Source organism: Ramlibacter paludis, assembly GCF_022012305.1.
Taxonomy (GTDB): Bacteria; Pseudomonadota; Gammaproteobacteria; order Burkholderiales; family Burkholderiaceae_C; genus Ramlibacter; species Ramlibacter paludis.
Map to the genome: position 1 here is coordinate 1 of NZ_JAKLTM010000010.1, position 55,658 is coordinate 55,658.

Below are 55,658 nucleotides of genomic sequence, written 5' to 3' on the forward strand. Positions count from 1 at the left end.
GCGTTGCGAAATCGGGTCAAGCCGCCCAGGCTTGACCCGATTCCGCGCCTTGCCTCCACCCCCTTGCAGACCCAACGCGAGCCCGTTTCTCTGCCGCCCAGGCTCCAGACCGTGTCCGACACGGGACCGGTGCCGGTGCCGACGCCGCACTCGACGGTGCTTCGCCAGACTGGATGCATTCCCTAGACGGAGGCAAACACATGGCCTACAGCAGCATCATGGGCGCCGACCAGGCGCCGACCAATCCCAGCGGGCGCGAAGCCGAACTGCTGGGCCCGAGCGACAACTCCGACAGCGGCAGCGACACCATCGGCACCAGCGAAGCGCATGAAGACAGCGACTCGCGCGGCACCGGCGAACGCGGCGCGGTGGCCGGCTCCGATGCGCGCGAAGGCGCCGACATCCTGCCGGACCGCGTGGTCAACCTCGGCGACGACGCCGGCGTCGAAGCCGACGAAGTCTCGCTCGAACTGACGGACCTGGACAGCGAAGACCTGGAAGCGCAGGCCGACCGCGACGCGGCGGCCGAGCGGGGCTGACGCCATGGCAGGACGCGGCGCGCCGCCCGATCCCATGCGTCGGGTGCGCGGCGTGCTGCGCGACACCTTCGGCCTGCCGCGCCTGCGCCCCGGGCAGGCCGCGGTCATCGAACGCGTGCTGGCCGGCCAGTCGACCCTGGCCGTCATGCCCACCGGCGCCGGCAAGTCGCTGTGCTACCAGCTGCCCGCGCTGCTGCTGCCCGGCCGCACGGTCGTCGTCTCGCCGCTGATCGCGCTGATGAAGGACCAGTGCGAGTCGCTGCACGCCCTGGGAATCCGGTGCGTGCAGATGAACAGCAGCCTGGGCGGCGAGGAAACCCGCGCGGCCGAGGCTGCGGTGGCCGACGGCAGCGCGAAGATCATCATGACGACGCCGGAACGGCTGGCCGACCCGGAGTTCCTCGAACTGCTGACGGCGCACCCGGTCAGCCTGCTGGCGGTCGACGAGGCCCACTGCATCTCGCACTGGGGCCACGACTTCCGGCCCGCCTTCCTGGAGATCGGGCAGGTGCTGCCGCGCCTGGGCAAGCCGGTGGTGCTGGCGTTGACGGCCACGGCCACCGACGACATCGCGGCCGACATCTGCAAGCAGCTGGGCATCCCCGCCGCGGGCGTGGTGAACGCCAGCGCCTACCGGCCCAACCTCGACCTGCGCGTGCTGGCGCTGGAAAAGGAAGCCGACAAGCTGGCGCACGTGCTCAAGCTGGTGCGGGGCACCCCGGGCAGCGGCATCATCTACACGGCCACCGTGAAGGCCGCAGCCGCAGTGCATGCGGCGCTGCTGGAAGCCGACGAATCGGTCGGCCTCTACCACGGCAAGTTGGCGGCCAGCGAGCGCGATTCCGTCCAGGAGGCCTTCATGAACGGCGACCTGCGCGTGATGGTCGCCACCAATGCCTTCGGCCTGGGCATCGACAAGGCGGACATCCGCTTCGTGCTGCACTACCAGCTGCCGGCGACGCTCGAAGCCTATTACCAGGAGGCGGGCCGCGCGGGCCGCGATGGCGCCACCTCGCGCTGCACGCTGCTGTTCCTGCGGGGCGACAAGGCGATCCAGCAATTCTTCATGGCCGGCCGGTATCCCGGCGAGGAGGACACGGCGGCCGTCGTGCAGGCGCTGCGCGAACCTCCGCCCGAAGGAACCAATGCCTGGACACTGCCGCTGCTGCAAGGCCGCGTGGCCCGTGCCCGCGCCAAGATCCAGGTCGCGCTCGGCCTCTTGCGCAAGGACAGGATCGTGCGCCAGGAGCGCGACGGCACGCTGAAGCTGCTGCAGGCGCAGGCCGGCGGCGCGCGCATGCGCGAACTGACCGAAACCTACGGCAAGAAGCGCGACCTGGACCGCGAGGCGCTGGAACGCATGGTGTTCTACGCGCAGACCGGCCAGTGCCGCTGGCGCGTGCTGCTCGACCACCTGGAAGGTGGGGCAGCCTTCGAGCGCTGCGAGCACTGCGACAACTGCCGGCGGATCGCTGCGCACGAAGCGGTGGTCGAAGACCTGCTGCGGCGCGCGCCGGCGCCCGAGGAAGAAGCCGAGGAGCCGGCCGCCGCCGTCTTCACGCGCGGCGACCTGGTGGAGGTGCGCCGCTATGGCCGCGGCGTGGTGGAGGAAGCCTCCGCCACGCAGGTGACCGTGGCCTTCGCGGACCGCAGCCGGCGCAGCTTCCTGCCGGAGTTCGTGAAACGCGCCCGGCGGGCGGTGGCGTCGCGCACGGCAGTGCCACGCGGCAACCCCGCCGTCCCGGTCACCTGACGCTCACCGACATCTTCTTCCACCACGGATCCGACCAGCGCTGGAACGGCCCCAGCGCGTCGGCCTCGCCCGACTGCTTCTGCGTCAGCAGCGTGTCCAACGCCACCACTTCGTAGCTGCGGCGGTAGCGTCCTTCGCCGCGCGCCTCGCGCGCCACCAGCACCTGCTGTCCGCCCGGCACCCAGCCCGCGAACTCGGCGTAACCCAGGCCCGGCTGCAGGGCCGCCGGCGGCAGGACGTCGACGCGCCACTGTCCGCCCTGCCGCCGGAACACCCACAATTCGCGCCAGCCCGCGAGCGGCTGCACCGCGAGCGTCAGTGCGTTGCCTTCGCGATTCAGCGTGGCCGATTGCGGCCAGACCAGCGCATAGGTGCAGCGCCGCGCCAGCGGCTGCTCGGCGCCATGCTTCGCATCGACCAGCAGAACGCAGGTTTCACCCGGCCGCCCCGCCGCCGTCACGATGCTGGCGCGCGCGGACGAGGGCGCTTCCGGCGCGAGCCCGACCGCCGCCCAGCGCACGGCGTTCGCCTGCATCGCCGCGTCGTTGTAGGCAGCCTGGTCTTCCTCCAGCAGTTCGGCGCGCTGCACGCTGGTGAATTCGGCCAGCGCGCGCTGGGCCGCCATCTCGCCGGCTTCCCCGAAGCGCGCCTGCTCGTAGGCCAGCGTGCTGAACACGGCGACCCGGCGCAGCGCCAGCTTGTTCTTCAGGTAGCCGGGCAGGTCCTTGCCGGCCGGGCGATCGAGCACTGCAGCACGCCACAGGTTCAGGTCGTGCAGCTGCTGCGCCTTGAGCGCCGGGTCGGTGCACTCGGCCTGCGTGAGCGCCAGCGCCGCGCGCGCCTGCTGCTGCGGCGTGGACGGCATGGCCAGCACGCGGCGGAAAGCCTCGCCGTCGTAGCAGATGCGCATGCGGCCCTCCTGCTCGTAGCTGGTGAACTTCACGCCGTAGCGCGAAGCCACCTCCAGGTGCGCCGACACCGTTGCCGACTTCGCATTCGCGCCGTTCGCGCCGTTTGCGCGTTGCGCGAGCCGTTGCGCCAGCGTACCGAGCGCTTCCAGCGCCTCGCTGCCTTCGGCGCCGCGGACCGACTCGGCCGGCGCGGCCTGCAGCCAGGCCGCCGCCACGCCGATGCCCAGCGCCTCCGCACCCGGCGCTTCGCGGATGAAGCGCAGCACGCCCAGCAGCTGCGGCGCTTCGGCGGGCGTGAGCCCGGTGCGCTTCACCTGGCTCGCCTTGACGAAGCCGCCGCGCTCGCGCCGGTGGTCCCAGACCTGCAGGTAGTCCAGCCGCTCGCCGCGCACTTCGAGCAATTCGCCCTGCCACAGCTGCGCCTGCTGCGGCGCCGAGTCGCGCGGCGAGGCGCGCAGCACGGCGTGGTCGGTGGTGACGATGGCCGTGGCCAGCAATGCGGTCGCGAGCATGCTCACTCCTCTTCCGCCTTGGCGGTCGCATGCTGCGCTTCGGCCCGGCCCGGCGCGCCGCCGCCCAGCAGGTTGGCGGCCAGGAAGCCGCCGCCGCTGCCCGGCGGCGCGATGATCACCTGCACCTTGTCCGAAAGCTTGTCGGCCAGCGTCTTCTGGATCAGGAGCGGATGCCGGCTGATCAGGCTGCCCTCGCGCGCCATCTGGTCGGCGTTGGCCTGGCCCACCTTCTCCATGCGGAAGGCTTCGGCTTCGGCGAGCTTGCGCCGCGCATCCGCTTCGCCGCTGGCCTCGATGCGCCGCGCCTGCGCGCTGCCTTCGGCCAGCTTCATGCGCGACTCCTTCTCGGCTTCCGCTTCCAGCCGTCTCTGCTGGATCTGCCGCTCCTTGAAGGGCAGCACGTGCTTCATCGCCTCTTCCTGGGCGCGCGCCGCGATCACCTGCTCACGCGCCGCCGCTTCGGCCCGCACCTCGCGCCGCACCTTCTCGGCGTTGGCTTCGAGCTCGGTTTCCTTCACGCGCTTGTCCTTCAGCTCCAGCGTGTAGCGCATCTTCTGCGTCTCGAGTTCCTCGGCCAGCAGGCCCTCCATGCCGCGCTTGTAGTCGGCCGGCAGGTCCACCTTGCCGACCTGCACGCTGCGCAGCAACAGGCCGTCGGCGGCGAGGCGGCTGCCCAGGTCGGCTTCCAGGGTCTGCTGGATCTCGAAGCGCTTGGTCGAGAAGATCTCCCGCACCGTGTAGCGGGCAAAGACCTTGTAGACGATGCCTTGCACGGCCGGCTCGACAACGTCGGCCTCCAGGTTGGCCGGCAGCTCGCCGCCCCGGCGCGCGAGCTTCGCGGGATCGAGCGCGTAGCGCACCGCCAGGTCGATGCCGACCGACAGCCCTTCCACCGACTGCACCGGCGCCGGACCGGCCGCACTCGCCATCTGCTGCGGCCGGTAGCTGCGGTCGCGCAGCGCATACACCTCGGCGTGGTGCAGGCCCGGCAGCACGAGGATGCTGCCGTCGCGCCACTGCACCGTGTCGCCGGTCAGCTGGTTGGTGCGAACACCCAGCTCGCCGGGACCGGCCGTCTCCAGCGGCGGATGGGCCCACAGCACCCAGCCGGCGACGCCGGCGATCGCGGCACCGGCCAGGGCGCGGCGCGCTCGCAGCACGCCGTCGAACGCGCCGTCGGCAAACAGCGGATCGGTGCCGCCGGGGCGGCGGATGGCGCGGGCCACGGCAATGCGGGCGGCGCGGGCGATGGACTTCAGGCGGGCAAGCATGGGAAGGCTCCAGGACAAGGGTGGGAATTCAGCAGCCGCCTTCGCTGGCAAACAGTTCAGCGGCGGGCAGGTTGGCGCCCGGCTTGGCACGCGTGGACAGCAGCAGGTAGCTCGCGTCGTCGACGTCGACCAGGAAGTCAGGGCGGCCGTCGCCGTCGAGGTCGGCGACGAAGCGCACCGAAGTGGTCAAGGCGTCGAAGGGGCCGAGCACGTAGTCGTAGGTCTGGCCGCCGTAGCCGATCGTGTAGGCCATGCCCTTGGCGCTTTCCTCGACACGCACGCTGAAGCGCGTGGCGCCCAGCGAAAGCTCGTAGTCGCGGCCCATCTTCGGCTGCGCCAGCACGGTGGGGTAGCGGTAGCCGGGGCGCACGCCCGGCTTCAAGGCGGCGCCGGGCAGGCGCAGGAACAGGGCATCGGCAGAGACCAGCGTGCGATCGGCCGGCGTGGTGCGCTGCACTTCGACGCTGCGCTCGCGCGGCACGATGCGGAACCAGCCGTCCTTCGGCCAGTCGCCCTGCGCGGCGCTCACCACCTCGTCCTGCCAGGTCTGCGCGTCGACCAGGAAGCCCTGCTCGTTCGGCAGGCCGGCTGCCCAGATCGAGGCGGCCGCGAGGCCCGCGCCGGCCAGCAGGACGAGGTCGCGCAGGGCGCGGAGGGTGGGGTTGCTGCGGGTTTCCATCGTGCTTCTCCTGGGGTGTGGACGATGGAAGTGATTCTTCGAAGCACGGGGCGAGCAAACAATGCAGGCGCGGGGCGGCTTCGTTCACGCCCCGGAAGAAATCTTCCGGGGCCCGCGTGCGGGCCGCCTCGATAATCCGCGCCATGACCCGTGTCGCCGTCATCGAGGACGACCTCCCCACCAGCCGGCAGCTCGCCGGCTGGATCCGCAGCGCGCGGCCCGACGTGGCCGTGGACCAGTGGTTCAACCGGGACGACGCCGAAGCGGCGCTGGCGCGCGAGCCCTACGACGTCGTGCTGCTGGACATCGAGCTCGGGCGCGAGCGCCATGCCGGCGTCGCGCTGATCAACGCCATCAACAAGCAGGGCCAGGGCGTGCCGGTGCTGGTGGTGTCGGCCATGCCGGCCGCCATCTACCGCAGCATCATGAAGGCGCTGGACGCCTGGGACTACCTGCAGAAAACGACCTTCGAGGAGGCCGATTTCATCGAGACCTTCCTCGAGATCCTGCGGGTGGCGCGCGAGCGCAAGGCGCAGCGCGGCGCGCCGGCGGCGGCCGCCGGGGAACTGGCGCTCGATCCGCTCTGGCAGCGCACGCCCACCTGGCGCGGCGAACGCATCAACCTGCCGCTGACGGCGCAGCGCATCCTCGCCACTCTGTACCAGCGCAGCGGCGAGGTGGTCTCGTACGAGGACCTGTTCGACGTGGTGAAGAGCGGCCGCAACCGCGACAACGTGCGCAAGCACGTCAGCACCATCCGCGATGCCTTCCGCGAGGTGGATCCGCAGTTCGAGGGCATCGAGAACGTGCCGATGCGCGGCTTCCGCTGGGTGCCGTCGCCGCCCAGGCGCGGATGAAGCTGCTGGACGCGCCGCGCCTGGGCCTGGCGTCCTTTCGCCGCCGGCTGCTGCTGCGCGGCGTGTTCCTGCTGCTGGCGCTGGCCACGCTGGCGCTGGCGGTGGTGCTGCTGCAGGACGAGAAGGAGCGCGGCTGGCGCAACTACCAGCAGGGGTTTCGCAAGACGCAAGCCGACGTGATGGCGCGGCTGCGGCATCCGGCCGGCCTGCTGGCGCTGCTGAACCCGCAGGCGCAGGGCGACGCGTTGCCGCTGCGGCCGCTGCTGCTGCCCTACCCCTCGCTGGACGTGGACGATCCGAGCAAGGCCTTGCAGGCGGTCGAACAGGCCGGCTGCCCCGTGCGCTGGCCCGACGACAGCACGCTGTGCGCCGCGATCGGCGACAACCCCTACGCCGGCGGCTACGTCTACCTGGTGGGCAGCTTCCGCGCCGGCGACCTCGTGCCGCGCGAGGGCGGCAACATCGACCTGGAGACCGTGCACCGCGCGCGCATCCGGCTCGAGATGCGCGGCGAGCTGCAGGCCTGGGTCGCGCCCTTCGAACGGCTGTCGCTGCGCGGCGAACCGCTGGTGCGCGGCCGCCTCGCGGGCTACGCGGCGGCCGACGCCGAGCCCGCGCTCGCGGCGGAGGCGAAGCCGCTGCGCGACTTCCGCGGCTGGCTCTGGCAGAGCGCCACCTGCAGCGCCGGCGGCGAACCGCCCGATTGCCTGCGGCGCGTGTTCTATTCGATCCGGCTGCCGGTCGAGGCCTTCCGCGCCGCGCTGGCCGATCGCACGCGTCCCGAGTGGCCGCCGGCGGACCTGGACCGCATCCGCGTGCACCTGCAGATGCTGGCGCCGGGCAATGGGCCGCCGCTCTTCGACAGCAACGCGCCGGGTGCCGTCGCGCCGCCCATGCTGGCGGACCTCGGCCAGTCGCTGCAGCCGGGCGAGGTGCTGACGATCACGCGCACCGACCTTCCGCGCCAGGCGCCCATCGTCGTGAAGGGACGCGAAGCCGAAGACGGGCGCGGCTCGCCGCTGATCCTGCGCCTCATCGACCGGCTGCCCGTGGCAGCGCGGCCCGGCCCGCTGCAGGCGCGCGAGACCATCACGACACCGGTGGGCAGCTATGAAGTGCGGCTGGCCGGCGATCCGCGCGGCAGCGACCGCGGACTGGGCGTGATCGCCACCCGCATGTCGTGGTACGTCGCCGCCATGCTGGGCGCGATCGTGCTGGCCTGGCTGCTGATCGAGGTGGGCCTGATCCGCCGCATCGTCGTGCTCACCAAGCGCGCCGCCGCCGTGTCGCGCAACGTGCAGCAGGACGCCTCCGCCGGCGCCCGCATCGGCCAGCTCGACGTGTCCGACCTGCGCGGCTCCGACGAGCTGGGCATCCTGGCCGGCGGCCTGGCCGACCTGCTGCAGCGGGTGAAGGCCGACGTGCAGCGCGAGGAATTGCGTGCCCAGCGCGAGCGCGACACCCTGCAGGCCGTGGGCCACGAATTGCTTTCGCCGTTGCAGTCGCTGATGGTGCTGCACCCGGATGCCGACGACCCGGCACACCGCTACGTGCAGCGCATGCAGCAGGCCGTGCGCGTGCTGTACGGGCAGGCCTCGCCCAGCGAGGCGCTGGCCGCCGCGCAGCTGGAGCTGGCGCCGCTTGACCTGGACCGCTTCCTGCGCCACGTGGCGGACAACGCGCATTTCGCCGGCATGGCCGGGGTGAGGTACACGTCCGGCGGCGCGCCCTGCCCGGTGCGGGCCGACGAGTTCTCGCTGGAAGACGTGGTGACGCACATCCTGCGCAATGCGGACCGGCATCGCCGTCCCGGAACGCCGATCACGCTGACCCTGGCGGCCAAGGATGGGCAGGCGCTCATCGGCATCCACAACGAAGGGCCGGCGATTCCCGAGCCGCTGCTCGAGCGCATCTTCGACTACGGCGTGAGCGAAGGGCTGCCGGCCGACGGCGCCCAGCGCCGCGGCCAGGGCCTGTTCGTGGCACGAACCTACCTGGCCAAGATGGGCGGGACGGTGCGCGCGCTCAACCAGCCGGACGGCGTGCTCTTCGAGCTGTCCCTGCCGCTGGCGGGCCCAGGCTGAGTTGAGCTCTCCGCCCTCGTTTCCGGAATCCACCTACACGCGCACCCTCCCTTCACCCCGGCCGACACCCGGTCCGTCCGGTAGAGTGGCGGGAGCCCCGAAGAAGAAGGGCGCACGGGAGTGTTTCTGATGCGTATTTCCAACCGATCCGCCCGGACCGGCCTGACCGTCCTTGCCGTCGCCGCAGTGGCCCTCGCCGCCGGGCTCGCCTACCACTCCGAGCGCCTGCCGGGCTGGCTGGGTCAGGAGCCGGTCGCCGTCCGGCCCGTGCCCCAGGCGCAGCCGCCCGGGGCGGCCGCCTCCGCCGCACAGAACCCCGAAACCGAGATCGCCCAGGAAACGCCACCGCCCGGCGTCGAGATGGTGCCCGAGGCCGAGGCGCAGGCGCCCATCGAGCTGCGCCAGTCGGTCGGCCATGCGGCCGGGCTGCACAAGGTGAAAGACCCGCTGCGGCTGGTGTCGAGTGCGGCCTATGCCCTCGATATCGCCACCGGCGAGGTCCTGGTGAAGAAGAACGAGGACGCCGTGCTGCCGATGGCTTCGCTCACCAAGATGATGACGGGCCTGCTGACGGTCGAGGCCAAGCTGCCCATGGACGAGGTGATCACCATCACCGACGACGACGTCGACAACGAGCGCCACAGCCGCTCGCGCCTGCGCGTGGGCACCACGCTGACCCGCGGCGAAGCCCTGCACCTGGCCCTGATGTCGAGCGAGAACCGCGCGGCGCATGCGCTGGGACGCACCTTTCCCGGCGGCCTGGGCCAGTTCGTCAATGCGATGAACAACCGCGCGAAGCAACTGGGCATGAAGAACACCACCTATTCGGACCCCACCGGCCTGTCCAGCAAGAACCAGTCGACGGCCCACGACCTGGCCCTGCTGGCCATGACCGCCTCCAAGCAGCCGCTGCTGCGCGAGTATTCGACGACGCCGCGCTACCAGATCGCGCTCGGCAAGAAGACGCTGCAGTACAACAACTCCAACCGGCTGGTGAAGAACCCCAAGTGGGACATCGCCTTCCAGAAGACCGGCTACATCATCGAAGCCGGCATGTGCATCACCATGAACACGCGCATCAACGGCCGCAACGTGGTGATGGTGCTGCTGGACGCCACCGACAAGAACAGCCGCCTGAAGGACGCCGAGCGCGTCAAGAAATGGGTGCTCACGCAGGCCGGCGGCGGCGACACCAACATGGCCATGACCCCCCGGCAGGGGTCGAAGAGCTGAGGCGGCTCCCTTCGCGCATGCGGCTCCCGAGGTTCGTCCTGGCCGCCGTGCTCGCCGGCGCGGCCGCCGTGCACGCACAGACGGCGGACGACGACCGCGGCGTGCCCCTTTACCTGCAATGGATGCCCGCGCACAAGGCGGAAGTGGCCGCCTTCGAGGCCTTCCTCGCGGAGCAGAAGGTCAAGGACGTGGTGCCCACCTACCAACTGCTGCGCAGCGCCTCGATGTGGCGCGAGTGCAATGCCGCGCCGTTCCAGGTGCCGCCCCCGGCGCAATGGCCTTTGGCGCGCGACGTGCTGCTGCTGCTGCAGGAGCTGCGCCGCACCAACGTGCTCGGCCCCTTCGCCGTGGCCTCGGCTTATCGCGACCCGACGCTGAACCGCTGCGCCCACGGTTCGAAGCACAGCTCGCACATGCGCTTCGCGGTCGACATCGTTCCGCTCGGCCCGACCGACGACCAGAAGCTGTGCGCCTTCTGGCGCGCCCAGGGCCAGGCCTGGAACATGGGCCTCAGCCGCTATCCCAGCGGCCGCATCCACGTCGACCGGACGGGCTGGCGGACGTGGGGGGAGGACTACACTCTGCGCAGCAGCTACTGCAACCAGCTGGCGCAGAAGCGGCCTTAGGTTCGCGCAGCGACCTCACCCCCTCGAACCTATTTGAAGCTCAACTCCGCGTGCTCGCCCATCTTCGGACGGGTGCCGGTCGCGGCGGCGGTGCCCATCTTGAGCAGCTGCAGCAGCTTGTTCTCCTTGACGTTCCAGTACTCGGCCTCGTCGATGTGCACTTCGACGAGCTCCAGGTCCGGGTCGTCGGCGCCGTCGAACCACGCCTTGTCGATCGTGCCGAACAGCTCCTTCTTCTTCTGCGCATCCTCGAGGATGGTCGCGGTGCCCGTGATCGACACCCAGGTGTCGTCCTTCGGGTTCGCATAGGACAGGTTGACGTTGCCGTCCTGGCGCAGGCGCTGGCCGACCTCGGTCTTGCGCGACACGAAGAAGTAGATCAGCGCGCCTTCGTCGAGCGCCTTGTTCTGGGTGGTCAGCGGATGCGAGTGCAGCGAACCGTCGGCATGGCGGTGCGACAGCATGCAGAAGCGGGTGTCCTTGATGAGGTCCCAGAGGACCTCGTGGCTCTTGCGTTCGTCTTTGTCTTTCATCGTGGCTCCTGTTCGTACCGAACGAGGATGTAGCACTACACGGGAGCGCGCGGTCGGGACAGCGTGACATCGCTTGTACGTCTTGGCCGACACGGCTCCTGCACAGCCGTTAGGATGGCGGGACAAGAAGGAGACAAGCCATGAAGTACCCCGCACGCGCCATCGCGGCGCTGCTGGCCGCCGCCTGCATGGCGGGCGCCGCCCTCGCGCAGCCCGCCGACTACCCGAAGCAACCGATCCGCATGGTGGTGACCTTCCCGCCGGGCGGCAGCGCCGACGCCGTCGTGCGCATGCTGGTGCCGCGCCTGAACGAAAAGCTGGGCCAGCAGGTCGTGGTCGACAACCGTCCCGGCGCGGGCGGCAACATCGGCCTGGCCATCGTCGCCAAGGCGGCGCCCGACGGCTACACGCTGGGCGTGGGCGCGGCGGGCGCGCTGTCGGCCAACGCCAGCCTGTACGAGAAGATGCCTTTCGAGACCCTGAAGGACTTCAAGCCGGTCAGCATGCTGGCCGCGATTCCCTTCGTGCTGGTCGGCCATCCCTCGCTGGCGGCGAAGACGCAGAAGGAACTGGTCGCACTGGCGAAAGCGCAGCCCGGCAAGCTGTCGGTGGCGCACGGCGGCAATGGCACCGCGATGCACCTGTCGGCCGCCCTCTTTGCCCAGATGGCGGACATCAAGCTGGTGGAAGTGCCGTACAAGGGCTCGGGCCCGGCGGCGCTCGACGTGCTGGCCGGCAACGTGCCGCTCGCCGTGGTGGACCTGCCTTCTTCGCTGCAGCAGATCAAGGCCGGCAAGCTGCATGCGTTTGCGGTGACGAGCCCGCAGCGCCTGCCGCAGTTGCCGGACGTTCCCACGGCGGCGGAAGCCGGCTTGGCCGGCTACGACTCGACCGGCTGGTTCGGCGTGGTCGCGCCGGCCGGCACGCCGGCTGCCATCGTCAATCGCCTGAACGCCGAGATCACCGCGGCACTGAACGATCCCGCGATCCAGGCCAGCATGCGCAACCTCGGCGTCGAGCCCGCGCCTTCGAAGCCGGAAGCCTTCGAGGCCTACATCCGCAGCGAAACGCAGAAGTGGGCGCAGGTCATCAAGCAGGCCAACATCAAGATCGAGTGATGGCGCAGCAGCAGTTCGATACCGACGTGCTCGTCGTCGGCGCAGGACCGGTCGGCCTGTCGCTGGCCATGGACCTGGCCGCGCGCGGCGTGCGCGTGACCATCGCGGAGATCCGGCGCTACGCCGAGCCGCCCAACGTGAAATGCAACCACGTAGCGGCGCGCACCATGGAGCGCTTCCGCCGCCTGGGCGTCGCGCAGAAGCTGCGCAACGCCGGCCTGCCCGCGGACTACCCCAACGACGTCGTGTTCCGCACCGCGGTCTGCGGCACCGAGCTCACGCGCATCCCGATCCCGGGACGCGCCGAACGCTACACCTCGCGCGTGGGTCCCGACACCTGGTGGCCGACGCCCGAGCCGCCGCACCGCATCAACCAGATCTATCTGGAGCCCATCCTGCTGGAGCACACGGCGGCGCTCCCCGGCGTGACGCTGCACAACCGCACGCAGGTGACCGGCTTCACCCAGCACGAGGGCTGCGTCGAAGCGACGCTGCAGGACCTGGACACGGGTGCGCAGCGCAGCCTGCGCGCGCGCTACCTGGTGGGCTGCGACGGCGGCAGTTCGATGGTGCGCAAGGCGATAGGCGCGAAGCTGGAAGGCACGCCGGTGATCCAGCGCGTGCAGTCCACCTACATCCGCGCGCCCGGACTGCGCGCGCTGATCCCGGGCAAGCCGGCCTGGTCGTACTACTCGGTCAATCCGCGCCGCTGCGGCACCATGTTCGCCATCGACGGCCACAGCACGTGGCTGGTGCACAACCACCTGAATCCGGACGAGCCGGAGTTCGATTCGATCGACCGCGACTGGTCCATCCGCCAGATCCTCGGCGTCGGTCCCGACTTCCAGTACGAGGTGATCAGCAGGGAAGACTGGGTCGGCCGCCGGCTGGTGGCCAACCGCTTCCGCGACCGCAACGTATTCCTCGCCGGCGATGCGGCGCACCTGTGGGTGCCGTACGCGGGCTACGGCATGAACGCGGGCATCGCCGATGCGCTCAACCTGTCGTGGCTGCTGGCGGCGCGGGTGCAAGGCTGGGCCGAGGAAGCGATCCTCGATGCCTACGAGGCCGAACGCCAACCGATCACCGAGCAGGTCTCGCAGTTCGCGATGGAGCACGCGGCCAAGATGATCAAGGCGCGGCGCGCGGTGCCGCCCAACATCGAGGCCGGCGATGCGGAAGGCGAACGCGCGCGCCGCGAGATCGGCCAGGAAGCCTACGACCTGAACGTCCAGCAGTTCTGCTGCGCGGGCCTGAACTTCGGCTACTTCTACCAGGGCTCGCCCATCATCGCGGCCGATGCGGAGCAGCCGCCGGCCTATTCGATGGGCGGCTTCACCGCGTCCACGGTGCCCGGGTGCCGGGCACCGCACTTCTGGTTGCGGGACGGAAGCTCGCTGTACGACGCGTTCGGCCAGGGCTACACCCTGCTGCGGTTCGCGGACGTGGACGTGGGCCCCTTGGTGAAGGCGGCGCAGGCGCGCAACTTGCCGCTGAAGGTGCTGGACCTGGCGGGCGAGGACGCCCCCGAAGCGTATCGCCACAAGCTCGTGCTCTGCCGCGACGACCAGCACGTTGCATGGCGCGGCAATGCGGTGCCGGAAGATGCGGCGGGGCTGGTGGAGATGCTAAGCGGTGGGGGCGCTGCGCCAACCCACCCTACGGGGTCGCCGGTTCCGCGCTGAACTTGCGGCGCAGCTTGGCGACGCTGCGGTCGGAAACGCCCAGGTTCGCCAGCGCCGCCAGCTCCTGGTCGGCCCGCGCCTGGTCGCCGGAGCGGGCATAGGCCAGCGCCAGCAGCGCATGGACTTCGCGGAAATTGCCGGTCATGTCGCGCGCCTGCTCCAGCGAGCGGATGGCCTTGCGCGGGTTGCCGGCCTCCAGGTCGCGGATGCCCAGGGCGATCCAGTGGTAGGGATCGCGCGTGGCGCGCGCTTGCAGGATGCTTTCGTAGCGCCGCGCCTCGCCGTCCCGCCCCTGCGCCGCCAGCAGCTCGGTCAGGGAATGCAGGGCGACGTCGTTCTGGCGCGCCAGCGCCACCGCGCGCTGCAGCAGCTGCTCGGCTTCCGCGGCCAGCGAAGCCTGCCGGTACAGCTGCGCGAGGTTGGCGTAGCTGGAGGCGTAATTGGGGTCGGCCGCGATGGCGGCGCGGAAGTGCGCATAGGCCAGCGCGCGCTCGCCGTGCGCCAGGTGTTCCACCGCCCGGTTGTTCAGGAAGCGGGCGTAGATCGCGTTTTCTTCCAGCAGGCGGCCCGCCTTGGGCGACGCGTAGTCCGGCTCGAAATCGACCACCACGTCGTGTGGCTTGTCCTCCGCGTAGAGCGTCCATTGCGCACGCGGGAACAGCACGTTGACGTGCTGGTTGACGAAGTCGAAGCCGTCGCGGCGGTCGAACAAGGTGGGCGTGTCCACCTCCTGCATCTGCGCCCGCATGCCCATCGCTCGCGCCACCGAGTAGGTGAGCACGGTGAGCGACAGGCAGTCGCCGCGCTGCCGGCGCCAGGTCTCGGTGGCCACGGTGGAGTGGCCGGCGGCGTAGGTGAAGCGGCGCTGGTCGGGGCCGAAGACGACGGCCAGCAGGTGCTTCAGTTTCTGCGAAGGACTCAGGTCCGCGGGCATCGGCTGCAGCACCTGCGCCAGCAGGTCCGCATCGAGCCGGAACAGGTCCTCGCGCGTCACCGTCACCAGGGCCGGCTGGTAGGCGAAGGCGGTGTCGCGCCAGGGCGGCGACGCGTCGTCCCTCACGGTGGCGCAGCCGGCGAGGCATGCGCAGGCCAGTGCAAGCATCAGCAAACGCCACATGGCGGTCTCCCGGTTGCTGTCGACCCGGCCACGATAGCGCGTGCCGCGCCTTTGCTCAATGCCCGGCTCGCAACTGGGCGAAGGACGTGAGCTGCCCGGCGAGCGCGCTGGCCATCACCGTCGCCGGACTGGCCAGCCAGACCTGGCCGGGGCCGGAGCGGCCGGGGAAGTTGCGGTTGATGGCGCTCACGGTCACCTGGCCCGCATCCACCGATGAGCCCGGGCCGCAGTTGGCGCAGGCACCGCAGGAGGGCTGCAGGATGCGGGCGCCGGCGGCGGCAAAGGTGCGGTCGTAGCCCTGCGCCACGCAGTAGTCGCGCACCGCGGTGGTCCCGTACTGCAGGAACAGCTGCACACCGGCAGGCACCTTCAGGCCATGCGCCAGGCCCCAGGCCAGCACCGCGTGGTACTGGTCGAAGTCCTCGCGCTTGCCGGCGGTGCAGGAGCCGCCGTAGGCGATATCCACTTTCACCGGCTGCGCCAGCTGCTCGATGGCGAGGCCGGTGCCAGGGTCGCCGGGCGCGGCGACCATAGGTCCGAGCGATCTGCAATCGACGCGGATCACTTCGCTGTACGCCGCGCCCGCGTCGCTCTTCATCCAGTCTTCCAGCACGCAGTCGATGCCGCGCCGTTCCTTGAGGAATCGCACGGTTTCGGCATCCGGCGCGACGATCCCGGTCAGCCCGCCGAGTTCTGCCGTCATGTTGGTGAGCGTGGCGCGCTCGTCGGTGCTCAGGGCCCGCAGCGCGCTGCCGCCGAACTCGAACACCTTGCCGACGCCGCCACCGGATTTGATCGCCGGCAACTGCAGCAGGTGCAGCGCGACGTCCTTCGCCGCGACGCCGGGCGGCAGTGCGCCCTCCAGTTCCACCCGCAGCACCGGCGGCAGCGTGAGCCGCACGGCGCCGGTGACGAATGCATTGGCCATGTCGGTGGTGCCGACCCCGAAGGCCACGCAGCCGAGCGCGCCGCTGTGCGGGGTGTGCGAGTCGGTGCCGGCCACCAGCTGGCCCGGCAGCGCGTAGTGTTCGGCCATCATGGCGTGCGAGATGCCGGCGACGTTGCTGCCGTCGTCGGCGCGGGCCTCCTCCTCGGTCAGCGTGCGATGGTTGCGCAAACCGTAATCGGAAACGAAGTCGCGCTGCGCCTGGCACATCGCCTGCATGTTGGGGACGAGTCCCGACGCCAGGTGCGCCGGGCTCTCGCCGGTGTAGGAGGTGTGGTCCTCGAACACGACGATGCTTCCCGGATCGTGCAGCGCCAGCGGCCGCCCCAGCGTCGCGTGCAGCATGTGCGCCGCCATGCCGGTGTAGTACTCGTGGATGAAGCGCCAATCGGCGCGCACGAAGCAGCCGTCGCCGACCTGCGGCGACGCGGACGTCACCGGCGTGCGCAGCAGGTGGCGCTCGACGATCTTCTCGAACAGCGTGCGCGGGCGCGCAGCATCCGGCGCGCCGGAAGGCTGCGCGTCGCGCAGGTGCTGCTGCCCGAAGGCCAGCAGCCCGCCGCCGGCCAGGATCGCGGCCGCCAACGCGTCGCGACCGGCCACCAGCTCCGCAACCGGAATCGCCTCGCCTGCCCGGATGCGATCGACGAGCCCGAGGTCGGTCGAGGTGAAGAGGCCGATGTTGTCGGCGTTCTGCCGGTAGATGCGCTCGAAGCTTTCGGCGATGACCAGGCGGATGCCCGCCAGCTTCTCCGCCGCCGGGCTGTGCTCGCGCGAGGAGCCCTTGCCGTAGCGGCGCCCGGCCACCGTCACCTGGAAGCCCCCCGCCTGCACGGCGCCGGGCGCGATCGGCCGCGAACCGTCCGCGATGGTGAAGCCCGTGTACGGAAAGCGCGCGAGGCGATCGTCGTAGTGGGACATGATCCGCACCGGCGTGATCTCGTCGGTGGAGACGTCGTCGGCCGGCGTGGCGCCGTCGCGCGAGAGCAGGAGGATGCGCGGGTTCGCGCCGAAGTCCAGGGTGTTCATGGCGGAGCCAGGCTCGCCAGGTGGTCGAGCAGGAGTTGCGCCGCCGGCGACAAGGCCGGCGGGTCGCGGTAGCAGATGATGAAGCGCCGCTCGGCCCAGGGCTCGCGCAGCGCGACGAGCTTCAGGCCATAAGCGGCGGCGGGGTCCTGCGCCACTTCACGCGGCACCAGGCTGATGGCAAGGCCGGCGCGCACCACGCGCAAGGCCGCCTCGAAATTCGTCACTACCACGCGGTGGCGCACGCTGCGCCCGAGCTGCGCGGCATGCCGCTGCAGCATCACCTGCACCGCGCTGTTGACGGGCAGGCTCACGTGCTCGAATTCCAGCGTGTCCTCGAAGCGCACCGACTTGCGGCCGGCCAAGGGATGGCCGGGCGGCACCACCACGCAAAGCTGGTCGCGCCGGTAGGGCCGCGCGTGCAGCGTGCCGACGTCGGCCGCGTCCCAGCACACGCCCAGCGAGGCCAGGCCCTCACGCACGCCGCGCACGATCTCGGGGCTGACGCGCTCTTCCATGTCAACGTGGATGCTGCGATGCGCGGGCTTCTTCAGGAAGGCCGCGACGTCGTCGGCCAGCGACTCCGTCATGGCCGAGACCGAAGCGAGGATGCGCACCTGCCCGTGCCCGCCCGCTGCATAGGTCTCCATGTCGCGCGCGATGCGGGCAGCGCCATCGAGCATGCCGCGCGCGTGCTCCAGCAGCGTCTGGCCGGCGGCGGTGGGCAGCACGCCATGGCGCTTGCGCACCAGCAGGGGCGTGCCGACCTGCGCTTCCAGCTGGGCCAGCCGCTTGCTGATGGCCGAACCCACGATGCTGGCGCGGTCGCCGGCACGCGCGATGTTGCCGGTCTCGCAGACGGAGACGAACAGCCGCAGGGTGGTGAGGTCGAGGTCGCGCAAGGTGTTCCGGATCGGAAGGTCAGGGTTCTCAAATTGAGATCACGGCTCCAACTGGAAATTCTAAACTGCGATCCATGCACCCTGCTTCCCTTTCCACCTTGCCGCGCCGGGCGACCGTGCGCGAGATGGGCCTGCGCGATGGCCTGCAAAGCATCGCCACCATCGTTCCCACTGCCGCCAAGTGCGAGTGGATCCGCGACGCCTATGACGCCGGCGAGCGCGAGATCGAAGTCGGCTCCTTCGTGCCGGCCCGCCTGCTGCCGCAACTCGCGGACACCGCCGAAGTGCTGGCCTTCGCGCAGACCCTGCCGGGGCTGAGAGCCTCGGTGCTGGTCCCCAACCTGAAGGGTGCGCAGCGCGCCCTGGAGTGCAATGCGGAGCTGATGCTGGTGCCGCTGTCGGCGAGCCACGCGCACAGCCTGGCCAACCTGCGCAAGCCTCCAGACGAAGTCGTGGCGGACATCGCCCGCATGCGCGCCGAGCGCGATGCCAGCGGCGCGCGCACCCGCATCGAAGTCGGGATGAGCACGGCCTTCGGCTGCACCATCCAGGGCCATGTCGATCCCGAAGAAGTGGTGCGCCTGGTCCAGGCGGTGCTGGACGCCGGCGTCGACTGCGTCAGCCTGGCCGACACCGTGGGCTACGCCGATCCGGCGATGGTGGCGTCGCTGTTCGAGCGCGTGCTGCGCGTGGCCGGGGACAAGCTCTCCTGCGCGCACTTCCACGACACGCGCGGCCTCGCGCTGGCCAACGTGTACGCGGCGCTGCAACTGGGCATCACGCGCTTCGACGCGTCCACCGCCGGCATCGGCGGCTGCCCGCACGCGCCCGGCGCGAGCGGCAACGTGGCCACCGAAGACCTCGCTTACATGCTGGCCAGCATGGGCGTCGAAACCGGCCTCGATTTCGACCAGCTGCTCGCGCTGCGCGCCAAGGTGGCCGGCTGGCTGCAGGGCGAATCCCTGCACGGCAGCGTCTGGCGCGCCGGCCTGCCCAAGACGATGAAGGAGGCCGCCCATGCCTGACCAGAGCTCCGCGACCCAGCCCCTGCAAGGCCTGCGCGTCGTCGAATTCACCCACATGGTGATGGGTCCGACCTGCGGCATGGTGCTGGCGGACCTCGGCGCCGAAGTGATCAAGATCGAGCCCGCCGACGGCGACCGCACGCGCTCGCTGCTCGGCGCCGGCGCGGGCTTCTTCCCCATGTTCAACCGCAACAAGAAGAGCATCGGCATCGACCTGCACCAGCCCGAGGGCGCCGAGCTCGCGCGCAAGCTGTGCGCCAGCGCCGACGTGGTGGCCGAGAACTTCAAGCCCGGCACCATGGAGAAGTACGGGCTCGACTACGCTTCGCTGCAAGTGGCGAACCCGAAGCTGATCTACGCCAGCTGCAAGGGCTTCCTGCCCGGCCCCTACGACCACCGCACCGCGCTCGACGAAGTGGTGCAGATGATGGGCGGCCTCGCCTACATGACGGGCCGCCCCGGCGACCCGCTGCGCGCGGGCACCAGCGTCAACGACATCATGGGCGGCCTGTTCGCGGCCATCGGCGTGCTGGGCGCGCTGATCCAGCGCGGCATCACCGGCCGCGGCATGGAAGTGCAGTCGGCGCTGTTCGAGAACAACGTGTTCCTCATGGGCCAGCACATGCTGCAGTACGCGGTGACCGGCAAGCCGGCCGCGCCGCTGCCCGCGCGCGACAACCCCTGGGCGGTCTACGACGTCTTCACGGTGAAGGACGGCGAGCAGATCTTCCTCGCGGCCGTGAGCGACGCGCAGTGGAAGACCTTCTGCGACGTGCTGGGCTTCGCCGACCTGAAGGCCGAGCCAACGCTGGCCACCAACAACCTGCGCGTGCAGCAGCGCCCGGCCCTGCTCAAGACGCTGGGCGAACGCCTGCGCGCGCGCAGCGCGGCGGAGCTGTCGGCGCTGATGGAGAAGGCGGGCCTGCCCTTCGCGCCGATCCGCCGCCCCGAAGACCTGTACGATGACGAGCACCTGCTGGCCAGCGGCGGCCTCGCGGACGTGCGCCTGCCCGACGGGGCCAAGGCCGGCCAGACGGTCAAGACCACGCTGCTGCCTTTCACCCTCGCGGGCGAGCGGCTCGGCGTGCGGCTGGACCCGCCGCGCCTGGGCGAACACAGCCGCGAACTGCTGCAGTCCATCGGCCTGGCGGACGCACAGATCGCCGCCTTGAAAGAGCGCGGCGTCGTGGCCTGAAGACCATCATTCCCACCAGAAGGAGACAAACCATGCATTCATTCCCCCTCTCCCGCCGCAGCGTGCTGGCGGCCGGCGCCGCCGCGCTGCTGCCGGCCCTCGCTTCCGCGCAAGCCGGCACGGTGCGCTTCATCCTGCCGAACGCCACCGGCTCCGGCGTCGACGCGATCACCCGCGCCGCGGCGCCGGCGCTCGGCAAGAGCCTGGGCGCTTCGGTGGTGGTGGACAACCAGCCCGGCGCGGGCGGCGTCGTCGGCCTGCAAGCGCTGGCGCGTTCGCCGGCGGACGGCAGCGTGCTGTCGGTGGTGTCGAACAACGTCGTGATCTTCCCGAGCGTGCTCAAGTCGCTGCCGTTCGACATGCCCGGCGACTTCACGCCCATCGCGGTGGTAGGCGCCACGCCCATGGTGCTGGTGGTCAACCCTGCCAAGATGCCCGTGAGCAACGCCAAGGAATTCTTCGCGCTGCTCAAGAGCAAGCCCGACACCTTCAACTTCGCCTCCGGCGGCAACGGCACCATCCTGCACCTGGCGACCGAGCTCGTGCTCGATGCCGGCGGCGCCAAGGCCAAGCACATCCCTTACAAGGGCGTGGGTCCGATGGTCACCGACCTCATCGGCGGCCAGGTCGACTTCGGCACCGCGGCGCTGCCGAGCGTGCAGGCGCACATCAAGTCGGGCGCCTTGCGGCCGATCGGCGTGCTGGCCCCGACGCGGACGCCCGCGGAGCCTTCGATCCCGACGTTTGCCGAGCAGGGCCTCGCCAATTTCGCGGTGGAGGCCTGGTTCGCCGTGATCGGCCCGAAGGGCATGAGCCCGGCGGCGGTCAAGAAGGCGCACGACGCGGTCGTGGCGGCCTTCAACGATCCGGCCGTGAAGGAAGCGATGCAGAAGCAGGGCAACACGATCCAGATCGGCACGACCGAGCAGGCCCAGGTGGCGTTCCGTTCGGAGATGGCGAAGTACGCGGCGCTGGTGAAGAAGGTCGGGCTCGAGCCGCAGTAAGCGTGGCAGCCGGGGTTGCCACCCCGGCCTACAGTGGGCGGCGTAGGCCGGGGTGGGAACCCCGGCTCCCCTACGACGCCTGCACGGCCTCGAACTGCTCGAACGCCCGCTGCAATTCCGCCCGCAAGCGCTCCAGCACGTCCTGCGGTGCCGACGCCGCCTTCTCTTCGATCGCCGCCGCAACCGCGGCATAGCGCTCGGCACAGACCATGGCACCCGCCCCCTTCGCCGAGTGCGCCAGCAGGCCCACCTGCGCGCGGTTGCCGGCGGCCAGCGCCGTGGCCAGCTTGGCCAGCAGCGGCGGGGTCGCGGTGCGGAAGGATGCCAGCGCCACTTGCTCCAGCTCCACGTCGCCGCCGAAGCGCGAGCGCATCCGGTCCTCGCTGAACACGTGCAGGTCGGCCGCCTGCGAGGGCCGCTCCACGCCGGCGGGCGGCGCCCAGCGCGCCAGCATCGCGCCCAGCAGCTTCACGTCGATCGGCTTGCTCAGGTAGTCGTTCATGCCGGCTTCGAGGCAGCGCTCGCGGTCGCCCTTGATCGCATTGGCCGTCATGGCGATGATGGCCGCCGTGCAGCCCGCGGCGCGCAACCGGCGCGTGGCTTCGTAGCCATCCATCTCCGGCATCTGGCAGTCCATCAGGATCAGGTCGAAGGTGTTGCCCACCGCCTTCTCGTACGCCTGCACGCCGTCGTTGGCGAGCGTCACGTTCTCGTAGCCCAGCTTGTGCAGCATGCCGAAGGCCACCACCTGGTTGGTGGTGTTGTCCTCGGCCACCAGCACGCGCACGCTGCCGTCGGGCCGCGGCAGCTCCTGCCAGGTCGAGGCCTGCGGCATCGCTTCGGTGCAAGTCACCGGCACCGTCACCGTGAAGCGCGAGCCTTTCTCCGGCGTGCTGATGAAGCGCACCGCGCCGCCCATCAGCTCGACGAGCTGGCGCACGATGGCGAGGCCGAGGCCGCTGCCGCCGAACTTGCGCGAGGTGGAGCTGTCGGCCTGCATGAAGCGCGTGAAGAGGTTGTGCTGCACCTCCTGCGGAATCCCGATGCCGGTGTCGGCCACCGAGAACTCCAGCGTGCAGAGCCCGCCGTCCTGCTGCGAGCCCTTCACGTCCAGCCCGATCCAGCCGGCGCTCGTGAACTTGAGCGCGTTGCCCAGCAGGTTGACCAGCACCTGGCGGATGCGGGTGGGATCGCCCTGCACGTGGCGCGGCACCCGCGGGTCGACCCGCATGCGGAACAGCAGGCTCTTCTCGGTGGCGCGCAGGCGGTACAGCGTGGACAGGTCGTCCAGCAGTTCGATCAGGTCGAAGGGAAAGCTTTCGATCTCCATCTGGCCGGCCTCGATCTTCGAGACGTCCAGGATGTCGTTGACCAGCGCCAGCAGCGAATGCGCGCTGCGGTCGATCAGCGTCGCGTGGCTGCGCATCACCTCGCCGAGCGGCTCGTCCAGCAGCAGCTTGGTCATGCCGATGATGCCGTTCAGCGGCGTGCGGATCTCGTGGCTCATGGTCGCCAGGAACTGGCTCTTGGCGCGGTTGGCCGCATCGGCGGCGTCGCGCGCCACCCGCAGTTCGTCCTGCGCCTGCCGCGCCAGCGAGATGTCGCGGTTGGTGCCCACCATGCGCAGCGGCAGCCCCTGCGCATCGCGCTGCGCCACCTTGCCCTCGCTGTGGATCCACACCAGCGAGCCGTCGCGGCGGCGCACGCGGTGTTCCACCTCGTAGTGGGGCGAGCGGCCCTCCAGCACTTCGACCAGGCCTTCCTGGATGTTGTGCAGGTCCTCGTGCGGCACCAGCGACAGCAGTTCCTGCGCGGTGCAGATGGTCTCGGTGGGCGGACCGCCGAGCAGCACCGACCAGGTCTCGGAGAGATAGATGGTTTCGGAGGCGACGTCCAGGTCCCACAGCGCGAGGCCCGAGCCTTCCAGCGCGCGATGCAGCCGCTCCTGGCTCTCCAGCAGCGCCCGGCGCGCCTCCTGCGTGTCCGTCACGTCCTGCAGCGCGCCCACCAGCGCCACCGCCTTGCCGTCGCGCATCTCGATGCGGCCGATCGAGCGCACCCAGCGGCTGCGGCCCTTGGCGGTGACCATGGGCAGCATCACGTCCCAGGGCTCGCCGGTGGCCATGCAGGTCTCGGCGGTGCGCTTGATCTCCTGCTGCGCCTCGGCGGAAAAATACTTCTTCTGCTCGTCGCCTTGCGGCTGGTAGTCGTCCGGCAGTTCGTAGATGCGGCGCACCTGCGGCGTCCAGATCACCTGGCGCGTGAGGAAGTTGTAGCGCCAGCCGCCGACGCCGGCGATCTCCTCGGCCCGGGCGAGGAAGTCATTGCTGGAGCGCAGCTCGCGCTCGTAGTCGATCTGATCGGTGACGTCCACCACCGAGCCCACGTAGCCGCCGTGCGAGCCGCCGGGCAGCCGCACCGCCTGCGCGCGCACCCGGATGTGCACCACTTCGCCGGTCGGGCGGATCACGCGGTAGGGCGCGTCGAGGACGCCGCCGGCGGCGGTGGTGCGCTGCCAGTTGCCGACGATGGCGTCGCGGTCTTCCGGATGCACGCTGTCGACCCAGTCGCTCGCCAGCAATTCGTCGCGCGAACGGCCGAACATGCGCGCCGCCTCCGGGTTGACGTAGATGATCTGGCCGCCCGCGTCGGAATGGAAGATGCCCACCGGGCAGGCTTCCGACAGTTCGCGGAACATCTGCTCGCTGGCCGACTGCCAGGTACGGTGCGCGGCCTGCCGCAGCAGCAGCGCCTGCATCACCGACTGCGCCAATTCCTCCAGCACCGCGCGCTGGTCCGGCTGCAGGCCGGTGCGCGCCTCGGTGTCCAGGACGCACAAGGTGCCCACGACATGGCCTTCGGGCGTGCGCAGCGGCGCGCCCGCATAGAAGCGAACGTGCGGCATTCCGGTGACCGTCGCCAGCGCACGGGTTCGGGGGTCGACGCTCGCATCGCCGGTCTCGACGTAGGCGCCGGACTCCAGCACCAGCGAGCACACCGTCGCTGCGCGCGGCACCTCCGTGATGCCGTCCAGGCCCACCTGCGCCTTGATCCACTGCCGGCGCGCGTCGACCAGGCTGATCTTCGCCATGGGCGTGCCGCAGGCCGCGGCGGCGGCGCGCACCAGGCTGTCCAGCAGCGCCTCGGCCGGCGTGTCCAGCACGCCCAGCCGCGCCAGGGCCTCCAGGCGGGCCAGTTCGGCGTCGGACGCGGCGCGGTCGTTCATCCGCCGCCTAGCGTGCGAGGGTCGAGGCGCCGAACAGGCTCTGGATGAATTCGACCGCCAGTTCCGCCGTGCGGTTGCGCACGTCGAGCGCCGGGTTGATCTCCACCACGTCGAGCGAGGCGAGGCGGCCGGTGTCCGCGATCATCTCCATGCACAGCTGCATCTCGCGGTAGGTCGGGCCACCGCGCACGCCGGTGCCCACGCCGGGCGCTTCCATCGGGTCGAGGCAGTCGAGGTCGAAGCTCACGTGCAGGTGGGTGTCCTCGTCCACGTCCTGCAGCACCTCGGTCATGGTGTTGCGCATGCCGTGCTCGTCGAGGTGGCGCATGTCGAAGACCTGCAGGCCCAGCTGGCGGATCGCCTGCTTCTCCTCGGCGTCGACGCTGCGGATGCCGATGAAGTCCAGGTTGTCCGCGCTGATGGCGGCGCGCTCGCCGCTCCAGCCGACCAGCTCCGCCGGGCCGAAGCCCAGCAGGCAGGCGACCGGCATGCCGTGGATGTTGCCGCTGGGGCTGATCGCCTCGGTGTTGACGTCGGTATGCGCGTCGAGCCAGATCACGCGCAGGTTCTTGTGCTCCTGCCGGCACTGGCGCGCCACCGCGCTGATCGAGCCGATGGCCAGGCAGTGGTCGCCGCCCATGAGCAGCGGCACGTGGCCCATCGCGAGGTCGGTGGAGACGGCGTCGAAGACGGCACGGTTCCAGGCCGTCACTTCCGGCAGGTGGCGGATGCCGTTGGCCGGCGCCTTCCACGGATTGGGCGGGCCCGCGAGGTTGCCGCGGTCGATGACGCCGAGGCCGTGGTTGCGCAGGGCATCGCCGATGCCGGCCACGCGCAAGGCGTCGGGTCCCATGCCCGCGCCGCGGACACTGGCGCCCACGTCGGTGGGGGCGCCGATGAGGCTCACTGTTTTCATGCGCGCGCTTCTCCCAGGTCAGCCGCAACGGTCGCATTGTGCGGCAAGCGGACCGCGCCCGCAGCCATCTACAGGCGAAAAACCGCCTTGCGCCGTCCGACCGGGGCGCCCTTGATGCTGGCGATGGTCTCGTTGCGCCAGGGCCGCAGCGCCTCGCGCTGCGCATCGTCCATCCAACCGATCTGGTCCAGTGCCTCCACCGTGGCCGCGAACAGCGCCAGCTTGTTGCCGTCGGCGATCTTGATCGCCAGCGCTTCGCCGCGGCCGCGGCTGGCCACCACCTGCACGCCCTCGGCGCCGACCTTGCTGACCCAGTCGCCGCGGCCGGCCTGCATCAGGGCGACGTCGTTGCGGCCCGTGCCCGACACCAGTTCCGGATGCGCCGTCATCGCGTTGGCCAGCGCGTCGAAGCTGTCGCCGAATTGCGCGTCGGCCTTGCCGCTGGCGAGGCGGGCGAAGCCGCGGGCCAGGCTGGCCAGCGGCATGGCGTAGTTGGGCGCGGAACAGCCGTCGATGCCCATGGCCAGCTGGCCTTCCTCCAGGCCGACGGCCGCGGCGACGTCGCGCCGGATCGCCTGCTGCAGCGGATGCGCCGGCGCCACGTAGGTCTCCAGCGGCAGGCCGTGCTGCACGCAGTGCGCGAGGAAGCCGCTGTGCTTGCCGCTGCAGTTGTGGTGGCGTTCGTCGTAGCTGCCCGGCGCGGGCGGCGGGTAAGCGCCCAGTTCGGCGAAGTAAGGCACGTGGCAGCCGCACTGCAGGCGCTTGTAGCCGACGCCCGCCTTGGCGAGGATGTTGTCGACCTGCTCGACGTGCATGGGCTCGCCGTTGTGGCTGGCGCACAGCATCGCCAGGTTGGCCGGCGTCAGGCCGAAGTGCTGCACGCCGCCGCCCTGGACGAAGGGCAGCGCCTGCAGCGGCTTGAGGGTGGAGCGGGTGAAGCTCACGCGCTGCGGATCGCCGGCGCTGGCCAGCACGCGGCCGGTGGTGTCGGTGACGGCGACGTGGCCGAAGTGCACGTTTTCCAGCGTATCGCCGCGGGTGGTTTCGACCAGGGGAAGGAGGGAAGGCATGGACGGAATTCTGCTCCAATGCCGCCATGGCCGAACTCCGCTCCCCGCTGCAAGCCCAGGTCGTGCAATGGCTGGTCGCCCCGGGCGACAGCGTGCGCGCGGGCGACGTCGTCGTGATCCTCGAGGCGATGAAGATGGAGCACGAGGTGCGCAGCCCGGGGCACGGCAAGGTGCGGGAGCTGCTGTTTCGCGCAGGCGAGACGGTGGCGGAGCGGGAGGTGTTGCTGGTGGTGGATGAGGCTGCCGGTGCCGTCAGCGCTGCCAGCGCCCCCACCCCAGCCCTCTCCCAGGCGCACAGGGAGGAAGAGCGGGAGGATCTGCGGCGCGTCGTCGAGCGGCATGCGCTGACGCTGGACGCGGCGCGCCCGGACGCCGTGGCGAAGCGCCACGCGCTGGGCCTGCGGACCGCGCGCGAGAACATCGCGGACCTGTGCGACCCCGGCTCCTTCGACGAGTACGGCGCGCTGGCCGTCGCCGCGCAGAGCAGCCGCCGCAGCGCCGACGACCTGCAGCGCAACACGCCGGCGGACGGCATGGTCACCGGCATCGGCACCGTCGGCGGCCGGCGCGTCGCCGTGCTCGCCTACGACGCCACCGTGCTGGCCGGCACGCAGGGCTTTCGCAACCACCAGAAGACCGACCGGCTGCTGGGCGTGGCGCTGAAGAACCGGCTGCCGGTGGTGCTGTTCGCCGAAGGCGGCGGCGGCCGGCCCGGCGACACCGACATGCCCATCGTCGCCGGCTTGCACGTGCCCACGTTTGCCAGCTTCGCGCGCCTGAACGGCCAGGTGCCGGTGGTCGGCATCGCCGCCGGCCGCTGCTTCGCCGGCAACGCGGCGCTGCTCGGTTGCTGCGACGTGATCATCGCCACCGCCGGCAGCAACATCGGCATGGGCGGACCGGCAATGGTGGAAGGCGGCGGCCTCGGCGTGTTCCGGCCGGAAGCGATCGGACCTGCGCCGGTCCAGCATGGCAACGGCGTGATCGACGTGCTGGTGGCCGATGAAGCCGAAGCGGTCGCCGCTGCGCGCCAATACCTCGCGTTCTTCACGGACGCCGCCACCGGCTTCGAGGCGCCCGATCCGCTCGCGCTGCGCAACGTGGTGCCCGAGAATCGCCTGCGCGTCTACGACAGCCGCGCCGCGCTCGCCGGGCTGGTCGACGTCGGTTCTCTGCTGGAACTGCGCACGGGCTTCGGCGTCGGCATCCACACCGCGCTGGGCCGCATCGCCGGCCGGCCCATCGGCCTGCTGGCCAGCAATCCGCTGCACCTCGGCGGCGCCATCGACGCCGATGCCGCCGACAAGGCCGCGCGCTTCATGCAGCTGTGCAACGCGCACGGCCTGCCGCTGGTGAGCCTGGTCGACACGCCGGGCTTCATGGTGGGACCGGCCATCGAGGAGCAGGCGCAGGTGCGGCACGTGAGCCGCATGTTCATCGCCGCCGCGCACCTGCGCGTGCCCTTCTTCGCCGTGGTGCTGCGCAAGGGTTATGGCCTCGGCGCGATGGCGATGGCGGCCGGCGGCTTCCACGAACCCGCAGCGATGGTCGCCTGGCCGAGCGGCGAGTTCGGCGGCATGGGACTCGAAGGCGCGGTGCGCCTGGGCTACCGCAAGGAACTGGAAGCGCTGCCCGAAGGCCCGCAGCGCGAAGCGCTGTTCGAGCAACTGGTGGCCAAGCAGTACGCGGCCGGCGCGGCGATGAACATGGCGGCCACGCTGGAGATCGATGCGGTGATCGATCCGGCTCGGACGCGCGACTGGCTGGTGCGTGGGCTGGAGGCGGCGCGTACGGCGCCCGCCGCAGGGCCCCTGGCGATCGATCCGTGGTGACGCTGGCCGCTCAGGCCACGCGGAACAGGATCGCGTCGCGGTTGCCGGCGGCGCGCTGGAAGAACGCGGTCAGGCCGCGCACCGCTTCCAGCACCTGGTCGACGGATGCTTCCATCAGCGCGCCGTCGCAGCGCGTGCGCAGTTCGGGCTCGGCCAGCTTCGCGAGTTGCGCGGCCGAGGCCTGCACCTAGTCGGCGTAGGAATAGCCCGCCATCGCGGGGATGGCCGTGGTCTGTTCCGCACCGCAGCCGCCCTCGGCTTGCAGCACTTGGCTCAGTTCGTACCAGACGGCCTTGGCCTGGCCGAAGTTCTCGCGCGGCTTCTCGCTGCCCGCGCCCTGCAGGAACTGCGCGGGATCGAGCTCGCCCGCCAGCAGCCGTTTCAGCTGGTCGTCCGACAGCGCATAGAAATCCCCGTCCCCCATGGCCCGTCTCCGTCGTTGCGGTGCGAACCACTCTACAAAAGCGCCTGCGGGCCGGCTACGCTGCAACCGGCCATCGGCGCGCGGCGCCGACCAGCGGCCGCGCGCTGCGGCGTGCGCGCCACGCGTTTAGGCAAGTTGCCTACGCCTTGCATGGCCGGCGCGGCTATATTGCGGCGCCATGGCCGCCCACGCGCAAGTCCGACTTGCCTCCTTCTCCGCCGCCGCCTATGCCACGCTTGGCATCGCCGGCATCCTCTATCCGCTGGCCCACTCCGGCAATTTCCGCGTGCTGCGCCATGCGCTGTCGCAGCCGCCGGTGTGGCTGGCGATCGTCATCGCGGCGCTCGTGGCGTGGGGACTGGCCAGGCGCCAGGCGTGGGCCTGGTGGCTCGGCGTGATCGCCGCGAGCTACCAGCTGGCGATGCTGCTGTTCGCGTACGTGCGCGGGCCCGCGTTCGGCCACCTGCCGCGGCCCTGGACGCTGATCGCGATGGTGCTGCTGGCGCTCGTGCTGGTGCTGTTGTTGCCGCGGCGCGCGCGGCTGGCCTGCAGTCGCTAGGAGCGCTTCGCCGCCAGGTCGCGCGCCGCCTTCAGCCGCCGCAGCGACCCCGCATTCAGCTCGCGCGCCATCGCATTCCAGCGCGAAGCGATCTGGTCCAGCTCCGCCTGCAAGCGCTGCGCGATGGCGCCTTCTCCGCTGCCGTAAGCCCAGATCGCGTATTCCGCGCGCGCCTCGAAGGTGCCGAAGCGGGCGACGGCGGATTCGAACTCGGTGCGCGCTTCGTTGCCGCGGCCGCAGCCGGCCAGCGAGCGCGCCGTCAACAGCGCCACCGCTTCGGGGCGGAAGTCGGGATGCTCGCGCCGCAGCGGCTCGAGGTAGCGCAACGCCGCGTGGTAGCGCACGCACTCCACGTACGCGCGCGCCAGGCCGAAGCGGATCTCGGGGTCGTTGGCAAACGGGCCGTTCAGGACGGCCTCGTAGGCCTGCACCGCGGCCGGCGCATCACCCACCGCCAACAGCGCGGCGGCCAGGCGCATCTGGTTCTGCGCCGTGGGTGTGTCCTCGAACGCGGCGCGCGCCTCCCGCACTTCGCGGGTCGGATCCAGCAGGCGGCCCGCGGCACCCATCGCGCGGAAGGCCTTGCGCTGCAGGCGCGAGTTGGGCAGGTAGATCGCCAGGAAGTAGACGGTGCTGCCCAGGACCGGGAAGGCAAACAGGATGAAAAGCCAATACAGCTGCTGGCCCGTGCGCACCACGTGGATGGCGCAGAAGATGGCCAGGACGAAATTCAACCCGATGGCAACCGGCATGGGATTCCCCCCTCGTTTTGGCGGGGACTATAGCCACGGACTGCGCGCGCGGCTAGCGCAGGAAAGCCACGGCTGCCGAGAATGTCACGAATGCGGCCGCCGTCGTCAGCAGGATGATGCGCGCGATGCGGCCGGTGTCGGCGCCGAAGCGCTCGGCCAGCAGCGCCACGTTGCTGGCGCTCGGCAAAGCGGCGACCAGGATCATCACGTGCAGCGTGAAAGCATCGAGCGGCACGCCCGCGGCGCGCACCCCGCTGCCGACGGCCCACACCAGGAGCGGATGCGCGAGCAGCTTGATCAGCGCCACCGGCACGAAGTCGCGCGCGGGCAGCGGCTCGTGTTCCTGCGCCGCGGCCAGCAGCTGCGAGCGGGCCAGGACCGCGCCGATGGTGAAGAGCGCCACCGGCGAGGCCGCGTCGGCCAGCAGCGCGATGGTGTTCATCACCGGCTTGATCGGCTGCACGCCCAGGCCCGACGACAGGCCGCCGAGCAGGATCGCCCAGGGCATGGGGTTCAGCGCCATGCCCTTGAGCGCCTTCTTCGCGGCTTCGGCGGCGCCGTGTTCGTCCGCGCTGTCCAGGCGCGACAGCGCGATGCATAGCGAGCTGGTGAACACCAGGTCGATCAGGATGGTGAGGATGGCCGGACCCGCGGCGCTGGGCCCCAGCAAGGCCACCAGCAGCGGCACGCCCATGAAGCCGGTGTTGGAGAAGGCCGCCACCAGCGCGCCGAAGGCCGCGTCGTTCCAGCGAATGCGCGCATTCATGCTGGATTTCACGGTCACGGCCACCACCAGCAACGCGCAGACCAGCCAGGTCGTGATGGCGACCGGATCCAGCAGCTGCGCCACGGGCGTGCTGGCGCCGAAGCGATACAGCATGCAGGGCAGCGCGAAGAAGAGGACGAAGGTGTTGAGCCCGCCGATGGCGTCCAGCGGCAGCATGCGCCGGCGCGCGGCCATGTAACCCGCCAGGACCAGCGCGAAAAACGGAAAGGTGACCAGCAGGATGTCAAGCACGGGCCGTATTGTCCCTGCAACGCGCGTCCGTGCCTGACGGTGGGCGTCAGGTGCGGCCGGTATGATCGACCGCAGCCCCCCGCCTCCTTCTCTCCCTCTCCCGCAGTCCCCCCCGCTTCCGATGTCCGCCGGCCTGAATCTCGCCCAGCAAGAAGCCGTCAACTACCTGCACGGGCCCTGCCTCGTGCTGGCGGGCGCCGGCTCGGGCAAGACGCGCGTCATCACGCACAAGATCGCGCGGCTGATCCAGACCGGCCTGGAAGCCAAGCGCATCGCGGCCATCACCTTCACCAACAAGGCCGCCGCCGAAATGCGCGAGCGCGCCAAGCAGCTGGTGGGGCGCGAGGCGAAGGACGTCCTGATCTGCACCTTCCACGCGCTGGGCGTGCGGCTGATGCGGCAGGACGGCGCGGTGCTCGGGCTGAAGCCGCAGTTCTCGATCCTCGATTCCGACGACGTCACCTCGATCCTGAAAGACGCGGGCGGCGGCACCGACGTCGCCACCGCGCGGCAGTGGCAGTGGGACATCAGCCGCTGGAAGAACGCGGGACTCAACGCGGCGCAGGCCGCCGCGCAGGCCAAGGACGACCACGAGCGCATGCTCGCCACCATCATGGCGCGCTACGAGGAACGCCTCGCCGCCTACCAGAGCGTCGACTTCGACGACCTGATCGGCATGCCGCTAAAGCTGCTGCGCGACTTCCCGGAAGTGCGCGAGAAGTGGCAGAAGGCGCTGGGCCACGTGCTGGTCGACGAATACCAGGACACCAACGCCACGCAGTACGAACTGCTGAAGCTGCTGGTGGGCGAGCGCGGCCGCTTCACCGCGGTGGGCGACGACGACCAGTCGATCTACGGCTGGCGCGGCGCCACGCTGGACAACCTGCGCAAGCTGCCGCAGGAATACCCGACGCTCAAGGTCATCAAGCTGGAGCAGAACTACCGCTCCACCAGCGCGATCCTGCGCGCGGCCAACAACGTGATCCAGCCCAACCCCAAGCTGTTCCCGAAGACGCTGTTCTCGGAACTGGGCGAAGGCGAGCCGGTGCGCGTGGTGGACTGCGACAACGAGGAGCACGAGGCCGAGCGCATGGTGGCGCGCATCCAGTCGATTCGCGCCAACGGCGTGCACAAGGACTGGAAGGACTTCGCGGTGCTGTACCGCGCCAACCACCAGGCCCGCGTCTTCGAGCAGGCGCTGCGCAAGGCGCAGATTCCGTACAAGGTCTCGGGCGGGCAGAGCTTCTTCGACCGCGCGGAGATCCGCGACCTCTGCGGCTGGCTGCGCCTGTGGGTCAACAACGATGACGATCCCGCCTTCCTGCGTTCGGTGACCACGCCCAAGCGCGGCATCGGCCACCAGACGCTCGGCAGCCTGGGCACTTTCGCCAGCCAGTACAAGCTGTCGCTGTTCGCCGCGCTGTTCTCGCCCTCGCTGCCCAGCGTGCTGAACGCGCGGGCGCTGGGCAGCCTGCAGGAATTCGGCCGCTACGTGAACGACCTGGAATTCCGGGCCCGCCACACGGTGGGCGCCGAGGCCGCGTTGGCCTTCCTGACGGAGTGGCTGAAGGACATCGGCTACGAGAAGCACCTGTACGACGGCGAGGACAACGAGAAGGTGGCGGCCGCGCGCTGGACCAACGTGCTGGAGTTCTGCGACTGGATGGCCAAGCGCTGCGGCGGCGAGATCGACGATGCGGCCGGCGTCACGACCTCCAGCGAGCGCAAGACGCTGCTCGAGGTCGCGCAGACCATCGCCCTGCTGTCCACCATCAGCGAGCGCGAGAAAGACCAGAACGTGGTGACCCTGTCGACGCTGCATGCGTCCAAGGGCCTGGAGTGGCCGCACGTCGTGCTGGCCGGCTGCGTCGAAGGCATGCTGCCCTTCAAGCCGGAGGACGAGGACGGCGCGGTGGCCAGCGAGTCCTTCGTGCAGCGCCTGCAGGAAGAGCGGCGCCTCATGTACGTGGGCATCACGCGCGCGCAGCGCTCGCTGGCGGTGAGCTGGAGCAAGAAGCGCAAGAAGGGCCGCGAGATGGTGGTGGCCCGGCCCAGCCGCTTCATCGCCGAGATGTCGCTCGACCAGTCGACGACGAAGGAAGACCCGCGCGAGAAGCTGAAGGCGCTGCGCGCCGAGTTCGCGAAGAAGAGCGCGGACGCAGCGGCGGCCGCGGCCGCGCAGGGCAGCGCGGCCTGATGCGGACGCTGGCGATCCTGGCGCTCGCGCTGGCCACCTGCGGCACGGCGCTCGCGCAAAACGCTGCAGCCCCGTGCCCGCCAGCGTGGGAAGTCACGACGGCCCAACTGCTGGGCTCGTGGCGCGCCGAGCGCGCGGGCGACTGGGACGACGCGAGCCTGGCGCTGGAGCGGCATCCCGAGTACGACGGTTTCCGCGGCACGCTCAAGCGCGGCAGCGAACAGCGCTTCGTGGCCGGCGACGTGGACGAGGGCGACTTCACGCTGGAAGAAAGCGTCGACGGCCTGCACATCGCGGCCACCTGGATCGGCGAGGTGGTGGAAGGCTCGTGCGGCCGCGAGATCCGCGGCACGTGGAAAGCCGAAAGCGGCGGCGAAGCGCGCGCGTTCGTGCTGCGCAAGCAGTAGCGCTGCTGCGGAAAAAAACTTTCTTGCGAGGCCCCTTGCAACGGGCCCCAATGCGACGATATGCGTCTTGGTGCAGTGCAGCATAACACCAGAGGACGCCATGTATATCCCCATCGAAGAACTGAAGAAGGCCACCGCGCTCACCCGCGAGGGCAAGCTGATGGAGGCCACGGCGGCCATCCAGCGGGCCCTGGGCGCATCGCGCGGGCCGGATGCGTACGGTTACGCCCCGCTGCCGCCCGTCCCGACCCTGCACACCGCTGAGGTTCACGAAGCGGGCGAAGTCACCGACGTCGAATTTCGCGAGCGCACGCCAGGCCGGCCGACAGCGCCGGAGGCGGCGTTCGAGTCGCATCGCTTTGCCTCGGGCGGCCGCAGCTACGCCTATCGCCTGTACCTGCCGCCGCGCCGGGACGACCAACCGCTGCCCGTGCTGGTGATGCTGCACGGCTGCACGCAGGACGCCAGCGATTTCGCGGCCGGCACCGCGATGAATGACCTCGCGGCCCAGCGCGGCTTCATCGTGGTCTATCCCGAGCAGCTGGCGCGTTCCAACAGCATGCGCTGCTGGAACTGGTTCGAGCCCGCGCACCAGCGCCGCGGCCAGGGCGAGCCGGCGATGATCGCGGCACTGGCAATGCAGGTCGCGCAACGTTGCAACGGCGACCCGCGCCGCATCTATGTGGCCGGCCTGTCCGCGGGTGGCGCCATGGCGACGCTCGTGGGCCAGCTCTATCCGGAAGTGTTCGCGGCGGTCGGCGTGCACTCCGGCCTCCCCGCCGGCATTGCTCGCGACGTGCAGTCCGCGCAAGCCGCGATGCGCAAGCCCGCGCGCGGTGCGAGCGCCCCAGCGGCGCCGGGCGCACCGGTGCCGACGATCGTGTTCCATGGCCGCTCGGACCGCACGGTGCACCCCGACAACGGGCGCAGGATCGCCGAGGAGGCGGCTGCGCGCGCCAGTGCCGCGGGCATCGTGCTGGCGCGCGAAGACCAGCGCCTGGCCACCGGGCGTCCCGCGACGAGGACCGTGTACAAGGACTCGCAGGGCGTGTCGCGCGTCGAGCACTGGGAGATCGCCGGCGCCGCGCACGCCTGGTCGGGCGGCAGCGCCGGCGGCACCTACACCGACCCCGCGGGGCCGGGCGCATCGGCGGCGATGATGGATTTCTTCCAGTCGCACCGGCTGGGCGACTGAGCCGGCTACAAGCCGGTCGTTGCAGGGTGGTTGCGCGCGAGCGATCCCACCGCCGCCACGATCGCCGGATCCGCCGCTCCCAGCTTCCCGCTGCGCGCCCGCACGCGCCCCTGCGCGTCGAGCAGCAGCACGGTGCTGGAGTGGTTGAACTCCGCGTTCGCCAGCCGGCGGTACTGGATGCCCAGCACGGCCGCCAGCTTGCGCGCCGTGGCTTCGTCGCTGCGCGCCAGCACCCATTGCGCATCGCAGCCACGCGCCTGCGCCGTCTTCTTCAGGACTTCCGTGGTGTCGCGCGCGGGATCGAAGCTCGCCATCAGCACGCGCACGTTGGCGCGTTGCGCGGGCGGCAGCGCGCGCAGCGTCGCGTGCACGGTCTCGAAGATCATCGGGCACACCATGTCGCAGGAGGTGTAGAACATGCTGGCCAGCACCGGCGTGCCGCGCAGGTCCGCGAGTGCGAACGCCTTGCCGTCCTGGTCGGACAGCGCCGCATCGAGGCGATAGACCGAATCGCCGGGCAGCTCGCCGGCCGCGAAGGCGGGCGGCAGCAACAGGGATGCGGCCAGGCCGTGCAGCACCTGCCGGCGGGAAACGAGATTCGTCATGGTTGTCCTCCTCCAGGTTGAACGCAGCGGAAGCCCAGCGCGCTGGTCGAGTCCGCCGCATTCAACGACGACAAAAGGGCGATGCGCATGAGCACCGCATAGCTGTCGCGTCCGATGATGTTGATGGCGCCGGCGCCGCAGAACTTCAGCAGGTCGGGGTCGCCCTGCGTGCGGCTGTCGCCGGCGATGAAAAGCGCATTGAAGTCGTCCACCCATTCCCACACCAGGCCGTGCAGGTCGCGCGCGCCGAAGGCATTGGCCTCACCGCCCACCGCGGCCAGCGCCACGCCGCCCGGCTTCTCGTACCAGGCGAGGATGCGCCGGCCCCAGGCGGGATCGCTGCGCGCGTCGGCGCGGGTGGCATCGGCAGCCGCCGCGTACTCCCACTCCAGCCAGGTCGGCAGCCGTCCGCCTTCGGCCTCGCAGAAGGCGCGGGCCGCGAACCAGCTGACTTCGGTCACCGGCGCGTCGGGCCGCAGTGTGGCACCCGGCTCCGTGGGCGCGGACCACTGCAGCAGGTAACGCGCATCCGCCAGCACCGCGGGCGCCCGGCCGCGCTGCCACTCGGGATGCGCGCGCACGAAGGCGGCGTATTCGGCCACCGTCACGGGCATGGCGCGCAGCGCGAAGGGCGCGACCTGCACGCTGGCCGATTCGGTCGGCACCGCGCCCTGGGGCAGCACGCTGTCGAACTGCCCGCCGGGCAGCGGCACGTAGGCGGCTCCGTGCGCCGCGCCCACGCAGGCCAGCGACAGCAGGAGAGCGCGCAGCAGCCGCATGGCCTCTACTCCGCGGCCTGCGCCTTGGCAGGCGGACGCGCGGCGCGCCGCTGCTTCACGTCTTCCTTGGAGATGGCGCCGCCCGGGTTGCCCCAGCTGTTCATCACGTAGGTGAGGATGTTGGCCACTTCGTCGTCGTTGAGCTGGTTCATCGGCGGCATCACCGAGTTGTATTCCTGGCCGTTCACGACCACCTTGCCCGAGAGGCCGTGCAGCACGACGTCGATGACGCGCTTGAGGTCGCCGGCCAGGTAGTCCGACTTCGCCAGCGGCGGGAACACGCCGGCCATGCCGGCGCCGTTGCCCTGGTGGCAGACCGAGCAGGTGCCGGCAAAGAGCGCCTGGCCCGCCCTGGACTGGTCGTCCACCGTGAGCTTGCCGGCCGCGGCCTGCTGCGTCGCCTGCGTCACGGCGGCCAGGTTGGGGCCGGCGCGGTCCCCCAGGTAGACCGCGTCGAGCTCCTTGCCCGAGTAGATGGACTTGTTCTCGCCGCCGTCGATCTTCAGGATCGCCAGCGCGCCCTTGTTGAAGGCGCGGAAGATCGAGTGGTCCACCAGCACGTAGCTGCCCGGTACGCGCGCCTTGAAGGTCGCGATGACGGCGCCGCCGGCGGGGATCAGCGTGGTCTGCACGTTCTTCTGCACGTTGGTGCCGCCCTCGAAGCGCACCTGGTCGAAGATCGCGCCGATCACGTGGAAGCTGGAGACCAGGTTGGGCCCGCCGTTGCCGACGTAGAGGCGCACGGTCTCGCCGACCTTGGCGGTCATCGCCTTGTCGCCGGTCAGCGCGCCCTCGGCGCCGTTGAACAGCACGTACGTGGGCTTCTCGTCGATGGCCTTCTCCATGTCGAAGGGCTGGCTGCCCTTCTCGCGGTACTTGCCGGTCGTGTAGAAGTCGCCCTGCATCACGTAGTACTCGCGGTCCACCTTGGGCAGGCCGTTGGGCGGCTCCACCAGGATCAGGCCGTACATGCCGTTGGCCACGTGCATGCCCACCGGCGCGGTGGCGCAGTGGTAGACGTAGATGCCCTCGTTGAGCGCCTTGAAGGTGAACTGCGACTCGTGGCCGGGCGCCGTGAAGCTGGAGGCGGCGCCGCCGCCGGGGCCGGTCACGCCGTGCAGGTCGATGTTGTGCGGCATCTTGCTGCCCGGGTGGTTCTTCAGGTGGAACTCCACCGTGTCGCCCTGGCGCACGCGGATGAAGCTGCCCGGGACCGTGCCGCCGAAGGTCCAGAAGGTGTAGCTCACGCCTTCGGAGATCGGCATGGCCTTCTCGACCACTTCGAGGTCGACGATCACCTTGGCCGGGTAGTTGCGGTTGGTGGGTGGCGGCACGTGCGGCGGGCTGGTGAGCACCGCGCGGATCGGTTCGCCGCGCGGCGGCCCGAAGTCGCCGCCGGCCTTGGGGGGCGCCGCCTGGGCCAGCAGCGGCAACGCTGCGCAGGCTGCCAGCAGGAGTGCGCGGACCAGCGAGCGCAGGGGGGAGTTTCCTTTGTTCTTCACTTGCTTGCTCCGGATGCGTGGAGGTGCATCCCGCATCCACCTTATGCGCGGACTCTTCCGGCGCGCTTGATCTGCGTCAAACCCTTGTCGGGCTGCTTGCGCGAAATTAGGTGCATCCGAAATACACCTTCAAGGACAGAGGAGTTTTCATGACCGCAACCGCCCCCCGCATCGACGTGCGCGCCATTCCGCCGCGCGAGCGCCACCCGCTGATCTTCTCGACCTTCCAGGCACTCGCCACCGGCCAGGCGCTGGAACTCGTGAACGACCACGACCCGCGGCCGCTGTATTACCAGTTCAACGCGCAGGTGCCCGGCGAGTTCTCGTGGGATTACCTGCAGAACGGCCCGGACCTCTGGCGCGTGGCCATCACCCGCACCGGCGACGCGCAAGGCGCGGCCGCCGGCAGCTGCTGCGGCGGCGGTTGCGGCGGCGCCTGAACCAACGAATTTTCCGAGGAGGAATAACATCATGAGCAACGGCAAGACACTCTGGCGCTGGCTGGCACTGATCTTCGTGCTGTCCTTCGGCGCCCTCGGCTACCTGGGCTGGCAGATCTACCTGACCGCCCCTCCGATTCCCAAGGCGGTCGTCTCGGCCAGCGGGCAGACCCTGTTCACGGGCGAGCAGGTGCAGCGCGGCCAGCAGGTCTGGCTCGCCAGCGGCGGCCAGCAGCAAGGCAGCGTCTGGGGCCACGGCGCCTACGTCGCGCCCGACTGGTCGGCCGACTGGCTGCACCGCGAGGCGACGGCCTTGCGCGACCTGCGCGCCCGGTCCGTCGCGCACGACGCAACCTCGCTCACGCCGGCCGAGCGCGGCGCGCTGCAGGGGATCGTGCAGGACGAGATGCGCCGCAACACCTATGACGCCGCCAGCGGCCAGGTGACCGTGAGCGACCTGCGGGCGCAGGCGATCCGCCAGGTGGCGGACCACTACGCGGGCCTGTTCGGCACCGATCCGGCACTGGAAAAGCTGCGCGAGCAATACGCGATGACCACGGACGAAGTGCCGCAGGCCGCCGACCGTGCAGCGCTCACCGCCTTCTTCTTCTGGACCTCCTGGGCTGCGGCCACCGACCGTCCGGGCGAGGCCGGCCTCTCGTACACCAGCAACTGGCCGCACGAGCCGCTGGTGGGCAACACCATGACGTCGTCGGCCGCCGTCTGGTCGATGGCCTCCATCATCCTGCTGCTCGCCGCGATCGCCGCCATGCTGTGGCTGCACGGCGCCGGCAAGCACGAAGAGGAGGCGCGCCCGCCGCAGTCCGACCCGCTGCTTGGCGTCGCGGCGACGCCTTCGATGAAGGCCACGCGCAAGTACTTCTTCGTGGTGATCGGCCTCATGCTGCTGCAGATCGCCATGGGCGCCATCACCGCGCACTACGCGGTGGAGGGCCAGGCCTTCTTCGGCATCCCGCTGGCCGAAGTGCTGCCCTACGTGGTGAGCCGCACGGTGCACACGCAGGTCGGCATCTTCTGGATCGCCACCGCCTGGCTGGCCACCGGCCTCTACATCGCGCCGCTGCTCGGGGGCAAGGAGCCGAGGTTCCAGAAGCTGGGCGTCGACTTCCTGTTCTATGCGCTGCTGCTGATCGTGGTCGGCTCCACCGCCTTCGGCTGGCTGGGCAACCTGCAGCGCAGCGGCACCGACTTCAGCTTCTGGATCGGCAACCAGGGCCTGGAATTCACCAGCATGGGCCGCGTCTGGCAGTACCTGCTGTTCGTCGGCCTGCTGCTGTGGGCCGTGCTGCTCGCCCGCGCGCTCTGGCCGGCATTGAAGACGCCTTCGGAAAGCCGCGGCCTGATCGCCATGGTGTTCCTGTCGGCCACCTGCATCGGCGGCTTCTACGCCACCTCGCTCGCCTGGGGCCAGCACACGCACTACTCGATGGTCGAATACTGGCGCTGGTGGCTGGTGCACCTGTGGGTGGAAGGCTTCTTCGAAGTGTTCGCCACGGCCGTCATCGCGCTGATCTTCACCAAGCTGGGGCTGGTGCGCGCATCGAGCGCGAACCGCGCCATCGTGGCCGAAACCATCGTGTTCCTGTTCGGCGGCATCCTGGGCACGCTGCACCACCTGTACTGGACCGGCACGCCGACCTCGGTGATCGCCGTCGGCGCCGTGTTCTCCGCGCTGGAAGTCGTGCCGCTCACGCTGATCGGCCTGGAGGCGCTGCAGAACTGGAGGCGCTCGCAAGGCGTGGCCTGGCTCGCGGCCTACAAGTGGCCGGTGCTGTGCTTCGTCGCCGTCGGCTTCTGGAACACCGTCGGCGCCGGCCTGCTCGGCTTCGCGATCAACCCCCCGGCCTCGCTGTACTACGTGCAAGGCCTGAACATGACGGCGGCCCACGGCCATGCCGCGCTGTTCGGTGTCTACGGCATGCTGGGCATCGGCCTCATGCTGTTCTGCCTGCGCGGCCTCTATGCGCGCGGCCTGCATGCCGACAGCCTGCTCAAGCCCGCCTACTGGGGCCTGAACATCGGCCTGGCCATGATGGTGTTCCTGTCGCTGCTGCCGGCCGGCATCTACCAGGCCTGGGCCAGCATCACGCAAGGCCTCTGGTATGCACGCTCGCCGGCGATCATCCACTCGCCCGTGATGGAAGCGCTGGTCTGGCTGCGCGTGCCGGGCGACATCCTGTTCTCGATCGGCGCGCTCTACCTGGGTGTCTATGCGCTGCGGCTGCTGCGCCGCGGCCAGGCGGGAGCCACCGTGCCGGCCGGGGCAGCCACTGCCCGCTGAAGGAAAGCCATGAAGCTCACGCTCTTCACCGACTACAGCATGCGCGTGCTGATCTACCTGGCCGCGCGGCCGGGGGAGCGCGCGACCATCGCGCAAGTCGCGGGCGCCTACGGCATCTCCGAGCACCACCTGGTGAAGGTGGTCCACTTCCTCGGCCAGGCGGGCTGGCTGCGCAACGTGCGCGGCAAGGGCGGCGGGCTGGAGCTGGCCCAGGAGCCGGACCAGATCGTGCTCGGCGAAGTCGTGCGCGCCACGGAGGGCGAGGCGGCGGTGGCCGAATGCTTCGGCCCCGACCACGGCAACTGCTGCATCGAGCCCGCCTGCCGGCTGCGCGGCGTGCTGCGCGAAGCAGTGGCCGCGTTCGAGGCCGTGCTCGATCGCTACACGCTGGCCGACGTGTCCGGCAACAGGAAACAGCTCGCGCAGCTGCTGTTCTTCCCGCGGGCCGCATGATGGACGCGCCCTTCGCCTATGCAGGGCCGCCGGAGCTGCTGCCCGTCACGATGAAAGCGCTGCAGGGCGTGGTCGATCCGGAAGTCGCGCTCGACATCGTCAACGTGGGACTGGTCTACGGCGTCACCGTCGAAGCCGGCCGCATGGACGTGCACCTGACGATGACCTCCGCTGCCTGCCCGGTGGCGGACGTGATCGTGTCGGAAGTGGAGGACGCCCTCGACGCGGCCTTGCCGCCCGAACTGAAGATCCACGTCGAACTGGTCTGGGAGCCGCCATGGTCGCCGCAGCGCATGAGCCCGCGGGCTCGCGCCTTCATGGGCTGGTGAGCGCACGCGGCGCCGTCGCCGCGGTGCTCGTCGTGTCCGTCGCCGGTTCGCTGCTTGCCGGCATGGCCGGCGGACTCCTGCGGGTGGGAGTCGCCACGACCAGCGCGGACTGGGTGGGCCGCGCCGCCCTCGCCCACGCCGCCCTGATGCTGTGCGGCTTCATGGGCACGGTGATCGCGATCGAACGCGCGGTGGCGGCGAAGCGGCGCTTCGCCTGGAGCGTGCCGCTGCTCTCCGGTGCCGCCGGGGTGCTGCTGCTGCAGGGCGCGGACGGCCTCGCCGGAACCTTGCTGGCCCTGGCGGGCCTGGCCTTCCTCGCCGTGAACCTGCAGTTGCTGCAGCGCCAGCGGGCGCCCCACACGGTGCTGCTGCTGGCCGGCGCCGGTGCCTGGTGCGCCGGCAACCTGCTGTTCGCGGCTGGCGCCGGTCCGGCTGCGGTGCTGCCTTGGTGGTTCGCCTTCCTCGTGATGACGGTGGCGGCGGAACGGCTGGAGATGACTCGCCTGATGCGGCGGCGGCCGGCGGCGCAGCCACTGCTCGTGATCGTGCTGGCCTTGCTCCTGCTCGGCGCCGCGCTGTCGGCGGCGTGGCCGGCGGGCGGCGGCGTGCTGTTCGGTGCCGCCTTGCTGGCGCTGGCCGGCTGGCTGTTCACCTTCGACATCGCCCGCCGCACCGTGCGGGCGCAAGGCCTGCCGCGCTACATGGCCGTCTGCCTGCTGGCCGGCTATGCCTGGCTGGCCGCCGGCGGCCTTGCCTGGGCGGCGACCGCGCTGGGTGCGCCCGCGCGCGACCTCGCGCTGCACGGCCTCGGCCTCGGCTTTCTCTTCAGCATGGTCTTCGGCCACGCGCCGGTGATCCTGCCGGCCATCGCACGCGTCAAGCTGCTGTTCGGCCGCTTCTTCTACCTTCCGCTGGCCGCACTGCACGCCTCGTTGCTGCTGCGCCTGGCCGGCGGCCTGTTCGATTTCGAGGCGCGCCGCGCCGGTGCCGTCTGCAACGCACTGGCGCTGGCCCTCTTCGCCCTGACCCTCGCAGCGTCCGCCCTTGCCTGGCGGCGCCGCCATCCCGCATGAAGCCATTCCTCCGCATCGAAGAACCCCCGCGCCCCGCGCCACCGCAAGGCTTCGCCTTGTGGCAACTGGGCTTCCGGCCCCTCTACCTGCTGGCGAGTTCCTTCGCGGCGCTGTCGATCCTGCTGTGGGCGCTGCAGTTCACGGGACACCTGGCGGCGCCCTACCTGCCCGGCGCGCTGTGGCATGCCCACGAGATGCTGTTCGGCTTCACGCTGGCCGTGATCGTCGGCTTCCTGTTCACCGCGGGCAGGAACTGGTCGGGCCAGCCCACGCCCACCGGCAGCCTGCTGGCCGCCTTCTGTGCGCTGTGGCTCGCCGGCCGCGTGCTGGTGCTCACGCCCTGGGGCTGGGCCTCCGCGATCGTGAACGCGGCGTTTCCGCTGGCTGCGGCGATCGCACTGGCGATTCCCTTCGCGCGCGCGGGCAACCGCCGCAACTACTTCTTCGTCGCGCTGCTGGCCCTGCTGGCGGCGGCGACGCTGGCCGTGCACCTGAACCAGCTGGGAGCGATCGCGCTGCCCGCCTGGGCGGGCATCGGCCTGGCGCTCGACGTGGTGCTCTTCATCCTGTGCGTGATGGGCGGGCGGGTGATTCCCATGTTCACCAACAACGGCGTGCCCGGCGCGGGCGCGCAGCGGCGCAACGGGGTGGAGCGGCTGGCGCTGGGCGCCGTGCTGGCACTGCTCGCGGCCGACGCGCTGCGCGCGCCCGCCTGGCTGCTGGCCGCGATCGCCGCCGCGGCCGCGGCCGCGCACCTCGCGCGCTGGCTGCTGTGGCAGCCGTGGAAAACCTTGCGCACGCCGCTGGTGTGGGTGCTGCACCTGGCCTATGCCTGGATCCCGGTCCACCTCGCGTTGCGGGCCCTCGCCGCGATGGACCGGATTCCGCCGTCGGCCGCTACGCACGCACTGACCGTGGGTGCGGTCGGCGGCCTGGTGATCGGCATGATGACCCGCACCGCGCGCGGCCACACCGCGCGGCCCCTGCGCGCCGACGACTGGGACACCGCCGCTTACCTGCTGGTGGCGGCCGCTGCCTTCGTGCGCGTGCTGCTGCCGCTGGCGCAGCCGGCCTGGCTGCTGCAGGCGGTGCTCGGTTCGGCCCTGCTCTGGTCGACCGGCTTCGCCCTCTACACGGTGCGCTACTTCAATGCATTGACCCGCCCGCGCCTCGACGGCAAGGCGGGCTGACCCACGACAGGAAATGACGACGATGGACAGACCTTCAGCAATGGAACAGGCGCGCGCCTCCGGCCTGCAACCCTGGAACTTCGGCGGACGCACCTTGCTGCCCGTGGTGCAAGGCGGCATGGGCGTCGGCGTCTCCGCCGGCGGGCTGGCCGGCACCGTGGCTTCCTTCGACGCGCTGGGCACGATCTCCTCGGTCGACCTGCGCCGCCTGCATCCCGACCTGATGGAACGCACCGGCGAGCTCGAGGGCCCCGAAGCCAAGGCGCTGATCGACGCCGCCAACGGCGAGGCGCTCGCCCGCGAGATCGCGCGCGCCCGCGACCTCGCGCAGGGGCGCGGCCTCGTCGCGGTCAACGTGATGCGCGCCCTCGACCAGTACGCGACCTACGTGCGGCAGGCGCTGGAAAGCGGCGCCGACGCGCTGGTGGTGGGCGCCGGCCTGCCGCTGGACCTGCCGGACCTGGCGCGCGACTTCCCGCGGGTGGCGCTGGTGCCCATCCTGTCCGACGCCCGCGGCATCCAGCTGCTGGTGCGCAAGTGGGAGAAGAAAGGCCGCCTGCCCGATGCGATCGTGATCGAGCATCCGCGGCTGGCCGGCGGTCACCTGGGGGCGGCAAAAGTGGAAGACCTGAACGACCGGCGCTTCGACTTCGACGTCGTGCTGCCGGAAACGCTGGCCTTCTTCCGCCAGGCCGGCCTGGAAGGTCGCATTCCGCTGGTTGCAGCGGGTGGGATCTCCTGCCGCGAAGACATCCTGCGGCTGCAGGGGCTGGGCGCCGCCGCGGTGCAGCTGGGCACCGCCTTTGCCGTCACCAGCGAAGGCGACGCCAGCCTGGCATTCAAGCAGGTGCTGGCCGGCGCGCGGCCCGAAGACATCGTCGAATTCACCAGCGTCGCCGGCCTGCCCGCCCGCGCGGTGCGCACGCCCTGGCTGGACAAGTACCTGCGCCTGCAGGAACGGATGCAGGCGCACGCCCACGCCAAGGCGCACTGCACGATGTGGTTCGACTGCCTGTCCACCTGCGGCCTGCGCGACGGCAAGGCCGCCTGGGGCCAGTTCTGCATCGACAAGGTGCTTGGCCATGCGCTCGCCGGGGACGTGCGCAAAGGCCTATTCTTCCGGGGTGCGGGACGGCTGCCTTTCGGCAGCGAGATCCGTCCGGTGCGCGATCTGCTCGCCTGGCTCTCCGGCAACCTGCCCGTCAACACCCCCGTGGAGGCCACATCCCCATGAAGCGCGATCCTTCCTCGACCCGCCTGCCGGCGCTGCCGCTCCAGCCGATCAGCCAGGACGTGCTGCACGAGAAGTACCTCAAGCCCGGCGAGACCAGCGAAGCCGACCTCATGCGCCGCGTCGCCCGCGCGCTGGCCGGCGTCGAGGCCGAGCCGCTGCGCGTGCAATGGGAGCAGCGCTTCTTCGACAACCTGCAGGCCGGCGCGATCGGGGCGGGCCGCATCATGAGCGCGGCCGGCACCCCGCTGGAAGCCACCCTCATCAACTGCTTCGTGCAGCCGGTCGGCGACAGCATCCAGGGCCGCGACGACGAAGGCTTCCCGGGCATCTACGAAGCCTTGCGCGAAGCGGCCGAGACCATGCGGCGCGGCGGCGGCGTGGGCTACGACTTCTCGCGCATCCGCCCGCGCGGCGCCGACGTCAAGGCGACCGCCTCGCTGGCGTCGGGCCCCTGCAGCTACATGGACGTGTTCGACCATTCCTGTTCGACGGTGGAGAGCGCCGGTGCCCGGCGCGGCGCGCAGATGGGCGTGCTGCGCATGGACCACCCCGACGTGCTGGAGTTCATCACCGCCAAGCGCACGCCGGGGCGCTGGAACAACTTCAACGTCTCCGTGGCCGTCGGCGACGATTTCATGCGTGCCCTGCAGGGCGGCGAGGACTGGGCCCTGGTGCACAAGGCGAAGCCGGGGGCCGCACTGCTCGCGCAGGGCGCGCACCTGCGCGAGGATGGTGCGTGGGTGTATCGCACGCTGCCGGCGCAGCAGTTGTGGGACACGGTGATGAAGTCGGCCTACGACTTCGCCGAACCGGGCATCCTGTTCGTCGACACCATGAACCGCGACAACAACCTGCGGTATGCAGAGAAGATCACGGCGACCAATCCCTGCGGCGAGCAGCCCTTGCCGCCCTACGGCTGCTGCGACCTCGGCCCGATCGTCCTGCCGCGTTTCGTTCGCCACGCCTTCGGGTTCGGCGGCACCGCGGACTTCGACTTCGAAGGTTTCGCGGCGGCCACCGCCGTGCAGGTGCGCGCGCTCGACAACGTGCTCGCGCTCACGCACTGGCCCCTGCCGCAGCAGGACGCCGAGTCGCGCAGCAAGCGCCGCATCGGCGTCGGCTTCACGGGCCTGGGCAATGCGCTGGCCATGCTGCGCCTGCGCTACGACCGGCCCGAGGGGCGCGACATGGCCGCGCGCATTGCGCGCACCATGCGCGATGCCGCTTATGCCGCCTCGGTGGAACTGGCGAAGGAAAAGGGCGCCTTCCCCCTGTTCGACGCGGCGAAGTACCTCGAAACCGGCACCTTCGCCAGCCGCCTCGACGAGCCGTTGAAGGAGCAGATCCGCCGGCACGGCATCCGCAACAGCCACCTGCTGTCGATCGCGCCCACCGGCACGGTGAGCCTCGCCTTCGCCGACAACGCCTCCAACGGCATCGAGCCGCCCTTCTCCTGGACCTACAAGCGCAGGAAGCGCGCCGCCGAGGGCGGCACCACCGAGTACGTGGTGGAGGACCACGCCTGGCGCCTCTTCCGTTCGCTCGGCGGGGACACGGCGAAGTTGCCGGCGTGGTTCGTCTCCGCGCTGCAGATGCCGGCGGCCGACCACCTGGCGATGATGGAGGCGGTGCAGCCCTTCATCGACAGTGCCATCTCGAAAACGGTGAACGTGCCGGCCGATTACCCGTATGCCGACTTCCAGGGCCTCTACCTGGAAGCATGGCGCGCCGGGCTGAAGGGGCTGGCGACCTACCGGCCCAACGAGATCCTGGGCGCCGTGCTGACGACGGACGAGGCGAAGCCCGAAGTGGAACGGCGCCAGGCCGACCCGATGCGGGCCATGATCGAAAGCCGTCCCAAGGGCCAGCTGCCGGCCGTGGTGGAGAAGGTCGAATACTGGACCCAGCAAGGCCGGCAGACGCTGTACATCGTCGTGTCCTTCCTGCCGGTCGCCGGCGGCCGCGAGCGCGCCATCGAGTTCTTCATGCCGGTGGGACAGAGCGGCGAGTCGCAGCAGTGGATCACGTCCAGCATGCGCATGCTGTCGCTCGCGGCGCGGGGCGGCTTCCTCGAACGGGCGCTGGCCGACATGCGCAAGGTGGCCTGGGACCGCGGCCCGGTGCGCCTGGGAACGCATGCGCGGCCCGACGGCACGCCGGTGCCGATGTGGCACGACTCGGAAGTCGCGGCGATCGCCTACGCCATCCAGAACATCATCGCGCGGCGCAACGGCGAGCCGGTGGCGCAGCTGGTGACGCCGTCAGCGCCCGCCGCCACGGAGCCGGCCACGATGGCGGGCGCCAAGTGTCCCGAATGCGGCGCGCACGCGATGATCCGCAAGGACGGCTGCGACTTCTGCACGCAGTGCGGACACGTGGGGGCCTGCGGTTAGGTGAGGCGCAGGTTGATGGGAACCAGCGGCGCCGGCAGTTCCCGCTCTCCCAGGGCCTCCAGCAGGTTGATCTCGATCTCGCGGCACAGCGCATCCAGCGGCAGGTGGTTGTCGGCCAGCCCGAAGGGATCCTCGATCTCGTCACCGAGCGCGTCGAGGCCGAAGAAGGTATAGGCCACGATGGCGACCACGAAGGGCGTCATGAAGCCGACCATGTCCACCAGCCCGAAAGGCAGCAGGAAGCAATAGAGCCACGCCGTGCGGTGCAGCAGCAGCGTGTAGGGAAAGGGGATCGGCGTGTTCTTGATGCGCTCGCAGCTGGCCGCCACGGCCGCCATCGCGGTGAGCGACTGGTCGAGGTCCGCCGCCAGCGGTGCGTCGAGGCGGTGCGCGCGCAGTTCGCGGCCCAGGGCGGCGCCCATCTCGCGCAACAGGTACTCGCTGCCGCAGCGCACCGCGCCGAAAGCCCGCGCCTCGTCCACGCCCAGCAGCCGCTGCACGTCGGGCGCCGCGTCGCTGCCGCGCAGCTGGTGGCGCAGCGTGGAGGCGAAGGCGATCGTGCGCAGGATCAGCGTGCGGCGTGGATCGTCGACGTCCTGCAGGCGCGCCGGCGCCTCGTAGTGCAGCAGCGTCTGCACTTCGCGCGCGAAGCTGCGCGAGCGGTACACCAGGTCGGCCCACAGCTTGCGGCCTTCCCAGTAGCGGTCGTAGGCGGCGTTGTTGCGAAAGCCCAGGAAGATCGCCAGCGCCAACCCGATCAGCGTGAAGGGCACGGTCGTCAGCGTGATCTTCCACTGGTAGACGAAGCCGTGCGTCAGCGTGACCAGCAGCGCCACGCCGGTCACCACCGCCAGCTCCCAGGCAATGTGCGGCAGAACCGAACCGCGGATGATGTAGAGGAGTTGCGCCCCGTGCGGACGCCCGCGGACGATCACAGAGCCAGCTCGTATTCGACGGTGATGGGCGCGTGGTCGGAAAAGCGCTCGGTCTTGTAGATGGCTTCCCGGCGCGCCAGTTGCGCCAGGCCCGGCGTGGCCAGGTGATAGTCCAGGCGCCAGCCCACGTTCTTCGCATAGGCCTGGCCGCGGTTGCTCCACCACGTGTAGCAGGCCTCGGTGGTGTCCGGCTGGAGGTGACGATAAACGTCGACCAGGCCGGTTTCGGTCAACAGTTTTGTCATCCAGGCCCGTTCCTCCGGCAGGAAACCGCTGTTCTTGCGGTTGCCCTTGAAGTTCTTCAGGTCCTTTTCCTGGTGGGCGATGTTGACGTCGCCGCACAGGATGAACTCACGCTGTTTCTTCAGCGCGACAAGATAGGGATCGAGTTCGTCCAGGAAGCGGAACTTGGCCTGCTGCCGGTCTTCGCCCGAGGAGCCGCTGGGAAAGTAACAGCTGATGATGGACAGCTTGCGCTGCGGCGTGTCGAAGCGCAGCTCCACGTAGCGGCCTTCCAGGTCGAATTCCTTCGAGCCGTAGCCGACGATCACCTCGCTCGGCTCGTGGCGGGTGAAGGCGCCCACGCCCGAGTAGCCCTTCTTCTCGGCAAAGTGGAAATGCCCGCGCAGGCCGGCCAACGCGTCGTACTTGCCTTGCACGTCGGCCGCCTGGGCCTTCACTTCCTGCACGCAAATACAATCCGGGCTGTGTTGGGCCAGCCAGGCTTCCACGCCCTTGCTGTGCGCGGAGCGGATGCCGTTCAGGTTCAGGCTGGTCAGTTTGAACAAGGAATTTCCCATGGTGAACGGTGCCGGCCAGGACGCCCTGGCGCAGGATTTCGTGGAGTTCGCGGTGCAGTCCGGCGTCTTGCGCTTCGGCGAGTACAAGATCAAGTCGGGCCGTCTCTCGCCCTATTTCTTCAACGCCGGCCTCTTCGACGACGGCGCCAAGCTCGGGCGGCTGGCCCAATTTTATGCAAAGCGCATCCTGGCTTCCGGCGTCGAATTCGACATGCTGTTCGGGCCCGCCTACAAGGGCATCCCGCTGGCGGCTTCGGTGGCCGTCGAACTTGCGCGGCTGGGACGCAACGTCCCTTATGCCTACAACCGCAAGGAAGCCAAGGACCACGGCGAGGGCGGCAACCTGGTCGGCGCCCCGGTGCGCGGCAGGGTCCTGATCATCGACGACGTGATGTCCGCCGGCACGGCCGCCCGCGAATCGATCGCGTTGATCCGGGCGGCCGGGGCGACGCCGCATGCCATGGCCGTCGCCCTGGACCGGCAGGAAAAGGCCACGGAGAACGGCCAGGACGTGCCGTGGAGCGCCGTGCAATATGTCCGTGAAAAATTGGGCCTGCAGGTTTGCACCATCGCCACCCTCGCCGACCTGCTGCAGTATCTGCAGGTGCATGCCGGGGACGAACTGGGCACGCATCATGCAAAGGTGTCGGCATACCGGGATCGCTACGGCGCCGGTTGAACCAGGAGGGATCATGCGCGGACGGTTGGCGGTGGGGGCAGCGGTTGTGGGCCTGGCCTTGGCCTCGGGCAGCGCTTGGTCCCAGTCCGGCATCTACACCTGCGTCGATGCCAAGGGCAAGCGCTGGACCTCGGACCGCTACATCCCCGAATGCAGCGACCGCGAGCAGAAGCTGATGGGATCCACCGGCACCGTGCGTGCCGTCGTCCCGCCCACGCTGACTGCCAGGGAGCGGGAAGACCAGGAAGCCGCCGCCAAGAAGGCGGCCGAGGAAGCGCAGAAGCGCAGCGAGGAAAGGCGCGTCCAGCGCGCCCTGCTTTCGCGCTATCCGAATCGCGCCAGCCATGACATCGACCGCGGCAAGGCGCTGCAGTCGGTGGACGACTCGGCCCGCGCCGCGCAGCACAGCATCGACGAACTGCGCAAGCAGCGCGCCCAGCTGGCCACCGAGCAGGAGTTCTACAAGGACGCCTCCAAGATGCCGGCCAAGCTGAAGCGCCAGATCGAGGAAAACGAACAGTCGGTCGCCGCGCAGAAGCGGTTCCTGGCCAACCAGGAAGAAGAGCGCAAGCGCCTGAATGCGCGCTTCGACGAGGAACTGGCGACGCTCAAGAAGCTGTGGTCGCCCGCGCCCCCCGTGGCAGCGGCGGAGCCGCCGGCGTCGGCGGCGGTGAAGCGCTAAGGTTTGTCATTCCCGCCCAGGCGGGAATCCAGAGCGTCCGCTTTCGGTTCAGATCCCGAGCTTCTTGCGCAACAGGTCGCCCACCTGCTGCGGATTCGCCTTGCCCTTGCTGGCCTTCATGGCCTGGCCCACCAGTGCGTTGAAGGCCTTGTCCTTGCCGGCGCGGATCTGTTCGACGTTCGCGGCGTTGGCGGCGATCACCTCGTCGACGATCGCCTCCAGCGCGCCGCTGTCGTTCATCTGCTTCAGGCCCTTGGCCTCGATGACCGCGTCGACGTCCTGGCCCTCGCCGCTCCACAGCGCCTCGAACACCTGCCGCGCGGCGTTGTTCGACACCGTGCCGTCGGCGATGCGCTTGATCAGCGCACCCAGCGTCGCCGCCGGAACCGGCGCCTGCTCGATCGCCAGGTCACCCGCATTCAGGCGCTTGGACACCTCGCCCATGATCCAGTTGCTGGCCAGCTTGGCCTGCCCGCTCGCCTGGGCGGCCTCCTCGAAATAGGCGCCCATCGCCTTGCTTTGCGTCAGCGTGGTGGCGTCGTACTCCGGCAGGCCGTAGTCCTTGACGAAGCGCGCCGCCATCAGGCGCGGCAGCTCCGGCATCTCGCCCTTCACCCGCTCCACCCACTCGGGCGCGATCACCAGCGGCGGCAGGTCCGGATCGGGGAAGTAGCGGTAGTCCGCCGCGTCTTCCTTGGTCCGCATCGCGCGCGTCTCGCCGGTGTCCGGATCGAACAGCACGGTGGCCTGCTGGATCGCGAGGCCGTCCTCGATCTGCTCGATCTGCCAGCGCACCTCGAAGTCGATGGCTTCCTTCATGAACTTGAAGGAGTTCAGGTTCTTGATCTCGCGCCGCGTGCCGAGCGGCCCGCCCGGCTTGCGCACCGACACGTTGGCGTCGCAGCGGAAGCTGCCTTCCTGCATGTTGCCGTCGCAGATGCCGATCCAGGTGACGATCTTGTGCAGCTCTTTCGCGTACGCGACCGCTTCGTCCGACGATCGCATGTCCGGCTCGGTGACGATCTCCAGCAGCGGCGTGCCGGCGCGGTTCAGGTCGATGCCCGACTGGCCGATGAAGTCCTCGTGCAGCGACTTGCCCGCGTCTTCTTCCAGGTGCGCGCGCACCAGCCGCACGGACTTCTTCTCCTCACCGAGATAGAACTCCACGCTGCCGCCTTGCACCACCGGGATCTCGTACTGCGAGATCTGGTAGCCCTTGGGCAGGTCGGGATAGAAGTAGTTCTTGCGCGCGAAGATGCTGCGCGGCGCCACGTGCGCGCCGATCGCGAGGCCGAAGCGGATGGCGCGCTCGACGGCGCCCTTGTTCATCACCGGCAGCGTGCCGGGCAGCGCCAGGTCCACCGGCGCGGCCTGCGTGTTGGGCTCGGCGCCGAAGGCGGTCGGCGCGCGGCTGAAGATCTTGCTCTCGGTGGAGAGCTGCGCGTGGGTCTCGAAGCCGATGACGACTTCGTAGCCTTGGACGAGTTTCGCGGTGCTCATGTCAGAAGCCCTCCGGCTTGCGGAGGTGGAAGTCGGTCGCCTGCTGGAACTGGTGCGCGGCGTTCAGCAGCCGGCCTTCGGCGAAGTAGTTGCCCAGCAGCTGCAGTCCCACGGGCATGTTGCCCGCGCCGAAGCCGACCGGGATGCTCATTCCGGGCAGGCCCGCCAGCGATCCGGGCAGCGTGAAGATGTCGGCCAGGTAGTCGGCCAGCGGATCCTTCCCATGCTCGCCCAGCTTCCAGGCCACCATGGGAGCCACCGGGCCCGCGATCAGGTCGCATTGCTTGAACGCATCCTGGAAGTCGTCGGCGATCATGCGGCGGATCTTCTGCGCCTGCAGGTAGTAGGCGTCGTAATAGCCGTGCGACAGCACGTAGGTGCCGATCATGATGCGGCGCTTCACTTCGTCGCCGAAGCCCTCGGCGCGCGACTTCTTGTACATGTCCAGCAGGTCGCCGTGCTGCTTCGCGCGATGCCCGAACTTCACGCCGTCGAAGCGCGCAAGGTTGGAGCTCGCCTCGGCGGGCGCGAGGATGTAGTACACGGGGATCGAGAGCTCGGTGCGCGGCAGCGAGATCTCCACCAGCTTGGCGCCCAGCTTCTCGTACTGCTTCAGCGCGGCATCGATGGCGGAGCGCACGTCCGCGGCCAGGCCTTCGCCGAAAAACTCCTTGGGAACGCCGATGCGCAGGCCCGCGATGGAAGCGCCGAGTTCGCGCGTGAAGTCTTCCGCCGGCGTGTCGAGCGAAGTCGCGTCGCGGTCCGGGTCCGGCCCGCAGATCGCGGACAGCAGCAGCGCGGCGTCTTCGGCGGTGTGCGCCATCACGCCGGCCTGGTCCAGGCTGGAAGCGAAGGCGATCATGCCGTAGCGCGACGCGCGGCCGTAGGTGGGCTTGATGCCGGTGATGCCGCAGAAGGCGGCCGGCTGGCGGATCGAGCCGCCCGTGTCGGTGGCCGTGGCCGCCGGGGCCAGGCGCGCGGCGACCGCCGCGGCGCTGCCGCCCGAGGAGCCGCCGGGAATGCGGCTCGTGTCCCAGGGGTTCTTCGCCGGGAAGTAGGCCGAATTCTCGTTGGCCGAGCCCATCGCGAACTCGTCGCAATTGAGCTTGCCCAGGGTGACGGCGCCGGCTTCGGCCAGCTTGCGCACCGCGGTCGCATCGAAGGGCGAGCGGTAGTCTTCCAGCATCTTCGAGCCGGCGGTGGACGCGAAGTCCTTCGTGACGAAGATGTCCTTGTGCGCGATCGGCACGCCCAGCAGCGGCGCGGCCTCGCCGGCGGCGATGCGCGCGTCGGCCGCGCGCGCTTGCGCCAGCGTCACTTCGGCATCGGTCGCGAGGTAGGCGCCCAGGTCGGCGTACTTCTGGCTGCGGGCCAGGAAATGCTGCGCCGCCTCGACCGCGGAGACTTCCCTGGCCTTCAGCTTCGCGGCCAGCGCCGCCACGGAAAGGTCGTGCAGGCTCATTCGATCACCTTCGGCACCAGGAACAGGCCGCGCTCGACGGCGGGCGCGCTCTTCTGGTTGGCTTCGCGGTCGATCGCTTCGCTCGCCACGTCCTCACGCAGGCGCAAGGCGACCTCCTGGATGGCGGCCACGGGGTGCGGCAGCGGCTCGATGCCGGTGGTGTCGACCGCGCGCATCTTCTCGACGATGTCGAAAAAGCCGTTCAACTGGGTCAGCATGCGCTCGCTCTCTTCGGGGCGGAGCTCCAGCCGCGCCAGGTTGGCGATGCGGCTGATGTCTTGTGCGTTCAGGGACATGTTTGGAAGTCAATATGCGCAGAGTGCGGCGCCATAACAGGATGTAACCACGCGCGGGGGCCGCGCACGGGGGTCCGGCACAGGGGATCAGGTATTATCCCGCCTTCGGCGTGAGGAGCTCCGCCGCCCCGTGCAACGGCCGCGCCACGCGGCCGCTTTCACAGAAGAAACAAGGATTTCGCCCATGTTCGGAGCATTCCGACGCTACCTGTCCACCGACCTGGCCATCGACCTGGGTACGGCCAACACCCTGATCTTCGTGCGCGACAAGGGCATCGTCCTGGACGAGCCGTCCGTGGTGGCGATCCGCCATGAAGGCGGCCCGCAAGGCAAGAAATCGATCCAGGCCGTGGGCCACGAGGCCAAGGCCATGCTCGGCAAGGTGCCGGGCAACATCGAGGCGATCCGCCCGATGAAGGACGGCGTGATCGCCGACTTCACCGTCACCGAGCAGATGCTCAAGCAGTTCATCAAGATGGTCCACCCCCGGTCCGTCCTGAGGCCCAGCCCCCGCATCATCATCTGCGTGCCCTGCGGCTCCACCCAGGTGGAACGCCGGGCCATCCGCGAGTCGGCCCTGGGCGCCGGCGCCAGCGAGGTCTACCTGATCGAGGAACCCATGGCCGCGGCCATCGGCGCCGGCCTGCCGGTCTCGGAAGCGTCGGGCTCGATGGTGGTCGACATCGGCGGCGGTACTACGGAAGTTGGCGTCATCTCGCTGGGCGGCATGGTCTACAAGGGCTCCGTGCGCGTCGGCGGCGACAAGTTCGACGAAGCCATCATCAGCTACATCCGCCGCAACTACGGCATGCTGATCGGCGAGCCGACGGCCGAAGGCATCAAGAAGCAGATCGGCTCCGCCTTCCCCGGCAGCGAGGTGAAGGAAATGGAAGTCAAGGGCCGCAACCTGTCGGAAGGCGTGCCCCGCAGCTTCACCATCTCCTCGAACGAGATCCTGGAAGCGCTGACCGATCCGCTGAACAACATCGTGTCGGCCGTCAAGAACGCGCTGGAACAGACCCCGCCGGAACTGGGCGCCGACATCGCCGAGCGCGGCATGATGCTCACCGGCGGCGGCGCGCTGCTGCGCGACCTCGACCGCCTGCTGGCGGAAGAAACCGGCCTGCCGGTGCTGGTGGCCGAAGACCCCCTGACCTGCGTCGTGCGAGGCTGCGGCATCGCGCTGGAGCGCATGGAACGGCTGGGTTCGATCTTCACCAGCGAATGACTCGTAATGACAGAATGACGCCTGCTGCGCAGGCATGACGCGGGCTGCGCCCGGCATGACAATGCGGTTTGGTCATTCTGTCATTGAGCGAAGCGAAGTCATTCCGTCATGCCCTTAGGCACCCTCGACCGCACCCCGCCACCCTTCTTCAAGCAGGGCCCGTCAGCCCTCTCCAAGCTGATGGTGTGCAGCGCATTGGCGCTCTTCCTCATGGTCGCGGACACCCGCTTCCGCATCACGCAGCCGGTGCGCTCCGCAGTCGCGATGGTCGTCTTCCCGGCGCAATGGCTGGCGATGCGGCCCGTGCTGGCGGTGCGCTACGTCGGCGAATACTTCGGCGGCCTGCACCAGGCCCGCACCACTGAAGAAGAAGCCCGCCGCAAGCTGATCCTGCAGGCGCAACGCGCCAACCAGGTCGAACAGCTCACCATCGAGAACGCCCAGCTGCGCAAGCTGCTGGCGCTGCGCGAGCGCCTGAACACGCCGTCGATCGCGGCCGAAGTCCTCTACGACGCCGCCGATCCCTACACGCGCCGCGTGATCATCGACAAGGGCCTGGCCCAGGGCATCGCCCCCGGCTCGCCGGTGATCGACGAGTCCGGCGTGCTCGGCCAGGTGACGCGCGTGCATCCGCTGATCAGCGAAGTGACGCTGGTGACGGACCGCGAGCAGGCCGTGCCCATCATCAACACCCGCACCGGATCGCGCGGCATTGCCTATGGCGACGCCGGCGCGCACGGCACGGGCGGCCTCGAGCTGCGCTACATGGCCGCCAACGCGGACGTGCAGCCGGGCGACCTGCTCACCACCAGCGGCGTCGACGGCGTCTACCCGCCCGGTATTCCGGTGGCCAAGGTGGAGAAGGTCGAGCGCCGTGCCGATTCGGCCTTCGCCCGCATCGCCTGCAACCCGCAGGCGCTGGTCGACGGCGCCCGCCACGTGATGGTGCTCAAGCCGCTGCTGGCGCAGATCCCGCCGCGGCCGCAGCCGGAAGACGCGCCGCCCACGCCGGCCAAGCGCGGCGCCAAGGGACCCAAGCCATGATCATGCGTCCCGGGCAGGCGCTGCTGCTGCCGGCCAATCCCCTCTTCATCTGGTTCAGCCTCATCTTCGCGATGATGCTGAACATGCTGCCGGTTGGCCGGCTGCCCTGGATGCCGGACT

49 protein-coding genes, 1 tRNA gene and 2 pseudogenes (1 of these 52 running past the window's edge) are annotated in these 55,658 nt (G+C 70.1%); 29 read left to right on the forward strand and 23 right to left on the reverse strand.

What is annotated here, in order from left to right; all coding sequences use genetic code 11:
- Positions 1–200: 200 nt before the first annotated feature.
- Together LZ009_RS23630 and LZ009_RS23635 are read left to right on the forward strand one after the other, a co-directional pair.
- Positions 201–539 (forward strand): hypothetical protein, encoded by a 339-nt coding sequence (locus LZ009_RS23630; protein ID WP_275700454.1) that lies wholly within the window; start codon positions 201–203, stop codon positions 537–539.
- 4 nt (positions 540–543) lie between these two features.
- A complete protein-coding gene (locus tag LZ009_RS23635) occupies positions 544–2,292 on the forward strand; it encodes a RecQ family ATP-dependent DNA helicase (RefSeq protein ID WP_275700455.1) in 1,749 nt (582 codons plus the stop codon).
- On the opposite strand, the gene LZ009_RS23640 is transcribed toward LZ009_RS23635, so the two are convergent.
- Genes LZ009_RS23640 through LZ009_RS23650 form a run of 3 tightly spaced genes read right to left on the reverse strand, consistent with a single transcriptional unit; the run spans position 2,285 to position 5,665 of the window.
- The gene (locus tag LZ009_RS23640; protein WP_275700456.1) at positions 2,285–3,715 is read right to left on the reverse strand and encodes an SH3 domain-containing protein; all 1,431 of its coding nucleotides are present in this window, start codon (positions 3,713–3,715) and stop codon (positions 2,285–2,287) included. The two genes, LZ009_RS23635 and LZ009_RS23640, sit on opposite strands and share 8 nt — an antisense overlap.
- Positions 3,716–3,717: 2 nt before the next feature.
- Entirely contained in the window at positions 3,718–4,986 is a 1,269-nt protein-coding gene (locus LZ009_RS23645) for an SPFH domain-containing protein (protein ID WP_275700457.1), read from the reverse strand.
- Between the two features lie 28 nt (positions 4,987–5,014).
- Positions 5,015–5,665 (reverse strand): hypothetical protein, encoded by a 651-nt coding sequence (locus LZ009_RS23650; protein ID WP_275700458.1) that lies wholly within the window; start codon positions 5,663–5,665, stop codon positions 5,015–5,017.
- A gap of 143 nt (positions 5,666–5,808) precedes the next feature.
- Between LZ009_RS23650 and LZ009_RS23655 the strand changes: the two genes are divergently transcribed.
- The 4 genes from LZ009_RS23655 to LZ009_RS23670 all read left to right on the forward strand — a co-directional run bounded on the left by LZ009_RS23655 (position 5,809) and on the right by LZ009_RS23670 (position 10,465).
- Positions 5,809–6,522 carry a response regulator transcription factor gene (locus LZ009_RS23655; protein WP_275700459.1) on the forward strand — a complete coding sequence of 238 codons (714 nt, stop codon included), beginning with the start codon at positions 5,809–5,811 and terminating at the stop codon, positions 6,520–6,522.
- On the forward strand, positions 6,519–8,606 hold the full coding sequence (locus LZ009_RS23660) for a sensor histidine kinase (protein ID WP_275700460.1): 2,088 nt from the start codon (positions 6,519–6,521) through the stop codon (positions 8,604–8,606). Before LZ009_RS23655 ends, LZ009_RS23660 begins: the two co-directional genes overlap by 4 nt.
- Before the next feature lie 129 nt (positions 8,607–8,735).
- The gene (locus tag LZ009_RS23665; protein WP_275700461.1) at positions 8,736–9,839 is read left to right on the forward strand and encodes a serine hydrolase; all 1,104 of its coding nucleotides are present in this window, start codon (positions 8,736–8,738) and stop codon (positions 9,837–9,839) included.
- 17 nt (positions 9,840–9,856) lie between these two features.
- Positions 9,857–10,465 carry a D-Ala-D-Ala carboxypeptidase family metallohydrolase gene (locus tag LZ009_RS23670; RefSeq protein WP_275700462.1) on the forward strand — a complete coding sequence of 203 codons (609 nt, stop codon included), beginning with the start codon at positions 9,857–9,859 and terminating at the stop codon, positions 10,463–10,465.
- Between the two features lie 29 nt (positions 10,466–10,494).
- On the opposite strand, the gene LZ009_RS23675 is transcribed toward LZ009_RS23670, so the two are convergent.
- Positions 10,495–10,998 (reverse strand): pyridoxamine 5'-phosphate oxidase family protein, encoded by a 504-nt coding sequence (locus LZ009_RS23675; RefSeq protein WP_275700463.1) that lies wholly within the window; start codon positions 10,996–10,998, stop codon positions 10,495–10,497.
- 140 nt (positions 10,999–11,138) lie between these two features.
- Here LZ009_RS23675 and LZ009_RS23680 point away from each other — a divergent pair, with 140 nt between their 5' ends.
- Both LZ009_RS23680 and LZ009_RS23685 read left to right on the forward strand, forming a co-directional pair.
- Positions 11,139–12,116, forward strand: coding sequence for a Bug family tripartite tricarboxylate transporter substrate binding protein (locus LZ009_RS23680; protein ID WP_275700464.1), 978 nt, complete (start codon positions 11,139–11,141; stop codon positions 12,114–12,116).
- A complete protein-coding gene (locus tag LZ009_RS23685; protein ID WP_275700465.1) occupies positions 12,116–13,801 on the forward strand; it encodes an FAD-dependent oxidoreductase in 1,686 nt (561 codons plus the stop codon). The genes LZ009_RS23680 and LZ009_RS23685 overlap by 1 nt, the downstream gene beginning before the upstream one ends.
- Here LZ009_RS23685 and LZ009_RS23690 read toward each other — a convergent pair.
- The 3 genes from LZ009_RS23690 to LZ009_RS23700 are packed head-to-tail and all read right to left on the reverse strand — an operon-like array spanning position 13,776 to position 17,792.
- Entirely contained in the window at positions 13,776–14,918 is a 1,143-nt protein-coding gene (locus tag LZ009_RS23690; RefSeq protein WP_275700466.1) for a tetratricopeptide repeat protein, read from the reverse strand. The genes LZ009_RS23685 and LZ009_RS23690 overlap by 26 nt on opposite strands.
- A 55-nt stretch (positions 14,919–14,973) precedes the next feature.
- A complete protein-coding gene (locus LZ009_RS23695; protein ID WP_275700467.1) occupies positions 14,974–16,893 on the reverse strand; it encodes an aconitase family protein in 1,920 nt (639 codons plus the stop codon).
- The gene (locus LZ009_RS23700) at positions 16,890–17,792 is read right to left on the reverse strand and encodes a LysR family transcriptional regulator (RefSeq protein WP_275700468.1); all 903 of its coding nucleotides are present in this window, start codon (positions 17,790–17,792) and stop codon (positions 16,890–16,892) included. The genes LZ009_RS23695 and LZ009_RS23700 overlap by 4 nt, the downstream gene beginning before the upstream one ends.
- Positions 17,793–17,866: 74 nt before the next feature.
- Between LZ009_RS23700 and LZ009_RS23705 the strand changes: the two genes are divergently transcribed.
- Genes LZ009_RS23705 through LZ009_RS23715 form a run of 3 tightly spaced genes read left to right on the forward strand, consistent with a single transcriptional unit; the run spans position 17,867 to position 21,016 of the window.
- Positions 17,867–18,817, forward strand: coding sequence for a hydroxymethylglutaryl-CoA lyase (locus tag LZ009_RS23705; protein ID WP_275700469.1), 951 nt, complete (start codon positions 17,867–17,869; stop codon positions 18,815–18,817).
- Positions 18,810–20,012 carry a CaiB/BaiF CoA transferase family protein gene (locus LZ009_RS23710; protein ID WP_275700470.1) on the forward strand — a complete coding sequence of 401 codons (1,203 nt, stop codon included), beginning with the start codon at positions 18,810–18,812 and terminating at the stop codon, positions 20,010–20,012. The genes LZ009_RS23705 and LZ009_RS23710 overlap by 8 nt, the downstream gene beginning before the upstream one ends.
- Positions 20,013–20,044: 32 nt before the next feature.
- The gene (locus LZ009_RS23715; RefSeq protein ID WP_275700471.1) at positions 20,045–21,016 is read left to right on the forward strand and encodes a Bug family tripartite tricarboxylate transporter substrate binding protein; all 972 of its coding nucleotides are present in this window, start codon (positions 20,045–20,047) and stop codon (positions 21,014–21,016) included.
- A gap of 70 nt (positions 21,017–21,086) precedes the next feature.
- Here the strand turns inward: LZ009_RS23715 and LZ009_RS23720 are convergent, their stop codons facing one another.
- From LZ009_RS23720 to LZ009_RS23730, 3 genes are all read right to left on the reverse strand, one after another.
- Positions 21,087–24,242 (reverse strand): PAS domain-containing protein, encoded by a 3,156-nt coding sequence (locus LZ009_RS23720; protein WP_275700472.1) that lies wholly within the window; start codon positions 24,240–24,242, stop codon positions 21,087–21,089.
- 7 nt (positions 24,243–24,249) lie between these two features.
- Complete coding sequence (gene rocF, locus LZ009_RS23725) at positions 24,250–25,158, reverse strand: arginase (RefSeq protein ID WP_275700473.1); 909 nt, start codon at positions 25,156–25,158, stop codon at positions 24,250–24,252.
- Positions 25,159–25,226: 68 nt separating this feature from the next.
- Positions 25,227–26,228, reverse strand: coding sequence for an asparaginase (locus tag LZ009_RS23730; protein WP_275700474.1), 1,002 nt, complete (start codon positions 26,226–26,228; stop codon positions 25,227–25,229).
- A gap of 35 nt (positions 26,229–26,263) precedes the next feature.
- On the opposite strand from LZ009_RS23730, the pseudogene LZ009_RS23735 reads away from it, so the two are divergent.
- Positions 26,264–28,060, forward strand: a pseudogene (locus LZ009_RS23735) (carboxyl transferase domain-containing protein); the annotation flags it as partial.
- 10 nt (positions 28,061–28,070) lie between these two features.
- On the opposite strand, the gene LZ009_RS23740 reads toward LZ009_RS23735, so the two are convergent.
- Positions 28,071–28,247 (reverse strand): hypothetical protein, encoded by a 177-nt coding sequence (locus LZ009_RS23740; RefSeq protein ID WP_275700475.1) that lies wholly within the window; start codon positions 28,245–28,247, stop codon positions 28,071–28,073.
- The gene (locus LZ009_RS23745) at positions 28,248–28,484 is read right to left on the reverse strand and encodes a hypothetical protein (RefSeq protein ID WP_275700476.1); all 237 of its coding nucleotides are present in this window, start codon (positions 28,482–28,484) and stop codon (positions 28,248–28,250) included.
- 178 nt (positions 28,485–28,662) lie between these two features.
- On the opposite strand from LZ009_RS23745, the gene LZ009_RS23750 reads away from it, so the two are divergent.
- Positions 28,663–29,043, forward strand: coding sequence for a hypothetical protein (locus tag LZ009_RS23750; protein ID WP_275700477.1), 381 nt, complete (start codon positions 28,663–28,665; stop codon positions 29,041–29,043).
- A gap of 184 nt (positions 29,044–29,227) precedes the next feature.
- Here the strand turns inward: LZ009_RS23750 and LZ009_RS23755 are convergent.
- From LZ009_RS23755 to LZ009_RS23765, 3 genes and pseudogenes are all read right to left on the reverse strand, one after another.
- Positions 29,228–29,321, reverse strand: a tRNA-OTHER gene (locus LZ009_RS23755).
- A 39-nt stretch (positions 29,322–29,360) separates the two neighbouring features.
- A pseudogene (locus tag LZ009_RS24370) lies at positions 29,361–29,795 on the reverse strand (hypothetical protein); the annotation flags it as partial.
- Between the two features lie 52 nt (positions 29,796–29,847).
- Positions 29,848–30,813 (reverse strand): AEC family transporter, encoded by a 966-nt coding sequence (locus tag LZ009_RS23765; RefSeq protein ID WP_275700479.1) that lies wholly within the window; start codon positions 30,811–30,813, stop codon positions 29,848–29,850.
- Positions 30,814–30,934: 121 nt separating this feature from the next.
- Between LZ009_RS23765 and LZ009_RS23770 the strand changes: the two genes are divergently transcribed.
- The 3 genes from LZ009_RS23770 to LZ009_RS23780 all read left to right on the forward strand — a co-directional run bounded on the left by LZ009_RS23770 (position 30,935) and on the right by LZ009_RS23780 (position 34,612).
- Positions 30,935–33,010, forward strand: coding sequence for an ATP-dependent helicase (locus LZ009_RS23770; RefSeq protein ID WP_275700480.1), 2,076 nt, complete (start codon positions 30,935–30,937; stop codon positions 33,008–33,010).
- Positions 33,010–33,417, forward strand: a complete 408-nt coding sequence (locus tag LZ009_RS23775; RefSeq protein ID WP_275700481.1) for a hypothetical protein — start codon at positions 33,010–33,012, stop codon at positions 33,415–33,417. The genes LZ009_RS23770 and LZ009_RS23775 overlap by 1 nt, the downstream gene beginning before the upstream one ends.
- A 100-nt stretch (positions 33,418–33,517) precedes the next feature.
- Entirely contained in the window at positions 33,518–34,612 is a 1,095-nt protein-coding gene (locus LZ009_RS23780; RefSeq protein ID WP_275700482.1) for an extracellular catalytic domain type 1 short-chain-length polyhydroxyalkanoate depolymerase, read from the forward strand.
- 5 nt (positions 34,613–34,617) lie between these two features.
- On the opposite strand, the gene LZ009_RS23785 is transcribed toward LZ009_RS23780, so the two are convergent.
- Genes LZ009_RS23785 through nirK form a run of 3 tightly spaced genes read right to left on the reverse strand, consistent with a single transcriptional unit; the run spans position 34,618 to position 37,498 of the window.
- Positions 34,618–35,217, reverse strand: coding sequence for an SCO family protein (locus LZ009_RS23785; RefSeq protein ID WP_275700483.1), 600 nt, complete (start codon positions 35,215–35,217; stop codon positions 34,618–34,620).
- Entirely contained in the window at positions 35,214–35,996 is a 783-nt protein-coding gene (locus LZ009_RS23790) for a formylglycine-generating enzyme family protein (protein WP_275700484.1), read from the reverse strand. The genes LZ009_RS23785 and LZ009_RS23790 overlap by 4 nt, the downstream gene beginning before the upstream one ends.
- 5 nt (positions 35,997–36,001) lie before the next feature.
- On the reverse strand, positions 36,002–37,498 hold the full coding sequence (gene nirK / locus LZ009_RS23795) for a copper-containing nitrite reductase (RefSeq protein WP_430300415.1): 1,497 nt from the start codon (positions 37,496–37,498) through the stop codon (positions 36,002–36,004).
- Between the two features lie 149 nt (positions 37,499–37,647).
- Between nirK and LZ009_RS23800 the strand changes: the two genes are divergently transcribed.
- From LZ009_RS23800 to LZ009_RS23835, 8 genes are read left to right on the forward strand one after another with little or no spacing between them, the layout of a single operon-like run.
- Positions 37,648–37,938: a DUF2249 domain-containing protein gene (locus LZ009_RS23800; RefSeq protein WP_275700485.1), complete on the forward strand. Its 291-nt coding sequence runs from the start codon at positions 37,648–37,650 to the stop codon at positions 37,936–37,938.
- A gap of 31 nt (positions 37,939–37,969) precedes the next feature.
- Positions 37,970–40,240: a nitric-oxide reductase large subunit gene (locus LZ009_RS23805; RefSeq protein WP_275700486.1), complete on the forward strand. Its 2,271-nt coding sequence runs from the start codon at positions 37,970–37,972 to the stop codon at positions 40,238–40,240.
- Positions 40,241–40,249: 9 nt separating this feature from the next.
- A complete protein-coding gene (locus LZ009_RS23810; protein WP_275700487.1) occupies positions 40,250–40,693 on the forward strand; it encodes an RrF2 family transcriptional regulator in 444 nt (147 codons plus the stop codon).
- The gene (locus LZ009_RS23815; RefSeq protein ID WP_275700488.1) at positions 40,693–41,022 is read left to right on the forward strand and encodes a metal-sulfur cluster assembly factor; all 330 of its coding nucleotides are present in this window, start codon (positions 40,693–40,695) and stop codon (positions 41,020–41,022) included. Before LZ009_RS23810 ends, LZ009_RS23815 begins: the two co-directional genes overlap by 1 nt.
- Positions 41,019–42,095 carry a hypothetical protein gene (locus LZ009_RS23820; protein WP_275700489.1) on the forward strand — a complete coding sequence of 359 codons (1,077 nt, stop codon included), beginning with the start codon at positions 41,019–41,021 and terminating at the stop codon, positions 42,093–42,095. Before LZ009_RS23815 ends, LZ009_RS23820 begins: the two co-directional genes overlap by 4 nt.
- A complete protein-coding gene (locus LZ009_RS23825; RefSeq protein WP_275700490.1) occupies positions 42,092–43,285 on the forward strand; it encodes an NnrS family protein in 1,194 nt (397 codons plus the stop codon). Before LZ009_RS23820 ends, LZ009_RS23825 begins: the two co-directional genes overlap by 4 nt.
- Positions 43,286–43,325: 40 nt before the next feature.
- A complete protein-coding gene (locus LZ009_RS23830) occupies positions 43,326–44,519 on the forward strand; it encodes an NAD(P)H-dependent flavin oxidoreductase (RefSeq protein WP_275700550.1) in 1,194 nt (397 codons plus the stop codon).
- Complete coding sequence (locus LZ009_RS23835; RefSeq protein WP_275700491.1) at positions 44,516–46,912, forward strand: adenosylcobalamin-dependent ribonucleoside-diphosphate reductase; 2,397 nt, start codon at positions 44,516–44,518, stop codon at positions 46,910–46,912. Before LZ009_RS23830 ends, LZ009_RS23835 begins: the two co-directional genes overlap by 4 nt.
- Here LZ009_RS23835 and LZ009_RS23840 read toward each other — a convergent pair.
- Positions 46,909–47,847 carry a bestrophin family protein gene (locus tag LZ009_RS23840; RefSeq protein ID WP_275700492.1) on the reverse strand — a complete coding sequence of 313 codons (939 nt, stop codon included), beginning with the start codon at positions 47,845–47,847 and terminating at the stop codon, positions 46,909–46,911. The genes LZ009_RS23835 and LZ009_RS23840 overlap by 4 nt on opposite strands.
- Positions 47,844–48,635: an exodeoxyribonuclease III gene (locus tag LZ009_RS23845; protein ID WP_275700493.1), complete on the reverse strand. Its 792-nt coding sequence runs from the start codon at positions 48,633–48,635 to the stop codon at positions 47,844–47,846. Before LZ009_RS23845 ends, LZ009_RS23840 begins: the two co-directional genes overlap by 4 nt.
- Positions 48,636–48,645: 10 nt before the next feature.
- On the opposite strand from LZ009_RS23845, the gene pyrE reads away from it, so the two are divergent.
- Together pyrE and LZ009_RS23855 are read left to right on the forward strand one after the other, a co-directional pair.
- Positions 48,646–49,326 (forward strand): orotate phosphoribosyltransferase, encoded by a 681-nt coding sequence (gene pyrE, locus LZ009_RS23850; protein ID WP_275700494.1) that lies wholly within the window; start codon positions 48,646–48,648, stop codon positions 49,324–49,326.
- 13 nt (positions 49,327–49,339) lie between these two features.
- On the forward strand, positions 49,340–50,008 hold the full coding sequence (locus LZ009_RS23855) for a DUF4124 domain-containing protein (RefSeq protein WP_275700495.1): 669 nt from the start codon (positions 49,340–49,342) through the stop codon (positions 50,006–50,008).
- A 48-nt stretch (positions 50,009–50,056) separates the two neighbouring features.
- On the opposite strand, the gene gatB is transcribed toward LZ009_RS23855, so the two are convergent.
- The 3 genes from gatB to gatC are packed head-to-tail and all read right to left on the reverse strand — an operon-like array spanning position 50,057 to position 53,266.
- Complete coding sequence (gatB, locus tag LZ009_RS23860) at positions 50,057–51,508, reverse strand: Asp-tRNA(Asn)/Glu-tRNA(Gln) amidotransferase subunit GatB (RefSeq protein WP_275700496.1); 1,452 nt, start codon at positions 51,506–51,508, stop codon at positions 50,057–50,059.
- Position 51,509: 1 nt separating this feature from the next.
- A complete protein-coding gene (gene gatA, locus LZ009_RS23865) occupies positions 51,510–52,970 on the reverse strand; it encodes an Asp-tRNA(Asn)/Glu-tRNA(Gln) amidotransferase subunit GatA (protein ID WP_275700497.1) in 1,461 nt (486 codons plus the stop codon).
- Positions 52,967–53,266 carry an Asp-tRNA(Asn)/Glu-tRNA(Gln) amidotransferase subunit GatC gene (gene gatC / locus LZ009_RS23870; protein ID WP_275700498.1) on the reverse strand — a complete coding sequence of 100 codons (300 nt, stop codon included), beginning with the start codon at positions 53,264–53,266 and terminating at the stop codon, positions 52,967–52,969. The genes gatA and gatC overlap by 4 nt, the downstream gene beginning before the upstream one ends.
- Before the next feature lie 184 nt (positions 53,267–53,450).
- On the opposite strand from gatC, the gene LZ009_RS23875 reads away from it, so the two are divergent.
- The 3 genes from LZ009_RS23875 to mreD all read left to right on the forward strand — a co-directional run.
- Positions 53,451–54,494 (forward strand): rod shape-determining protein, encoded by a 1,044-nt coding sequence (locus tag LZ009_RS23875; RefSeq protein ID WP_275700499.1) that lies wholly within the window; start codon positions 53,451–53,453, stop codon positions 54,492–54,494.
- Positions 54,495–54,602: 108 nt separating this feature from the next.
- Positions 54,603–55,538 (forward strand): rod shape-determining protein MreC, encoded by a 936-nt coding sequence (gene mreC, locus LZ009_RS23880; protein ID WP_275700500.1) that lies wholly within the window; start codon positions 54,603–54,605, stop codon positions 55,536–55,538.
- Positions 55,535–55,658: the 5' portion of a rod shape-determining protein MreD gene (mreD, locus tag LZ009_RS23885; RefSeq protein ID WP_275700501.1), read on the forward strand. The gene runs 395 nt beyond the window's last position; the window shows 124 of its 519 coding nt (coding positions 1–124); its start codon is at positions 55,535–55,537; its stop codon lies beyond the right edge, outside the window. Before mreC ends, mreD begins: the two co-directional genes overlap by 4 nt.

Excerpts from the sequence above, each read along its gene's own strand:
- LZ009_RS23630 (WP_275700454.1), top strand. The coding sequence starts at position 201 with ATGGCCTACAGCAGCATCATGGGCGCCGACCAGGCGCCGACCAATCCC.
- LZ009_RS23635 (WP_275700455.1), top strand. The coding sequence starts at position 544 with ATGGCAGGACGCGGCGCGCCGCCCGATCCCATGCGTCGGGTGCGCGGC.
- LZ009_RS23640 (WP_275700456.1), bottom strand. The coding sequence starts at position 3,715 with ATGCTCGCGACCGCATTGCTGGCCACGGCCATCGTCACCACCGACCAC.
- LZ009_RS23645 (WP_275700457.1), bottom strand. The coding sequence starts at position 4,986 with ATGCTTGCCCGCCTGAAGTCCATCGCCCGCGCCGCCCGCATTGCCGTG.
- LZ009_RS23650 (WP_275700458.1), bottom strand. The coding sequence starts at position 5,665 with ATGGAAACCCGCAGCAACCCCACCCTCCGCGCCCTGCGCGACCTCGTC.
- LZ009_RS23655 (WP_275700459.1), top strand. The coding sequence starts at position 5,809 with ATGACCCGTGTCGCCGTCATCGAGGACGACCTCCCCACCAGCCGGCAG.
- LZ009_RS23660 (WP_275700460.1), top strand. The coding sequence starts at position 6,519 with ATGAAGCTGCTGGACGCGCCGCGCCTGGGCCTGGCGTCCTTTCGCCGC.
- LZ009_RS23665 (WP_275700461.1), top strand. The coding sequence starts at position 8,736 with ATGCGTATTTCCAACCGATCCGCCCGGACCGGCCTGACCGTCCTTGCC.
- LZ009_RS23670 (WP_275700462.1), top strand. The coding sequence starts at position 9,857 with ATGCGGCTCCCGAGGTTCGTCCTGGCCGCCGTGCTCGCCGGCGCGGCC.
- LZ009_RS23675 (WP_275700463.1), bottom strand. The coding sequence starts at position 10,998 with ATGAAAGACAAAGACGAACGCAAGAGCCACGAGGTCCTCTGGGACCTC.
- LZ009_RS23680 (WP_275700464.1), top strand. The coding sequence starts at position 11,139 with ATGAAGTACCCCGCACGCGCCATCGCGGCGCTGCTGGCCGCCGCCTGC.
- LZ009_RS23685 (WP_275700465.1), top strand. The coding sequence starts at position 12,116 with ATGGCGCAGCAGCAGTTCGATACCGACGTGCTCGTCGTCGGCGCAGGA.
- LZ009_RS23690 (WP_275700466.1), bottom strand. The coding sequence starts at position 14,918 with ATGTGGCGTTTGCTGATGCTTGCACTGGCCTGCGCATGCCTCGCCGGC.
- LZ009_RS23695 (WP_275700467.1), bottom strand. The coding sequence starts at position 16,893 with ATGAACACCCTGGACTTCGGCGCGAACCCGCGCATCCTCCTGCTCTCG.
- LZ009_RS23705 (WP_275700469.1), top strand. The coding sequence starts at position 17,867 with ATGCACCCTGCTTCCCTTTCCACCTTGCCGCGCCGGGCGACCGTGCGC.
- LZ009_RS23710 (WP_275700470.1), top strand. The coding sequence starts at position 18,810 with ATGCCTGACCAGAGCTCCGCGACCCAGCCCCTGCAAGGCCTGCGCGTC.
- LZ009_RS23715 (WP_275700471.1), top strand. The coding sequence starts at position 20,045 with ATGCATTCATTCCCCCTCTCCCGCCGCAGCGTGCTGGCGGCCGGCGCC.
- LZ009_RS23720 (WP_275700472.1), bottom strand. The coding sequence starts at position 24,242 with ATGAACGACCGCGCCGCGTCCGACGCCGAACTGGCCCGCCTGGAGGCC.
- rocF (WP_275700473.1), bottom strand. The coding sequence starts at position 25,158 with ATGAAAACAGTGAGCCTCATCGGCGCCCCCACCGACGTGGGCGCCAGT.
- LZ009_RS23730 (WP_275700474.1), bottom strand. The coding sequence starts at position 26,228 with ATGCCTTCCCTCCTTCCCCTGGTCGAAACCACCCGCGGCGATACGCTG.
- LZ009_RS23745 (WP_275700476.1), bottom strand. The coding sequence starts at position 28,484 with ATGGGGGACGGGGATTTCTATGCGCTGTCGGACGACCAGCTGAAACGG.
- LZ009_RS23750 (WP_275700477.1), top strand. The coding sequence starts at position 28,663 with ATGGCCGCCCACGCGCAAGTCCGACTTGCCTCCTTCTCCGCCGCCGCC.
- LZ009_RS23770 (WP_275700480.1), top strand. The coding sequence starts at position 30,935 with ATGTCCGCCGGCCTGAATCTCGCCCAGCAAGAAGCCGTCAACTACCTG.
- LZ009_RS23775 (WP_275700481.1), top strand. The coding sequence starts at position 33,010 with ATGCGGACGCTGGCGATCCTGGCGCTCGCGCTGGCCACCTGCGGCACG.
- LZ009_RS23780 (WP_275700482.1), top strand. The coding sequence starts at position 33,518 with ATGTATATCCCCATCGAAGAACTGAAGAAGGCCACCGCGCTCACCCGC.
- LZ009_RS23785 (WP_275700483.1), bottom strand. The coding sequence starts at position 35,217 with ATGACGAATCTCGTTTCCCGCCGGCAGGTGCTGCACGGCCTGGCCGCA.
- LZ009_RS23790 (WP_275700484.1), bottom strand. The coding sequence starts at position 35,996 with ATGCGGCTGCTGCGCGCTCTCCTGCTGTCGCTGGCCTGCGTGGGCGCG.
- LZ009_RS23800 (WP_275700485.1), top strand. The coding sequence starts at position 37,648 with ATGACCGCAACCGCCCCCCGCATCGACGTGCGCGCCATTCCGCCGCGC.
- LZ009_RS23805 (WP_275700486.1), top strand. The coding sequence starts at position 37,970 with ATGAGCAACGGCAAGACACTCTGGCGCTGGCTGGCACTGATCTTCGTG.
- LZ009_RS23810 (WP_275700487.1), top strand. The coding sequence starts at position 40,250 with ATGAAGCTCACGCTCTTCACCGACTACAGCATGCGCGTGCTGATCTAC.
- LZ009_RS23815 (WP_275700488.1), top strand. The coding sequence starts at position 40,693 with ATGGACGCGCCCTTCGCCTATGCAGGGCCGCCGGAGCTGCTGCCCGTC.
- LZ009_RS23825 (WP_275700490.1), top strand. The coding sequence starts at position 42,092 with ATGAAGCCATTCCTCCGCATCGAAGAACCCCCGCGCCCCGCGCCACCG.
- LZ009_RS23830 (WP_275700550.1), top strand. The coding sequence starts at position 43,326 with ATGGAACAGGCGCGCGCCTCCGGCCTGCAACCCTGGAACTTCGGCGGA.
- LZ009_RS23835 (WP_275700491.1), top strand. The coding sequence starts at position 44,516 with ATGAAGCGCGATCCTTCCTCGACCCGCCTGCCGGCGCTGCCGCTCCAG.
- pyrE (WP_275700494.1), top strand. The coding sequence starts at position 48,646 with ATGGTGAACGGTGCCGGCCAGGACGCCCTGGCGCAGGATTTCGTGGAG.
- LZ009_RS23855 (WP_275700495.1), top strand. The coding sequence starts at position 49,340 with ATGCGCGGACGGTTGGCGGTGGGGGCAGCGGTTGTGGGCCTGGCCTTG.
- gatB (WP_275700496.1), bottom strand. The coding sequence starts at position 51,508 with ATGAGCACCGCGAAACTCGTCCAAGGCTACGAAGTCGTCATCGGCTTC.
- gatA (WP_275700497.1), bottom strand. The coding sequence starts at position 52,970 with ATGAGCCTGCACGACCTTTCCGTGGCGGCGCTGGCCGCGAAGCTGAAG.
- gatC (WP_275700498.1), bottom strand. The coding sequence starts at position 53,266 with ATGTCCCTGAACGCACAAGACATCAGCCGCATCGCCAACCTGGCGCGG.
- LZ009_RS23875 (WP_275700499.1), top strand. The coding sequence starts at position 53,451 with ATGTTCGGAGCATTCCGACGCTACCTGTCCACCGACCTGGCCATCGAC.
- mreC (WP_275700500.1), top strand. The coding sequence starts at position 54,603 with ATGCCCTTAGGCACCCTCGACCGCACCCCGCCACCCTTCTTCAAGCAG.